General features: G+C 51.6%; 49 protein-coding genes, 1 tRNA gene and 1 riboswitch (1 of these 51 cut by a window edge). Of the genes, 23 read left to right on the forward strand and 27 right to left on the reverse strand.

From position 1 onward, the window contains the following. Window position 1 precedes the first annotated feature (1 nt). Window positions 2–541, forward strand: a complete 540-nt coding sequence (locus F608_RS0113360) for a cysteine hydrolase family protein (protein WP_027362730.1) — start codon at window positions 2–4, stop codon at window positions 539–541. 40 nt (window positions 542–581) lie between these two features. Here F608_RS0113360 and F608_RS0113365 read toward each other — a convergent pair whose 3' ends face one another. The 3 genes from F608_RS0113365 to F608_RS0113375 are packed head-to-tail and all read right to left on the reverse strand — an operon-like array spanning window position 582 to window position 2551. After that, entirely contained in the window at window positions 582–1217 is a 636-nt protein-coding gene (locus F608_RS0113365; protein ID WP_022666152.1) for a class I SAM-dependent methyltransferase, read from the reverse strand. Between the two features lie 37 nt (window positions 1218–1254). Then, window positions 1255–1923: an ATP-binding protein gene (locus F608_RS31860; RefSeq protein WP_022666153.1), complete on the reverse strand. Its 669-nt coding sequence runs from the start codon at window positions 1921–1923 to the stop codon at window positions 1255–1257. Then, complete coding sequence (locus tag F608_RS0113375) at window positions 1913–2551, reverse strand: DUF3786 domain-containing protein (RefSeq protein WP_022666154.1); 639 nt, start codon at window positions 2549–2551, stop codon at window positions 1913–1915. The genes F608_RS31860 and F608_RS0113375 overlap by 11 nt, the downstream gene beginning before the upstream one ends. 150 nt (window positions 2552–2701) lie before the next feature. Between F608_RS0113375 and F608_RS37145 the strand changes: the two genes are divergently transcribed. After that, complete coding sequence (locus tag F608_RS37145) at window positions 2702–3661, forward strand: LuxR C-terminal-related transcriptional regulator (protein ID WP_022666155.1); 960 nt, start codon at window positions 2702–2704, stop codon at window positions 3659–3661. Window positions 3662–4035: 374 nt separating this feature from the next. On the opposite strand, the gene F608_RS0113390 is transcribed toward F608_RS37145, so the two are convergent. From F608_RS0113390 to F608_RS0113435, 8 genes are all read right to left on the reverse strand, one after another. Further along, complete coding sequence (locus F608_RS0113390) at window positions 4036–5046, reverse strand: FmdE family protein (RefSeq protein ID WP_022666157.1); 1011 nt, start codon at window positions 5044–5046, stop codon at window positions 4036–4038. 35 nt (window positions 5047–5081) lie between these two features. Further along, window positions 5082–7193 carry a TonB-dependent receptor gene (locus tag F608_RS0113395; RefSeq protein WP_022666158.1) on the reverse strand — a complete coding sequence of 704 codons (2112 nt, stop codon included), beginning with the start codon at window positions 7191–7193 and terminating at the stop codon, window positions 5082–5084. A 992-nt stretch (window positions 7194–8185) separates the two neighbouring features. Further along, the gene (locus tag F608_RS0113400) at window positions 8186–8773 is read right to left on the reverse strand and encodes a hypothetical protein (RefSeq protein WP_022666160.1); all 588 of its coding nucleotides are present in this window, start codon (window positions 8771–8773) and stop codon (window positions 8186–8188) included. Window positions 8774–8983: 210 nt separating this feature from the next. Next, a tRNA-Ser gene (locus F608_RS0113405) sits at window positions 8984–9076 on the reverse strand. A gap of 431 nt (window positions 9077–9507) precedes the next feature. Then, entirely contained in the window at window positions 9508–10785 is a 1278-nt protein-coding gene (locus tag F608_RS0113415) for a radical SAM protein (RefSeq protein ID WP_022666162.1), read from the reverse strand. 102 nt (window positions 10786–10887) lie between these two features. Continuing rightward, the gene (locus F608_RS0113420; RefSeq protein WP_022666163.1) at window positions 10888–11205 is read right to left on the reverse strand and encodes an antibiotic biosynthesis monooxygenase family protein; all 318 of its coding nucleotides are present in this window, start codon (window positions 11203–11205) and stop codon (window positions 10888–10890) included. Window positions 11206–11306: 101 nt separating this feature from the next. Beyond that, entirely contained in the window at window positions 11307–11927 is a 621-nt protein-coding gene (locus F608_RS0113425) for a LysE family translocator (protein ID WP_022666164.1), read from the reverse strand. Between the two features lie 113 nt (window positions 11928–12040). Next, window positions 12041–12850: a helix-turn-helix domain-containing protein gene (locus F608_RS0113435; protein ID WP_022666165.1), complete on the reverse strand. Its 810-nt coding sequence runs from the start codon at window positions 12848–12850 to the stop codon at window positions 12041–12043. A gap of 229 nt (window positions 12851–13079) precedes the next feature. Between F608_RS0113435 and F608_RS0113440 the strand changes: the two genes are divergently transcribed. Beyond that, window positions 13080–13787, forward strand: a complete 708-nt coding sequence (locus F608_RS0113440; RefSeq protein ID WP_022666166.1) for a FadR/GntR family transcriptional regulator — start codon at window positions 13080–13082, stop codon at window positions 13785–13787. A 31-nt stretch (window positions 13788–13818) separates the two neighbouring features. On the opposite strand, the gene F608_RS0113445 is transcribed toward F608_RS0113440, so the two are convergent. The 4 genes from F608_RS0113445 to F608_RS0113460 all read right to left on the reverse strand — a co-directional run bounded on the left by F608_RS0113445 (window position 13819) and on the right by F608_RS0113460 (window position 17703). After that, window positions 13819–14796, reverse strand: a complete 978-nt coding sequence (locus F608_RS0113445) for an asparaginase (protein WP_022666167.1) — start codon at window positions 14794–14796, stop codon at window positions 13819–13821. 26 nt (window positions 14797–14822) lie between these two features. Further along, window positions 14823–16085, reverse strand: a complete 1263-nt coding sequence (locus tag F608_RS0113450; RefSeq protein WP_022666168.1) for a TRAP transporter large permease — start codon at window positions 16083–16085, stop codon at window positions 14823–14825. A gap of 14 nt (window positions 16086–16099) precedes the next feature. Then, window positions 16100–16585 carry a TRAP transporter small permease gene (locus tag F608_RS31865; RefSeq protein ID WP_022666169.1) on the reverse strand — a complete coding sequence of 162 codons (486 nt, stop codon included), beginning with the start codon at window positions 16583–16585 and terminating at the stop codon, window positions 16100–16102. Between the two features lie 128 nt (window positions 16586–16713). Next, the gene (locus F608_RS0113460; RefSeq protein ID WP_022666170.1) at window positions 16714–17703 is read right to left on the reverse strand and encodes a TRAP transporter substrate-binding protein; all 990 of its coding nucleotides are present in this window, start codon (window positions 17701–17703) and stop codon (window positions 16714–16716) included. 633 nt (window positions 17704–18336) lie between these two features. On the opposite strand from F608_RS0113460, the gene F608_RS31870 reads away from it, so the two are divergent. From F608_RS31870 to F608_RS0113490, 4 genes are all read left to right on the forward strand, one after another. Continuing rightward, window positions 18337–19911 carry a hybrid sensor histidine kinase/response regulator gene (locus F608_RS31870; protein WP_022666172.1) on the forward strand — a complete coding sequence of 525 codons (1575 nt, stop codon included), beginning with the start codon at window positions 18337–18339 and terminating at the stop codon, window positions 19909–19911. Window positions 19912–20574: 663 nt separating this feature from the next. Continuing rightward, the gene (locus tag F608_RS0113480) at window positions 20575–22116 is read left to right on the forward strand and encodes a flavocytochrome c (RefSeq protein WP_022666174.1); all 1542 of its coding nucleotides are present in this window, start codon (window positions 20575–20577) and stop codon (window positions 22114–22116) included. 22 nt (window positions 22117–22138) lie between these two features. Continuing rightward, the gene (locus F608_RS34800; RefSeq protein ID WP_161626860.1) at window positions 22139–22591 is read left to right on the forward strand and encodes a cytochrome c3 family protein; all 453 of its coding nucleotides are present in this window, start codon (window positions 22139–22141) and stop codon (window positions 22589–22591) included. Between the two features lie 258 nt (window positions 22592–22849). Further along, on the forward strand, window positions 22850–23803 hold the full coding sequence (locus tag F608_RS0113490; RefSeq protein ID WP_022666176.1) for an MBL fold metallo-hydrolase: 954 nt from the start codon (window positions 22850–22852) through the stop codon (window positions 23801–23803). Window positions 23804–23822: 19 nt separating this feature from the next. On the opposite strand, the gene F608_RS0113495 is transcribed toward F608_RS0113490, so the two are convergent. After that, a complete protein-coding gene (locus tag F608_RS0113495) occupies window positions 23823–24917 on the reverse strand; it encodes an NADH:flavin oxidoreductase/NADH oxidase (protein WP_022666177.1) in 1095 nt (364 codons plus the stop codon). 294 nt (window positions 24918–25211) lie between these two features. Here F608_RS0113495 and dctP point away from each other — a divergent pair, with 294 nt between their 5' ends. Further along, window positions 25212–26210, forward strand: coding sequence for a TRAP transporter substrate-binding protein DctP (gene dctP / locus F608_RS0113505; RefSeq protein WP_022666179.1), 999 nt, complete (start codon window positions 25212–25214; stop codon window positions 26208–26210). Between the two features lie 13 nt (window positions 26211–26223). Next, complete coding sequence (locus F608_RS34805) at window positions 26224–27903, forward strand: PAS domain S-box protein (protein ID WP_022666180.1); 1680 nt, start codon at window positions 26224–26226, stop codon at window positions 27901–27903. Between the two features lie 53 nt (window positions 27904–27956). On the opposite strand, the gene F608_RS0113515 is transcribed toward F608_RS34805, so the two are convergent. The 3 genes from F608_RS0113515 to F608_RS0113525 are packed head-to-tail and all read right to left on the reverse strand — an operon-like array spanning window position 27957 to window position 32574. Beyond that, window positions 27957–29009 carry a 2-oxoacid:ferredoxin oxidoreductase subunit beta gene (locus tag F608_RS0113515; protein ID WP_022666181.1) on the reverse strand — a complete coding sequence of 351 codons (1053 nt, stop codon included), beginning with the start codon at window positions 29007–29009 and terminating at the stop codon, window positions 27957–27959. Next, window positions 29006–30832, reverse strand: a complete 1827-nt coding sequence (locus tag F608_RS31885; RefSeq protein ID WP_022666182.1) for a 2-oxoacid:acceptor oxidoreductase subunit alpha — start codon at window positions 30830–30832, stop codon at window positions 29006–29008. Before F608_RS31885 ends, F608_RS0113515 begins: the two co-directional genes overlap by 4 nt. After that, the gene (locus F608_RS0113525; protein ID WP_022666183.1) at window positions 30829–32574 is read right to left on the reverse strand and encodes an FAD-dependent oxidoreductase; all 1746 of its coding nucleotides are present in this window, start codon (window positions 32572–32574) and stop codon (window positions 30829–30831) included. Before F608_RS0113525 ends, F608_RS31885 begins: the two co-directional genes overlap by 4 nt. Window positions 32575–32756: 182 nt before the next feature. Next, window positions 32757–32858, forward strand: a riboswitch (TPP riboswitch). Between the two features lie 182 nt (window positions 32859–33040). On the opposite strand from F608_RS0113525, the gene thiM reads away from it, so the two are divergent. Both thiM and F608_RS0113535 read left to right on the forward strand, forming a co-directional pair. Beyond that, the gene (gene thiM, locus F608_RS0113530; RefSeq protein ID WP_022666184.1) at window positions 33041–33925 is read left to right on the forward strand and encodes a hydroxyethylthiazole kinase; all 885 of its coding nucleotides are present in this window, start codon (window positions 33041–33043) and stop codon (window positions 33923–33925) included. Between the two features lie 24 nt (window positions 33926–33949). After that, complete coding sequence (locus F608_RS0113535) at window positions 33950–35170, forward strand: Nramp family divalent metal transporter (RefSeq protein ID WP_022666185.1); 1221 nt, start codon at window positions 33950–33952, stop codon at window positions 35168–35170. A gap of 129 nt (window positions 35171–35299) precedes the next feature. Here F608_RS0113535 and F608_RS0113540 read toward each other — a convergent pair whose 3' ends face one another. The 8 genes from F608_RS0113540 to F608_RS0113575 all read right to left on the reverse strand — a co-directional run bounded on the left by F608_RS0113540 (window position 35300) and on the right by F608_RS0113575 (window position 44224). Further along, window positions 35300–36268 carry a CobW family GTP-binding protein gene (locus F608_RS0113540; RefSeq protein WP_022666186.1) on the reverse strand — a complete coding sequence of 323 codons (969 nt, stop codon included), beginning with the start codon at window positions 36266–36268 and terminating at the stop codon, window positions 35300–35302. Then, the gene (locus tag F608_RS34810; protein ID WP_022666187.1) at window positions 36265–37995 is read right to left on the reverse strand and encodes a (Fe-S)-binding protein; all 1731 of its coding nucleotides are present in this window, start codon (window positions 37993–37995) and stop codon (window positions 36265–36267) included. The genes F608_RS0113540 and F608_RS34810 overlap by 4 nt, the downstream gene beginning before the upstream one ends. A 27-nt stretch (window positions 37996–38022) precedes the next feature. After that, a complete protein-coding gene (locus tag F608_RS0113550; protein ID WP_022666188.1) occupies window positions 38023–39528 on the reverse strand; it encodes a respiratory nitrate reductase subunit gamma in 1506 nt (501 codons plus the stop codon). A gap of 27 nt (window positions 39529–39555) precedes the next feature. Then, window positions 39556–40263 (reverse strand): formate dehydrogenase subunit gamma, encoded by a 708-nt coding sequence (locus F608_RS0113555; protein ID WP_022666189.1) that lies wholly within the window; start codon window positions 40261–40263, stop codon window positions 39556–39558. Beyond that, complete coding sequence (locus F608_RS0113560) at window positions 40263–41144, reverse strand: cytochrome c3 family protein (protein WP_022666190.1); 882 nt, start codon at window positions 41142–41144, stop codon at window positions 40263–40265. The genes F608_RS0113555 and F608_RS0113560 overlap by 1 nt, the downstream gene beginning before the upstream one ends. 42 nt (window positions 41145–41186) lie before the next feature. Further along, window positions 41187–42443, reverse strand: coding sequence for a BPL-N domain-containing protein (locus tag F608_RS0113565; RefSeq protein WP_022666191.1), 1257 nt, complete (start codon window positions 42441–42443; stop codon window positions 41187–41189). Between the two features lie 97 nt (window positions 42444–42540). After that, window positions 42541–43851, reverse strand: a complete 1311-nt coding sequence (locus F608_RS0113570) for an aldehyde ferredoxin oxidoreductase N-terminal domain-containing protein (protein WP_022666192.1) — start codon at window positions 43849–43851, stop codon at window positions 42541–42543. 13 nt (window positions 43852–43864) lie between these two features. Next, window positions 43865–44224 carry a 4Fe-4S dicluster domain-containing protein gene (locus tag F608_RS0113575; RefSeq protein ID WP_022666193.1) on the reverse strand — a complete coding sequence of 120 codons (360 nt, stop codon included), beginning with the start codon at window positions 44222–44224 and terminating at the stop codon, window positions 43865–43867. Window positions 44225–44482: 258 nt separating this feature from the next. Here F608_RS0113575 and F608_RS0113580 point away from each other — a divergent pair, with 258 nt between their 5' ends. From F608_RS0113580 to F608_RS0113635, 12 genes are all read left to right on the forward strand, one after another. Next, entirely contained in the window at window positions 44483–45232 is a 750-nt protein-coding gene (locus F608_RS0113580) for a FadR/GntR family transcriptional regulator (RefSeq protein ID WP_022666194.1), read from the forward strand. Between the two features lie 183 nt (window positions 45233–45415). After that, window positions 45416–46861: an FAD-binding oxidoreductase gene (locus F608_RS0113585; protein ID WP_022666195.1), complete on the forward strand. Its 1446-nt coding sequence runs from the start codon at window positions 45416–45418 to the stop codon at window positions 46859–46861. A 62-nt stretch (window positions 46862–46923) separates the two neighbouring features. Further along, a complete protein-coding gene (locus tag F608_RS0113590) occupies window positions 46924–48234 on the forward strand; it encodes a (Fe-S)-binding protein (RefSeq protein WP_022666196.1) in 1311 nt (436 codons plus the stop codon). Window positions 48235–48354: 120 nt separating this feature from the next. Continuing rightward, window positions 48355–49734: a hypothetical protein gene (locus tag F608_RS31895; protein WP_022666197.1), complete on the forward strand. Its 1380-nt coding sequence runs from the start codon at window positions 48355–48357 to the stop codon at window positions 49732–49734. A 164-nt stretch (window positions 49735–49898) separates the two neighbouring features. Beyond that, on the forward strand, window positions 49899–50144 hold the full coding sequence (locus tag F608_RS0113600) for a hypothetical protein (protein ID WP_022666198.1): 246 nt from the start codon (window positions 49899–49901) through the stop codon (window positions 50142–50144). 27 nt (window positions 50145–50171) lie between these two features. Further along, a complete protein-coding gene (locus F608_RS0113605; protein WP_027362735.1) occupies window positions 50172–51182 on the forward strand; it encodes an MtaA/CmuA family methyltransferase in 1011 nt (336 codons plus the stop codon). A 348-nt stretch (window positions 51183–51530) separates the two neighbouring features. Continuing rightward, window positions 51531–52577, forward strand: a complete 1047-nt coding sequence (locus tag F608_RS0113610) for an arginase family protein (RefSeq protein ID WP_022666200.1) — start codon at window positions 51531–51533, stop codon at window positions 52575–52577. An 81-nt stretch (window positions 52578–52658) separates the two neighbouring features. After that, entirely contained in the window at window positions 52659–54233 is a 1575-nt protein-coding gene (locus tag F608_RS0113615) for a CoA-acylating methylmalonate-semialdehyde dehydrogenase (protein ID WP_022666201.1), read from the forward strand. Between the two features lie 141 nt (window positions 54234–54374). Continuing rightward, complete coding sequence (locus F608_RS31900) at window positions 54375–55913, forward strand: MSMEG_0568 family radical SAM protein (RefSeq protein ID WP_022666202.1); 1539 nt, start codon at window positions 54375–54377, stop codon at window positions 55911–55913. A 1-nt stretch (window position 55914) separates the two neighbouring features. Next, window positions 55915–56913 (forward strand): AIR synthase related protein, encoded by a 999-nt coding sequence (locus tag F608_RS0113625; RefSeq protein ID WP_033398486.1) that lies wholly within the window; start codon window positions 55915–55917, stop codon window positions 56911–56913. 36 nt (window positions 56914–56949) lie between these two features. Beyond that, window positions 56950–57291, forward strand: a complete 342-nt coding sequence (locus F608_RS0113630) for a YdhR family protein (protein ID WP_022666204.1) — start codon at window positions 56950–56952, stop codon at window positions 57289–57291. Between the two features lie 34 nt (window positions 57292–57325). Further along, on the forward strand, window positions 57326–57671 hold the start of the coding sequence (locus F608_RS0113635) for an alpha/beta hydrolase (RefSeq protein ID WP_022666205.1). It continues 656 nt past the right edge of the window; only the first 346 of its 1002 coding nucleotides appear in the window; the start codon lies at window positions 57326–57328; its stop codon lies beyond the right edge, outside the window.

Genomic DNA, 57671 nt, shown 5'->3' on the forward strand with positions numbered 1-57671 from the left:
TATGGCAACGGCAGTTTTGATTATCGATGTTCAGCAGGGGTTGTGTGAAGGTCCGGAGGCGGTGTTCGACGCTGCCGGGACCATTGAGCGGATCAACCGGGTAAATTCCCATGCAAGGGGAAAAGGCGCTCTGGTGGTTTTTATCCGGCATGAGAGCCAATCGGGTCTGCTGACCCATGGGTCTGCGGCCTGGCAATTGGCCCGGGGGCTTGTGACAAAGCCTTCGGATCAGTTCATCCGAAAAACAACACCGGATTCTTTTCTGGGCACCGGACTGGAGGCCCTGCTTCAGCAGCATAAAATCAAGGATCTGGTGATCTGCGGGATGATGACGGAGTTCTGCGTGGACACGACCACGAGAAGGGCCCTTGCCCTTGGATTTCCCGTCACCCTGGTGTCGGACGGCCACACATCGGCAGGGAATTCCGCCCTGTCTCCCCAACAGGTGATTGCCCACCACAATGAAACCCTTTCCAATATGGCCAGCTTCGGCCCCCGGGTCAAACCGGTCCCCAGCGATAGGATAGAAATCGATTCCTAGGGTTTCGGGTCGGCTCCACCTGTATTCCCGGAAAAGGGACTCATGCCTCCGGCCGGGTGCCCACCGCGCAGTAGCTGATCCTTTTCTTTCCGGGTTTGGACCGGATTTCAATATCCGTAAAGGAACCGTGAACCCAAAGGAGTTCCTTCAGTTCCTCCATGGAATAGTATTGGAACACATCCCGGTCCAGGGGCAGTTTTTCCATTTCTTTTTTTTCATGCAGACCGATGAAAATTCTTCCACCGGGCCTGAGCAGCCCGGATATCCTGGAAACCGTCGATTCAGGATTCTTCCAGAAATAAACGGTGTTGACGGTGAAAATCTTATCAAAACCTTTGCCGTCAAAGGGGGCTGTATCAAAGTCTCCCAGGTGAAGCCTGACTTTTCCATTCTGGATATGGATTCGGTTTTTCTTTGCTGCGATGTCCAGCATGGGTTTAGAAAAATCGATCCCTTCAATCATGGCGGGGTCTGAACGGTCTGCGATCTCTTGGATCAGCTTTCCCGGGCCGAATCCGATCTCCAGGATGCGCTCATCATCGCAACGGCCCAAAGCCTCAAACATGAGATCATTCAACTCCGCATTTCCCTTTTCAAAGATCTGGGAGGAGATGAGCCGGCCGAATAGTCCGGAAGGTTTTCGGGCCTGCCGGGAAAAAAATTTAGAAAAATTCATCTTGATCCTTCTATGGATTTGTTCCGATCCACCCTTTTTACTCCGGGCATTCTGCCATGGAAACCGCCCCGACAGGGCAGGTGGTGACGCAGAGGCCGCAGCCCAGGCATTTATTTCCCCGGAAGACCAGCTCATCCCCGGTCAGAATCCGGGCCCCGAAAACACAGCGGTCCACGCATTCTCCGCAAAGAGTGCAAGTCTCATGATCCGTGACCGCCAGGTATTGGGATCTTACCATGAGATCCTTTCGGCCGTAAAGCTTGACGATTTGAAGATCATGGCAGCAGCAGGAGCAGCAGGAACATAGGGCGAAGATCTGATGATCCGGCATATAGAGGCTGAGATGGACCAGGCCGCTCTGGTTGGCCTTTTCAAGAATGGCCCCGGCCTCGTCCAGGGAGACATGCCTGGCCTCGCCCCGGTCCGCCAGCCGGTCCGCCACCTGGTTCAGAATCAGGCAGACCTCCAGGGGATGGTTGCACCGTTGATAATGGCTCCGGCATTCACATTCCTGGACCGCAAGGGAATCGGCACCCTCCAGCAGTTTCAGGGCCTGGTTCGTGGGAAGGACCCATTGCTCCGGGGTAAAGGATTCAGCCACAGGGATCACCTTTGAGGAATAGGAGATCAGTCCCTTTTCCAGCCATTGGTCATATTTGGTCAGCCGTTTTTCAAGGAACTCGTCCTTGGGAAGGTTAATCTTCATGTCCGGCCTCCCTGTCTGATGAGATCAGGCTCCGAGCCAGGGCAGAACCGCACATGACCAGGGATTCGGGATCCAAATAGAATTCCGCATGCTTTTCAAACAACACCCGGCACATTGCTGGGAAGCCTTCGTCTTTATCGTTGAAGAGCAGAAGGAGCCGGATTCGGGGCAGGAGATCAAAGACCATGGACAGGTCATACCCGGCCCCGGTGTCATGGGGCTTGCCCGCCAAGGCCTGCCCGGCCAGTTCCATTCGGTCTGTCCGGCTCTGGAAATGTTTGAGAATGGCCTGTTCCGTATCCGAGGTGAAAAAGTTGACATTGGTGATGGCAGCATCCTTTTTAAAATCCCGTATTCCTACCCACTGGGGATCGCGAATCACCCGATCCGGACAGAGCAGGACATACTTTGCAAGAATCACGCAGAGACCGTATCCGGGTCTGCGGCCTGAATCGTCCCGGAATCCTTCTCCCGAGACCCAATAATCCCGGTTGAGAAACCGGATCCAGCCCCCCTGTTCTTCCGGCACGAGGCCCAGGATTTCAGCGGCCGCCCCAAGATCGCATCGGCCGATCCTGCGGCAGTAGTCCTGGTAATGGGTTTCAAATACTTTGGATTGTTCCGTCATTTTGCTCCTCCTCCTGGGTAAAAATTCCCTTGTCCCCCATCTCTTATCAGGGTAAAAAGATAAGAACATCCCCCATTTGGGGGGTTTTGAATTCTTCCGGATGGGGTATTAGATGGGCAAGGTTTAGAATCGATTGAAAAAAGGGCTGCCATGCTGCTGAAATCGTACTCTGAGGTCGACTGTGTTGTTTCCGATGACCCGCGGATCGGCATGGATGCGGACCGGATGCCTGTAAAGGTCTGGTCCCTTTCCTTTAAACCGGACCAGGAGGTGGGCTTTTTGTTTCCCTATCTAAACGGAGCCCTGGACGACGCCCTCTGGTACGAGCGGCCCGACCATGTGAGGTTCCTCTTTGAGGGACGCCGATGTCTTCTCTACCCGGACCGGGCTGCGGCCCATTTTTTTGAAACCAGGGAATCGGCCGTGGCCTTTATCCGGCCGCTCATGGATTTTCTCAACAGCCTGGATGCCCGGAAAAGTGAAATCAAACCCAACTTCAACCAGATCCGGCATGTCAAGATTCCGGAAGTCCTCAAACTGCTTCCCCAGACCAACTGCCGGGAATGCGGATTCCCCACCTGCATGGCCTTTGCCGCAGCCGTGGCCAGGGGGAAGATCCTGGCAGACCAGTGCCCTGGGCTGGCTTCTCCCATGAGTGAGTCCGCGGTCTATCCGGTATTTGACCGCCAGGGGAACCTGATCCATTCCCTGTCCCTGAAGATCGATACCGCCGGTCTCAAACGCCGCATCAAGGACCAGGATCTTCGGATCCGGTCCCTGGAAGCCCGGTTGGAAACCAAAGCCCGGCCGAATCCTTCTGAACCTGAGCCCGTGACCGAATCTGCGCCGGATTCCGTGCCGGAAACAAAATCCGAGTCAATGCCTGACCCTGGGTCTGAATCGGTTGCCGGGCCTGCGGCCGCTCTCACAGACCGGGAAATTGAGGTGCTGACCCGGATCGCCCAGGGCTATACCAATAATGAAATCGGCGGTCTTCTCTTTATCAGCCCCCATACGGTGAAGAGCCACATGATCAATATCTTCAACAAATTCGGGGTCAGCGACCGGACCCAGGCCGCGGTCCTGGGGGTCCGCACCGGACTGATCTGACAGTGCGATCATCTTTCCCAGGTATGAAAATGACCGCCTCTAGGAAATCCTTCAGGGAAGAAATCATGCCCGTTGAAGAAAGAGCCGGATATGCTGCCTTGCTGAAAGTTTTTCTCAATAAAATCCATGTGTACAAAGATTGATTTCCAATCACAGGATTTGACGGCAATGCCAAAAAAAAACCGGACCGTCAAAAGACGGTCCGGTTTGAAGGGAGGGAGTAGGATGAAAAAGAAGAACACTTTGAATTGTTCTTTGTTGCGCTTTCTCTTTTCTACGGTTTTAGTTCTACCACGTCATTCTCACGGGAACATGACGCCAGGATTACCGATTGGTCATGAAAAAAATACCTTCCTGCACCGGGAAATACCATTTCAATCAAATCCGTCTTTCCACAGCCCGGCCGTTTTGTAAGGATTGTTCCCCGCCTCCATCATCTCATTGTACTGTTTTTCGTCCAGCTTGAATTCAGCCGCAGTGGAGACAAAGAGACCCGGTTTGTCAAGATATTCCAGTGCGGCCAGTACCGTAGCCGCTTTGGGCATATCCGAGGAAGATAGGGCTTTCAGACGGTCAAAGCTGAAACTCAGGGCAACGCCTTTGCCGCTCTTTTGCTTTTTATCCCAGATGAGAAGGAATCCTGCGGGGTTGACGACCGTAACCTTGGCGGCCTGCTCTTTCGAGAGTGGTTTGACAATCAGGCCCCTTTTTCCCGGCGTACAATCCAACACCACTTGAAAGGCATCTTCCTTACACCATACCGGGCAGGCAATTACCGTGTAGCGTTCTCCCTGTTTCAACGGGTAATGGTTTAAAATATAACGGGACATCAGATAGCCGGATGTCAGGCCGGGACAGATATGATTGTGCAGTTCGGCACTTTTCAAAAAATCATAGGGGCCTTGATTTGCCCATACATTGGCCATGGCGGCAAGAGTGAAGATATCTGAACCGGCCTTGAAATCCTCTTTAACGGTTTTCCAGAAAGAAGGGGATGAAATGGCTGCTTCGCTTAAACTAAGCGCTTCCTTCAGCCAGGAATCCGCTGTCCTGCTTATGATTACGGCATTTCCGTCACTTCTCTTGAAAAGCATCAGACGCATGGGACGATTCTGGGCCCTCTGGAAAAAGAGAAGGTTGCCCTTGCCCACCGTGCACCCGGTCAAGCCCTGTGCCTGATCCAGAAATGAAAGAGCAGATTGACCGTTGATTTTGACATAAGGTGCATTGGTAAGCACCAGTAAATCAGGGTCTCCCTTTGACACATCCAGGGTTTTCATGGCCCCAGAGACCAGTTCCGGTATTCCTGCAGAAAATGCATGGGTCCCGCACATCAAAGAAATCAGAACCGCCGTAAACCATGCCCACTTTAATCGTTTTCTCATGTCAGTTCCTCCTTTTTTCAGTTGTAAATAATTTTTCAGATAGAGACACGGAAAGATACCCCGACTGTCCGGTCCGTTGCCGGATAGCCGGAAGAATTATAATAGACTTCATTCAACGCATTTTTGAGATAGACATTTAACACCCCATCGGAGAACCAGCCCGCTTTTTTGAAGCAGTCATACTGTACGCCGATGTCAACTATGTGATAGGCATCATTGTCCACCTGGTAAAATTCCCAGACACCGGTTGCAATTTGATTGGAATATTCAGTGGTTTCGGGGCTCTGATAATAGTAATCCAGCATCAGGGTCGTCTTTTCCCCGACTTCATACCGCAGTCCGGCACTGGCCCGATGTTCCGCGCGCTGATCCAGTCCGGTTACCCCGGCGGCCGAAGACCCCTGGTCGAAAAACCTCTGCCAGGAATAGGTAAGATAAAAGGAAAGATCCTCTGTCAGGTGACCGCCCAGTTCAATATCAACGCCATGCCGGTGGACTTCATCCAGGTTGATTTTCCAGTCGCTCCACTGAAGGGCACCATCACTGGCGCTTTTATATTGGGCGTATGAACTGTTGCTCATGATATAGTCTTTGATATTATAAAATGAATAATCCAGCTTAAGGGTGATATCCCGCACTATACGCCGCTTCAGAATCAAATCGTAGCCCATGCCGTGCTCCGGCTCCAGCCAGATACCCGAGGGCCTCCCGCTGCTGTTATAATCCCCGTGATTGTCCGGTGCCCGCCAGAACTTGCTGATCCCTGCCGAAAGTGAGGTATCCCGAAGCCAGGGGGCAATGGAATCCATTTTCCAGGTGGTAAAGGATTTGGGAATAAACTGGTCCCACTGCCGTTCGACATACTTGCCATAGGATGTATTGTATAGTGCCGTGCCGGACCAGTTGCTTAGCCAGATATTGACATCCTCGTACCGGGCTCCGAAAGTGACATCCACAGAGGGAAGTATCCCCCATTTATGCTGAAAAAAAGCCCCTTTTTTCCGCACCCGCTCGGTTTTGATATCATCCGTACCGTCATCATAGAGCTTGGCCAAATCAACGCCAAAAGTGGTGGTGTTATTTTCATTCCACTGGAATTCATCCATAAGTTTTCCGCCTTCCTGCCACCAGTCGGTTTCCATGGAATACCGACTGGTTCCCGTAAGGTAGGAATAATCCCGGGTTTCCTTTCCGGAGTATGCATCGAATTTCAGACGCCCGATGGGCAGGGTCTGTGCATAGTTCAAACGGTAGGTGCGGGCCTCGGTATCCCAGGTGGGATCCTGCCACTCCTGGAACGAGCTTTTTTCCACAATGGGATAATCTGAATCATAATCCGCTGCAGAAGGCTGGGTTATACCCGGATTTTTCACCGGTATCTGCCGGTCGACATCAGAGAATGAAGCACTCAACGCGATAAAACCGCTATGGGGAAGCAAATATCCAAACCGGCTGAAAGCGGTATTGATATCAATCTCATTATTGCGCAGGTAGCCGTCTGTCATATAATTCTGATAGGCCAGATCATAGGTTAGGGAATCGACTGAACCCTCAACCACGGCGGTGTTGCCCATGGTGTTGTAGGAACCATAACTGCTAGTCAGGCGGATATCTGGCTTTTCCGTATCATGGCGGGTCGGAGTTCGGGTAATCAGATTCAGTACACCGGCAACGCTCTTCGCATCGTACAGAGCGGAATGGGGTCCGGGCAGCACTTCAATGGATTTGATTAGAAAAAAGGGAAGCGTGGCATAATCAACGATGTTTCCGTCTTTGCGGCCGCCGGATTTCTGGACTGTCAGACCATCAATGGCCGTTACAAACCGCTGCTCATCACAGCCGCGTATACGGATGTCGTCCACACCGGGATCTAGATTTGATTGCCCCCTGAAATCGATGGTGGCCTGGGTTTTGAGTACATCAATGACACTGACGGGCGGACTGACAGTGGTGATCTCATCAACCTCGATAACGGTTTTCGACGGTAATTGGATAAATCCGGGTGCTCCTGCCTGCTCGTGGACTTCCATATCCTCCAATTGTTCTATCTGTGAGTCGGACAGGATTTCTTCGGCCAGCAGGAGGGGCATCCAGCCCATGATTAAAAATGTTATGACTGCAAGCATGGTGATTTTTAAATGTCTCATCTGCGTTTTCCTTTTGTATTCTGGTTTCCTTGCCTGAGACAGAAGCCGCTGGCTGGGCGTTGACGCCCGGAGAACGCAATGGTATAACACTGGCGTTTCCCCGGCATGTCTGGGGTGCATCCAAAGGCGGCCGCTTGATCCTTGCCGGGAATGCGGCTGCCTTTTTTTCAGCGAACTTTGTCCGTATTGATTCAAAACGGGTATTATCCTTTTTTAACCCCCTTTCTTCATCTCCTACAGATTCGGATTTTTGATTTTCTGTTTCGGTAGGGACAACCTGTAAACAGGTATATACGAGTTTGTCTATTAATTTGTCGGCAGATACGGATAGGCGCGAGCTATCGAAAACATGGCAGGGGAATGAACGGACTTCTTCAATTGATCCTACTGTTATTCGAATCCATATCTTGAGACTTTCTTGACCATTCTCCACTAAAACAAAAAAGGCCGGGAAATTCAGATTCCGGGGACTCTGCGTCCCGGACTGACCTTCCTGGCCTTATGTTCAATTATGTTGTTATTCTCTTTAAACACGCCTTCATAGCGTGTCATTCATGTCCGCCTTAAAACACACATGTTTTTCCATGTCAATAATTTTCTAACTGTATTGAATAATAAATTAGAAAAACCGCAAAAAATAAAAATTATCGCATCAACCCCTTACAATTAGGGTATTCACTTAATGGACCCCCCTCTCTATCCGGGATAAAATTATGCTTCTTTCTGGGGCAATCTCTTCGCTTCTTTATCGCGCTTGTTCATGATTCTGTCAACAAAAGCTATGATATTTGACCATTCGATTCTGCCCTGATGGGTATCCTGGATGTTGCCATTTTCGAAGAATTATAGATTGTATAGACTTGGCTCTGGCGGGAAACCGGGATTTCTCTACACAGGAATGTTGGTACCAGCATTTAAAATTTTTCAAGGAAACGCATCAACTCCGTTCACTTTTTAGGCCCCATCTGCAACGACCTAAATCCTCTATTGATCTAGGGTACCCATGTAAGAACACCTTCATTGGGATTTTGCTTCTTCCATTGCCAAAACGCTTCTATATTACGGATTCCATCCTCGATTACCGCTTTATATATCTGAATGGACATTACTTTTTGACCCATTGGGATTGCGCTCTTTATTCGAAGAATTGCCCCACGAGTCTCTTCTGTTAGAACTTCGGAAATGCGTTCAGCCACATTTTCAAAGTAACCGACATATGGAGAGTCGTTTAAAATATGAATCATGTCTATTTGCCATGAATTCCCATCCGGATCATCATAAAAGGCGTGCCACTCAATGCATTTATCCTCGGCTTCGAGCAGATTTGCGTAACTTACTGTTTTAATGCGCTTGTTTTCAGATAGTCTGGACACCGCCAAAAAGCTGTCAGAAAGCTTGAACGGAGTTGTATAGATATGAAAATCGATGTCTCGATTATTGATCAGCAATCCGGTTTTGAGAGAACCTACCAAATTGATGGTTGCTCCAATAGAGGACCAATGGTCGGTCACATTGGTCTTTTCAATGACAGACCATGCTTCCTTTTGTCTTCGTTCAGCCGTTTTTAAAATATCTTCCATGATTTTTTTACTCTTTCAGTTCAAGGCCGGAGAAAGGATTACACGGATCCGGCCGGATACTATGAATATTTGAATGGTACCAAACAGCCAAGCTGGTTATAAATCATTCCCGGTCCGGGAATGCAACCATAAAATTTATACATTGGATTTCGAACAATCAGTTTAAGACAGGAATTTTAAATAATAAGCACTTGATTTTACATAAAAATCTGGCGGAGAGGGTGGGATTCGAACCCACGATCCCGGTTTAGCCAGGATACTGCTTTTCGAGAGCAGGGCCTTCAGCCGCTCGGCCACCTCTCCGCATCAGGGGGCAAAAGTCCAACAGATGATGACAATCTTAATGGATCTGGAAAGATTGTCAAGATCTATCCCTGGCCATTATCAAGGCGCCATCTGCCTCGTTGCCTTGGGTCGTTCCTCCCTAGGTCGGATGGGGTATACACCTTCCATCGTTCCTCTTCGGCGCCCTGCTTACGGCCAGGGAGGAAATCGAAAAATATGTTATTTTATTATCGTTTTATAGTTTGGATTCTGCAGTAACCTTAGGGGGGAGTAAAGGTTTTCGCGGATTGGATCCCTTCGGGCGGCAAGACGCCGCAGGAGAAGGGATCCCTCCTCGGAGAAAATCATGGATGATTTTCGAGAATGAGCCGAAAATCTTTGCTCCTCCCGGCGTGAATCGGTATCTTTTTTTTGGGATAACTACAGGCGTTGGATCCGCGCTCTTTTTCCTATAACCGCTGGATCAGATAGATAAAAACCGGGAGCCGGCTTTCTTCCTTGATCCTGTAAAACCGGGGCAGAAGTTCTCTTTTCCTGGGGCTGTCCCTGAGCGGGGACAGATAGATCGCTCCCTTTGCCGAACTCTTTGTCCCGGTGTTCTTTAACAGATCAGCCAGGGAGTCGTCATGATCCGGGGACAGGCGGTCTCCTGCGATAAAATTGCCCGTGATTTCGACCCGGTCAAATCCGGCATTGATCTCCAGCATCTTTTCAAAGGCCTCCCTGACCTGGGACGCCTTGATCGGCTTGCCGATACGGGTCAGGGTAGCCGGATCAACAGATTCAAATCCGATATTGATATGGGTGAAAAAGGGCAAACGATTCAAGTCTTCGAACAGAGTCCGGCCTGATTTGAGAAAAGATCCCACACTGCCGAAAAGGAAAAGCCGCGGTATTTGATCTTTAATCTGCCTGAATCCGAACCTGTCATAGGCTTTCCGGGCGGCAAAGCAGATAAGATCCTTTCCTGCAGCAAGGCCGTCATGATTCCCGAGAAAGAGCCCCTGATAATTGACCAGGTCGGCATTAAAATGGACTTTCAGGGCCTCTATCTGCCTTCGGATGCTCTCCTGTGATCGTTTTTTAAAGTTCTGTTCCGATTTTACGCAGCAGAATTTGCAATGATAAAGACAGCCGTCGGCAAGGGTCAGGGGGATCACGTCATAGTCGACATGCCTTGTATCAGGCGGAAGTACGGAGATCCTTTCCCCGATGATTTGGTGAAGCTTTTGGGCCCGGGAGTGGAGTTTCTGGTCGTCATGGCTGAGGATCTTCTCCATGAGACCTTTGGCATGGGGATAGAGCCCCTTGGAACGGGCCATGTACAGATTGCCGAACAACTGGCTCCACTGGGCAAGGGCGTTCATGATCACGGGGTTTGAAAAATACTTGATCTCCCAGACCGGATTGCTGGGATAGGGCAGGCAGGGAAGATAATATTCCCCCATCCACGAGACAATTCCCTCATCCCCGCTTTTATCACCCACGGTATAATAGACCCAGTCGTTTCCAATGGTTCTCTTGAACTGCTCGGCCGGATGGGGCCAGGCAGGGCTAAGCCCCCGGATGGTCTTGATCTCCCCGTTCAGGTTAAAGCAGAACTCAAAATCCCGGGTTCTTATCTCCGAATACCGGCCGAACCTCAGAGGAAACCTCTGTTTGACAAGTCTGTCAGGCCCCTGCTTTTCAACGCTGATCCGCAAGGGCTGCGGCTGCAAAAAGTCCATTCCGATCCTCTGTTCATTGGAGCATCAATTTACGCCAAACTGCCAAATCCTTTCCCGAAATTATAGCTGACAGCCGGAATCTTCTCCTGAAGTTTGTCGGCGTCAGATGCCATAATCGCGTTCCACCTTTGCGATCCTGACCCTGAAGGAAGAATACCATTTTTCCCGGCCTGATTTCCGGGCCTCCCTGTGCTCGGTATTCTCTTTCCAATTTTGTATGGATTCCAGATCCTTCCAAAAGGAAACCGTAATGCCGATCTCCTGTCTGGCGGATTCCACACCGAGAAATCCGGGCTGCCTTGCTGCCAGGGCAACCATTTTATCTGCCATCTGCGCATACCCATTGTCTCCCGGAGTCCGGATGGAAGTAAAGATGACAGCATAATAGGGTGGCTCAGGGGTATTTGTTATGAAGTCCATAAGGTTCCTTTTTTGCTTTTGGATTTGTCCCGGCGACCTTGCTCCGCTGCTAAAACTTCCTGTCCGGCAGGATCTAATCCCTGCTTTATACTTTTTTTTGTTCAGTTGCCGCGGCGGGCCAGGGCAAGACCCAGCCCGGAAATAATCATCAGTCCCCCGGCTGTCCGGGAGACGGATTGAACGGCCTGCTGACTTTGGAAAAAATTTCTTGCCTTTCCCGCGGCCAATGCCCAGACCGATGTTACACCAAAAGTGATTACCAGAAATGTGGGAACAATAAAAGCAAATTGCAGCGCAAGGGGACGGGCGGCATCGATAAATTGGGGCAGAAAAGCGGCAATGAAGATCAGGCTCTTGGGATTGGGGATGGTGATCACCAGTCCCTGGACAAACAGGTTTGTCCTGGAAACCGGCGAGGCTTCCACGGTCAGGGTTTGGCCTGTACTTTGCCACTGCCGGACCCCGAGGTAGATGAGATAGGCGGCCCCGGCCCAGCGGAGATATTCAAAGGCCTGGGCAACAAGGCCCAAGAGTGACGTCAGGCCGATGGCCGCGATGATGAGCTGGACGGCGATCCCCATGGTCTCTCCGGCAACCGTGGACAGGGCCTGTTTCCAGCCGAAGGAAATGCTGTGGGCAAGGGTCAGCAGTACGCTGGGCCCGGGCAATGCGATCATGATGGCCGTGGCAATGACAAATGCCAGGTAGACGTGGGTTTCCATATCCGATGACTCCTTTTAAATTGGATGTTTAGATGGATCCTTTTTCCCGTGAACCGGTTTTCAAGGGGCATGGATACACCCTGGGGAAGAGAGTACCCGAAGATTTCGACTGATTATTGTATAAAATTGACCCGGTACTCCCGGGGAGTCACCGTGGTCATTGCCTTGAAGTGGCGGTGGAAGTGACTCTGGTCGAAAAACCCGCATTCCAGGGCGGTTTCCGTAATATCCCGGCCCTGTCTTAAGAGTTCCCGGGCCTTTTCGATCCGGCTGTTGAGGCGAAAGGCATGGGGGGTGATGCCGGTAAGGGATTTGAAGCGGCGAATCAGGGTATAGGGATTGAGGCCCATGGTTTCGGCCAGGGAATTGAGGGTCAGGTCTTTGTGCAGATCTTCTGCCAGGAGCCTTTTCAGATCTTCGATACTCCCCCGTCTCTCTTTCCGGACCGGCTGAAGGCTGCATGCAGCAGAAAAAATCCCCTGAACCAGGTCAAACAGGATCTGCTCTTTTTCCAGAAGAGGAATCTTCTCCTCCATCAGATCCTCCATTGCCCGGCAGAACCGGCCATACAAAAGCTCATCATCGATCCTGGTTTTTTCAGCCTTTACAAAACAATCCTTCTCCCACATGGACTGCTGAACCTGGAAACACCAGCCAATATCAAGGTGGAGCATGGTATAGCCTCGCTCCTGTCCGGCAACAGGATTGCAGGTATGCAGGGTCTCTGGATTGATGAGGGCAAGGGAGCCCGGGGCCAGGATGGATTTTCCCCCGCTGATTTCATAGATCACCTCACCCTGATCCACGGCGCCGATATTGAAGGTGTGGTGCATGTGGAGTTTGAACGAGGCTTTGCTGCCCCGGGAGCAGCGCATCTCGGCAAAGGGAAGGAGATGGTTTTTAAAGAAACGTTCGGTTCTCATGTTCCTATATTAAGATGTTCAAAACCATTCGTCGAGTGAAGAAAATAATACCCATTTAAATCCGGAAAGAAAAGATATAAACTAACTCAATCATTGTTTCGTCAAACATGGAAACCCGTGTCCCGATTCTTGTGTACAACAGGTCTTTGCTGTGATATTAAACGTGCGTAATCAGACCATTTATTGAATATGGGCGGCATAGAAACAAAGCAAAAAAAAATGATGATCCATGAATGCATTAGCTAAAAGCACAATACTCAATTCCCCGCTGAAAAAAAAGTCAGTTGTCATGCTGGTCATTGAACGCATCAAACTGGCCCTGATCAACGGAGAACTCAAACCCGGAGACTTTATTCCTTCCGAATCTGAAATGACACAGAAGCTGGGGGTGGGAAAGTCAAGTGTGAGGGAAGCCATTAAGATGCTTCAGGCCATGGGGGTTCTTGAGGTCAAGCGGGGCCAGGGAACCGTTATCCGGAAAAGTTCGGATGAAGATGCTTTAAACCCCATGGTGTTCCAGCTCATCCTGGCCAAAGGAATCCCCCAGGATCTGCTGGATCTGCGAAAGATGTTTGAACCGGCCTATTCTGTGATGGCCCTGGAAAAGGCCACGGATGAGGACATTGAAACCATTAAAGAAAAACTTGAAGAATTTGAAGCGGCCATCGCATCCGGAAATCAATCCTCCAGCCATGACCTTGCTTTTCACATGGCCATACTTCAGGCCACCCATAACCGCATGGTCATCCGCATCGGAAAAACCATGATGCAGCTTTTCGACGCCTCCATAGAAACCTCCATGCAGGATCTTCCCGAGGTGGCGTTAAAAGATCACAAGGCCATTTTCAAGGCGTTACGAGAACGGGATGAAATTGCCCTGCGCAACGCCATTGCCGTCAGTTCCACAAGCTGGGAAACCTGCCTGACCTATAAATAATTCTTAGTCCTGAAAAGATCCTGAAAGAAATTTAGAAGAGAAACGCCTGCTGCAGGTCGTCTTTGGACTCAATGCCTGAGGCAAGAAGCACGATGAGCTTGATCCTGGCCTTTTTACTGTCGTAATCGTGGCCGGTGATGGCCCCCTTTGATTTGAGATCCACCACCCCGCCTTTAAAATCATAGACCGGATGGACCCTTCCCTGCTCACATGCCGTGGTGATAACCACGAAAATACCCTTTTCCACGGCCTTGGCCACAGCCTGGGCAACCTTGGGGGTGACATGGCCCCTGCCGACACCTTCAATGATGAGCCCCTGGAGCCCCAGGTCTGCGGCACAGGAAATGAGCCCGCCGTCCCCGTCCAGGCAGGCTTTTATAATTTCAACCCTGGGAAGGTCTTGTTTAATTTCATGGGATTCCCGCCGGACCGGCCGGTGGATCATATAGACCTTTCCCTTGTCCACATAGCCCAGGTAGCCGGTGCCGAAGCTGGTAAAGGCATGGACATTATAGGCATGCATCTTTTTAACGTACTTGGCGGAGAACAGATATTCATTGAACAATACCATAACCCCCATATCCCGGCAGTCCGGGCAGGCGGCTGCGGTGACCGCATCCCGGATATTGGCATAGGAATCCGTGCCCTCTTCAAAGGTGGCCCGCTGGGATCCGGTCAATACCACCGGCCGGGGATCATTAATGACCAGATCCAGAAAATAAGACGACTCTTCCAGGGTGTCGGTGCCGTGGGTGACAGTAATTCCGGCCACATCCGGATCTGAAAAATATTCCAGAATTTTATCCCGGAGGGTTAACAGGTGATCAAAGCTCATGGCATTGGAGGGTACCTGGAAAATAGAAGCCACTTCCACACTGACGGCGGAATCGATTTTTTCCCTGTCAATCAGTTGCTCCCCCGGTAAGGCTCCGGAGGTGAATAATCCGTTGGAATCGTTTTTAACGGAGGCAATGGTTCCGCCGGTTGTCAATACAACTACTTTTTTCATTTGGTGTAATGTTCCTATGTTTGATATCAGATGAAGATCGTCAAAATTTGGGGAATGAAAATAAAAAGGATCAGAAACGATACATAGACCAGAAAATAAGGAATCACGTCCTTTACAACCACCTCAAATTTTTCCTGGGCAATATTGCTGGCAATGAAGAGATTGAGCCCCACAGGCGGGGTGAACTGCCCCACGGCAAGGGTGATGATGGTAAACACCCCGAAATAAATGGGATCGATGTGCATGGCATTTACAAGGCCGATCATCGTGGGGACAAAGAGCACAAGAGCGGCCACATTGTCCAGAAATGTTCCGATGACCAGGAGCATGACCATGATGATCACCATGACCAGGGTCTGGCTTTGGGTCACCCCCATGATAAAGGCGGCAAAGTGCTGGGGCACTTGTTCTGCGGTGATGATATAGCCGAAGAGATTGGCCGTTCCCATGAGAAACATGATCAAAGCGGCATTTTCAGAGGTATTCTTCAGGATCGAAAACAGGCTTTTCAGGGTCAATGTCCGGTAAACAAAACATCCTACCATCACCCCGTAAAGGCAGGCCACGGCCGCAGATTCTGTGGCGGTAAAGGCGCCGCTGTAAATTCCTCCCAAAATGATCAGGGGCATGAGCAGTGCCAGCAGGCTGTCCTTGATGATGGTTCTTTTTTCTTGCCCGGACAGTTCGGCTTCACATTGAAAGCCCTTTTTCTTGGCAATATAGTAATTCACCCCCATGATGGCCATGCTGATAATGATACCGGGCAGCACGCCGCAGAGGAAAAGATTGCCTATGGAAACCCCGGCAATCACCCCGAAGACGACCATGGTCAGACTCGGGGGAATAATCAGCCCCAGGGCGCCGGAAGCGGCTATGACAGCGGCTGAGTACGATTTTGAGTATCCTTTTTTTATCATGGAGGGAATCATGACCGTGCCGATGGCGGCTGTTGTGGCCGGTGCGGATCCGGATATGGAACCGAAAAAGGCCGAGGCACCGGTTGCCATATGGGCAAGCCCGCCCGGAAAACGGCCCACCATAATGGCAGCCAGTCCCACAAGCCGGTCGGAAATCCGGGCTTCGGCCATGATATTGCCCGCCAGCAAAAACATGGGAATGGCCATGAAGGGAAAGCTGTTCATTCCGTTAAACATTTTCTGGGCCAGGATAATAAAAGGGATATTGCTGCAAAAATAAATGGATACCAAAGAGGCGATCCCAAGGGAAACCGCAATGGGAACTCCCAGAACCAGCATAATGAAAAAAAAGATAAATAAAATTGAAACCATGATCTGCTCCTCTGTTATTCAGCCGGGCCGTTTTTCTCTTTCTTCAGCATCTGCTCTAAAATATAGAAGATCGAGATGGCCGCGCAAAAGGGTATGGATGCCACAACATATCCCACCGGGATACCTGTTGACGGAGACCGCTGGAGCATGGCCCGGGTCATCAGCGCCCACCCCTGATACATTAGAATGGCAAAGAACATCAGGGTCAGAATGTAGCAAAGTTTTTCAACCAGGCGGGGCAATGCCCCGGGCAATAATTCTGCAAAATAATTCACGGCAATGTGGGTCTTGTTCCGGACGGCAATGGTCGACCCCAGCATGATCACCCAGACCATGGCGTAAATGGATAATTCCTGGGTTTCGCCAAGGGGATTGCCGAGAATATATCGAAAGAAAATCTGGGTAAGGACCAGAATTGTCATTATTCCCAGCAATATGGCGGATAATGTCTGAATCCAGTCGTTAAGTCTTACCAATACGTTTGTTAATGTTTTCCCCATTTGAGACATTCCCTGTGCGGGTTAAGCTTGCCCCATCGGTTCGGGCGACAATAATAGGAATTATCCGTCAAAAACCTGCTGTTTTCCGTTCGGATCCACTCCTGCCGCCCTTACCGATCGGCAATTGTTTATTTTTTCAAGGTATCAATGATTTCCGTAATGATTTCGGCATTCAGTTTTTTCTTATATTTTTCAATGACGGGCTGCACCTTGTCCTGGAACGGTTTTTTCTCAACATCAATCACTTCCATTCCGTTTTTGGCCACATCGATCCATTGCTGTTTTTCCAAGTCCTCAACCATCTGGGTATGGATGGGGCCCATTTCCCGTGCCGTGTCCAGAATGGCTTTCTGGTATTCGGTAGGCATGCTGTCCAGCAGGGCCTTGTTCATGACCAGGGGAGAGGAGAGGTGGATGTGCCCGGTACGGGATACATATTTCTGGACTTCATAGAATTTCTGGGTCAGGATGTGGGCCGGCGGATTTTCCTGGCCGTCCACGGTGCCCAGTTGCAGTGCGGAATAAAGTTCTCCAAAAGAAATTACCGTCGGACCGGCATTCAGGGCCTTAAACGTATCGACAAACACCTCACCCTCGGGCACTCGGATTTTAAGACCGTCCAGATCTTCCGGAGTTTTAATCGGCCGTTTGCTGTTGGTGATGTGGCGCATGCCGTTGTCCCACCAGCCGATGACCACAGCACCCAGGGGTTCCATCTGTTTGGCCAGCTTGTCACCCACGGGGCCGTCAAGGACTTTGCGCACTTCCCACATGTCATTAAATAAGAAAGGCAGGTTTAAAATACCCATATCCGGTACCCAGTTGGACAGAACCGTGTCAGAGGTCAGAACCATATCATGGGTGCCGTACATGCATCCTTCAACCGATTCCAGCTGCTTGCCGAGCTGATTGGCAGGGAATACGCTGATCTCAACATTTCCATCGGTCTTTTGGGCAACGATCTTGGCAAATTCAAGGCAGATGTCCTGATAATGATGGGTGGGGGCAGCGGTATGGCCCAGTTTGATTTTATATTTTTTCGCCGCAAGGGCGGGTCCACAGAAAACCACACTCAATCCAAGAACAAAAATCAAAATTTTAAAAAATGGCTTTTTCATAGGCTCCTTCTTCACTTAAAATAATAAATTCAACAGGTTGTCAACGACCTATTCTGATCTTTAAAAAAGATAGCATGCATAAATAACAGATGTCAATATATAAGTTGTCGGTTATCATACGTGAGACATCTGATGTCTTATGTCAAAACGGAAAAGCTCTATTTTATTTTTATTAGATACCTATATAAAATCTGATTTAAATCCTCGCGGATCTTCCTTTTACTTATTTCTTCCAAAACGATCATTGAGAGAGAAAAGTCGAAAACATTCCCTGTTTGGGGATTCTGCCTGAAGCTATGGAAAACGAAAAAATAAGGTTGGATCTTCATCGGTTTGCTTGTTCAGCTCATCTCTGAAGATCCCGTATCATATACCGGTAATGGACCTGGGAAAGATCTGATTGCAGTCAGTCTCCATTGTTTCCCTAAGAGTCTTTTGCCATCGACTGCTTTTTTCAACACAAGCAGACAATGTGAATCCCTTTTTTTAGGTCCATGGGCTTGATAAAACCCTATTTACGGATGGACACTAAATAATTTATTCCACTCCTTTCCGGGTTTTGGTGAAGGCATACTATTTGCATTTTTTTGGGAAATTCCTGATTAAAGGAAGATAAAACAAAGAGGTCTGCATATGGAAAGAATCAATCCGGACAGGGCGACTGCCCGACCAATCGACAGGCGCATGGATGAACAGGAAGTAACAGGCCTTGCCGGGGAGATCACCAATGCAGCCCCGGTGGGGATCTGCTTTACCCGGCAGCATGTGATCTGCTTTGCCAACACCACTTTTCTAAAAATGACAGGATACACGGGCCAGGAACTCAAACACCAGAGCCTGGGAATCTTTCATCCGGAAGGGGCCTCCATTGAACGGCCCGAAAAAGAATCTGCCGCAAAGACGGGAGAAGGGGGGTTTTTCCGCTCCCAGGACTGCTGGGTGAGAAAGGATGGCAGCATTTTATACTGTTCTGTCCGGTGCCGCCCCCTGGATGACCGCCCCGGGGATCAGGTCTGGGTGATTGCCGATGTTTCCGAACGGATCCGTCTGGAAAACGAACGGAAGGATCTTGAACATCAGCTTGTGAAGGCCCAGAAACTGGAGGCCCTGGGTATCCTTGCCGGGGGTATCGCCCATGATTTCAACAACATTCTTTCCCCCATCATGGGCTATGCCCAGTTGCTCCTCATGGATGCCAAGGATGAGACTCAAAAAAAATATATTTCCGGCATCTTCAAGGCCGCCGTAAGGTCCAGAGACTTAATCGGCCAGATTCTATCCTTCTGCCGGCGCCGGGAGGAAGAACCCAGACCCATCAGAATCCAGCCCATAGCAAAGGAAATTACAAAACTTCTTTCAGAGACACTGCCGGCAACCATCCGTGTCAGGATCGAGATAGACTCAACCTGCGGACCTGTCCTGGCCAATCCCAGTCAAATCTACCAGGTGATCATGAATCTTTGCACCAATGCCTATCAGTCTATGGCGGAGGAAGGCGGTACTCTTGGCATCCGGATCCGACGCCAGGTGCTCCGACACCTGAAGTTTGCTGAGCAGGGACCGTTTGTAGTGCTCCAGGTATCAGATACAGGACCGGGCATTACCAAAGGGGAATTGGATCATATTTTTGAGCCGTATTATACTACCAAGACCCATGGCCGCGGAACAGGGCTTGGCCTTTCCGTGGTCCACGGCATTGTCCGGCGAACAGGCGGGTTTATCCGGGTCAACACCAATTCCGGATTGGGGGCGGAATTCAGCGTTTTCCTGCCCGAAATCCAGAAGAAAGAAGGCCAGAGAGAAGGGGAGCCTGCTGTCCTCCCTGTCGAGGGCCAGAGCAGTGGACATATCCTGCTGGTGGACGACGAGATTGAGGTTGCCGCCATTACAGAGGCTTTACTGGTACGGTTGGGCTACAAGGTAACCATGATTACCAGCAGTTCGGCTGCTCTGGAAATATTTAAGCGGTCGCCCCTGGTTTTTGATCTGGTGATCACGGACCAGACCATGCCCGATTTGACCGGAACCCAGCTGGCGGCATCCATCAAGGGTGTCAGGCCTGACATCCCCGTGATACTCCATACCGGATACCCTGAGACTCTGACAAATCCGGAACACATTGATGCGACATTGCTCAAACCTGCAGATATGGGAGAACTTGGCCGGATTACCCAGGCTGTAACAACAGCAAAGCAGGCACAAACCTGAATCAATAATTCAAATAAATCCTCAACTGCCTCGGCAGTTTCTTTGCGATGAGGCCATCGACACCTTTTTTATTTTAAAACGGTTATCCCTTTCCGAATAGCTTGTTGGGTAACCATAAAGGCACAACATACAGATTCCCCGGGCAGACCCGACAGCAATAGGTGAAATGTGTTTTTGATCTCCCTATATTCAGAATTTTTTTGTCTCCCCGGAATGGACAGTCTGTCATCGCCCAGGAGACAAAAGAGAGGGGCGGTACACCCTGACGGAGATTCATCCCGGCCTTTTCGATATTTTTTCTGTCCCGGCCGCCAAGGATCATTGGCACGGCTGCCGGGGAATCCGGCTGCATCAAAGATTTGAAATTCCAACCAGTTGAACCCGTCTTTTCCGTTTGCCGTATTCTGTTCAGGAGGCATCTGACAAGTAAAACAGCAATATTATTGACAGCCTTTGGCGGAACAGGAGATTTAAACTTCCCACCGGCATACCTATTGCGATGCATTGCTTCAGAAAGTGCCTGATCCGCCGGTGACGATGTTTTCCCAAAATCCGTCACCGGGTGCTGGACAGGAGAAAGTCGCTTCGCCCAAGGCCTAGCCGGGAGAAGGACGCGCAGGATTTAAAATCTGGTGGCTGATACCAGAAAAAAGGAGACCATAGATGACTGAACTGAACGAAAATAACAATGAACTGACCCGACGCAGATTCCTCAAAACGGCCGGCGGTGCCGGCGCCCTTGCCGGGGTGGCCGCCAGCGGCCTATTCTTTGGTACCAAGCGTCTTGAAGCCGGTGAAATCCCCCAAAAATGGGATGAGGCCGTTGATGTGGTGATTATCGGAAGCGGCTTTGCAGGGCTTGCCGCTGCCATTGAGGCCAAACAGGCCGGGGCCTCAGTGGTAATCATAGAAAAGATGCCGCTTCCCGGCGGAAACTCCATTATCAACGGAGGCCTCATGGCCGGAGCGGGAACCCCCCTCCAGTCAAAAGAAAAAGTAGATGACAGTGCGGACTTGATGTACCAGGATATGGTCAAGGCCGGATTGGGACTGAACCACCCTGATCTGGCCATGATGCTGGCCAAGCACTCTGCCGAAGCCGTTGCCTGGACAGTCGCCTTGGGCGCCCAGTATCAGGAGCGCAATACGCACCTGGGCGGACATTCCGTTCCCAGAAGCTATTATACCACCAACAATTCAGGTGCAGGTATTGTGCACCCTCAGTTGAAGAAGGTTAAGGAACTGGGCGTACCTTTGATTAAAAAGTGTTTTCTTGACCGTATCCTGCAGGATGACGACGGCAGGGTCAAAGGCGTACGGGTGTATGAGAAATATCAGTTCCCCAAAGCCGGAAGCGGTATCCTGAAAACCATCCGCGCCAACCGGGCCGTGATCCTTGCGGCCGGCGGATTCTGCCAGGACGTGCCCTTCCGGAAGCTCCAGGATCCTAAAATCGATGAAAATGTCGCCTCCACGAATCATCCCGGTGCCACTGGTGAGTGCCTGATTGAGGCTCTCAGACTCCATTCCAATCCCATCCAGCTCTCCTGGATCCAGCTTGGTCCCTGGAGTTGCCCCCATGAAAAAGGAATGGGCATCGGCTATATGTTTGCGCTTTCTGCAGCCTTTCCCTATGGTGTCATGGTGGCGCCCAAAACCGGAGAGCGCTTCATCAACGAGTTGGCCAACCGGAAAATCAGAGCCGATGCCATCATCAAAACAGGCGCCTGGGCCGTGGGCATCGCAGATCAGGAAGGTGTCCGGCGGGTCGGAAAACTGGATACCATGCTTGAACGGGGCATTGTCAAAAAGTTTGAGACCCTGGATGGTCTGGCCGAAGAGTTCAAGATCTCCAGGGAGGCTCTCCGGAAGACTGTTGCCGAATACAATGCCGATGTCAGGTCAGGAAAGGACAGAGTTTTTGGCAAGCCCTTCCAGAAAGATGCCAAACCCCTTGCCAGGGCACCCTTCTATGGCATGCATCTTTGGCCCAAGGTCCACCACACCATGGGCGGCGTTCAGATCGACACCGGGGCAAGGGCGCTGGATCTCTACCAGAAAGTCATCCCCGGATTCTATGCCGCAGGTGAAATTACAGGGGGTATCCACGGTGCGGTCCGTCTAGGCAGCGTGGCTGTGACAGATTGCATCGTTTTTGGCCGGATTGCCGGGAAAAATGCGGCCAAAGAACGGCCCTGGACCTAATGAGCCCCCTGGAGACAAGCCCATGAATACGAAAGCTCGCCGTTTATCGTGCTTTTTCTGGCTGACAGTACTCCTTCTGGGGGGAGCCCTGTGTTTGCCTTTGGCCTGTATCCCTTTTTCCGGCAATGCTGGAACGCTCCCGGAATCGGCCGGGGAAGGCGCCGGAGAAAAAAATCCCGATGCGCCTGCCCCGGCAGCATCATCCGGGATGACCATTAAGGGCCATCACAGGGACGCAGGGCTTTCCTGCCAGGACTGCCATGACAGCCCGCCCGGGGCCGTGGGCACCGAAGTCTGCCTGTCCTGCCACGGCACCCCTGACGACGTGGCCCAGTCCACCGCTGTCATGGAACCCAACCCCCACGACTCGGTCCATTACGGTCCGGAAGTAGACTGTGATCTTTGCCACCATGAGCACATGGCTTCGGAAAATATGTGCAATAGTTGCCATACGTTTCAGATGACTGTGCCCTGACCCGTAACCCTTGTCGTTTATTTCCCTCCCCACAACCCTGACAGGAGCGGTTTAATCCGCTCCTGTCAGGGTTGTTCCATTCTGTTATCCAATAATTAAGGGGGATGTTTTGTTTAACTATTGTCCAAAAAAAACGGGCTGTTAAATTGACGGGTGGATTCCCCGTGCTAGTTATGAAATAATCCGGATTTTTCCTTGAAAACCATATAGCCGGTCGATAGAATACAACAATTATTATCACCAATGGGGAGAAAAAAAATGGAAACAAAGCAGATCGATCTTTGTCCGGTGGATAAGGCGGAGGTCCTGATTTTATCCGATAACCACAGCGATGTGCTGCTGCCTTCCGGCGACTCAGTTCAGCGCCCGTCCCTGGCCAAAGAGGGGGTCATTCCCACGGATACCCTTTTGGCGGAACATGGTCTTTCTCTTCTGATTACCGTGGAAACCGGGGGAGACTCCCGATCTGTTCTCCTGGATTCCGGGTATACCGATATTGCCGTACCCCATAATCTCGATTATCTCGGGATCGGACTGGAGAATATAGAGGCCGTGGTGCTCAGCCACGGCCATATGGATCATTTCGGGGCTTTAGAGCAGGTGATCAAAAGGGGGCCGGCAGGGATTGAACTGGTCCTTCATCCCGATGTATTCAATCCCAGGGCCCTGGATATCCCCACAGGAGATACTCTTTTTTTCCCGCCTTTCCCGTCAAAGGAGACCCTGTCGGAATGGGGAGCCCGGGTTGTTGAAAACCAGGGGCCTCTGTTGCTGGCAGATGAACAGATCCTTGTCACCGGTGAAGTTGACCGCTCAACCCCCTTTGAAAAAGGGTTTCCCGGGGCAAAGGCCCGTGAGGGCAAGGAGTTTGTTCTCGACAATTTCCGGGATGACCAGTCCCTGGTCATCCACGTCAAAGACAAGGGGCTTGCCGTGATATCCGGCTGCGCCCATTCGGGCATCATCAACTCCATCCACCAGGCCAGGCGCCTGACCGGGGTGGAGGATGTCTTTGCGGTCATCGGCGGGTTCCATCTGAGCGGACCGGCCATGGCCCCTGCTGTGGCCCCGACCATTGAAGCGCTGGAACAGATGTCTATGTCCCTGGTCTGCCCCATGCACTGCAGCGGATTTACGGCGGTTTCCGCCCTTTCCCAGGCCCTGCCCGACAGTTTTGTCCTCAGCAGCGTAGGCAGCAAAATTATCCTATAACCCTTTTATCCTTTGGGTCTTACAGCTTATACCGCTCCAGCCAGTGGGCATAGGGGGCCGGCAGGGTCCAGGAGGGTCTGTCAACACCCAGTTCCAGAGCGGCCTGATAGGGCCAGTGGGGATTGCAGAGATGGGCCCGGCCGATCATGACCAGGTCCAGCTGCCCGTTTTTCACGGCATTCTCAGCCAGGTCGGGCCGGCCAAATCCCCAGGCCGAGGCCACGGGCAGTCCGGTTTCTTTTTTGACCCGCTCCGCAATGGGAGCCATGAATGCAGGGCCCCAGGGGATATCGGCATCCGGTGTGGTAAAGCCCATGCTGACGCTCATGAAGTCGAGCCCTTTTTCCCGGAACTTCCGGCCCAAAGCAATGGCTTCCCCAAGGGTCTCTTCGTCACGGCCGTCAAATTCGATCACGCCGAAGCGCAGGGTAAGGGGCAGATTTTCAGGCCAGACCTCCCTGACCGCGGCCAGGGTTTCAAGAAGGAAACGGCCCCGGCCTCTGGCATCTTTGCCGTATCCGTCTTTCCGCTGGTTGGCATGGATGCTGAAAAAACTCTGGGCCAGATACCCGTGGGCAAAGTGAAGTTCAAGCCACTCATATCCGGCCCCAAGGGCGCGTTTGGCAGCAGAGACAAAATCGGCTTTTACCCGTTCGATATCTTTGATGGTCATTTCCCGGGGTTCCCTGGGCAGATGGGCCCCAAAGGCAAGGGCAGAGGGGCCAATGGTTTCCCAGGCCCGGGGATCATCCTCTTTTATATGGTCATCCCCCTCCCAGGGCCGGTTTGCACTGGCTTTCCGTCCGGCATGGCCGATCTGGATACCGGGAACGGCACCGGCCTTTCTGATGGCCCGGACAATCCCGGAATGGACTTTTGCCTGTTCCCCATTCCAGATTCCCAGGCAGCCCGGAGTGATGCGCCCCTCGGGCGAGACCGCCGTGGCCTCCACAATCAAAAGGCCTGCTCCTCCCCTTGCCATCTGGGTATAATGGGCCAGATGCCAGTCATTGGGCATGCCGTTTTCTGCCGAATACTGGCACATGGGTGGAACAGCGATCCGGTTTCGTAATTTTATGTCTTTCAGTTGATATGGAGTAAATAGTTCTGACATGATATCTTCCTTTCAATTCTCTATTTTCCCCAAGGAAAAGGCCTTTCCCAAAAAAGGATTGATTCTTTTGCGCGTTTTCCCGGCGGACGATACAGTCTCTGAAACCCGGTTATATGCTTTTAAGCCTTTGAAAATCTATGTTTTAATTTTAAGGCAAGGGTCTGAAAAATTCGGATCATAAACCCGGGGGCAAACTATCTCCCAGAGCAGTATCCGAGGTTTCCGTTGTAAAAAACAGAAATTGACCTTAAGATAATATATTCTTTAGGCAGATGAATATAGGAAAATTTTATAATGAAGAATCTCTGTATTTTACTTTTCATCCTTCTGAGCCTCTGCGCTTCATCGGCAATTGCCGCGCAATTGCCGATAATGCGTATTTCCGTTGAGAACACAAAAACACATGTCCAGACCCAGGCCGTAAAACGATTTTCAGATGATCTTAGGAACCGGCTTAAAGGAAGGATCAATGTCCAGTTTTATTTCAATTCAAGCCTGTTCCGGGATGCAGATATTATTCAGGCCCTGGGACAGGGAAAAGTTGAAATGGCTGTTCCGGGAACATGGAATGTGACAAAATTCGAACCCAACGTCGGCGTTTTTTTGCTGCCGATTTTTTATGGAAGATCTGCCGATTCAAGTCATATGATTCTTGAAAGCAGGGCAGGTAAAGCCATTAATGGCCTTATCGAAAAAAATCTTCACTTAAAGGTTGTGGGAAAATGGATTGATCTTGGGCATGCCCATCTGTTTTCCCTGACAAAAAAAATACTCCGGCCCGAAGACATTGAGGGGCTTACCATACGGGTTGCCGGCGGCCTGGGGAACAAGTTAAGGATAAGGGAACTGGGCGGGAACCCTGTTGTCATCGCCTGGCCGGATCTTCCGGGATATATGATCCAGGGCAGGGTGGATGCCGTATTAACGAGCTATGAAACCGTCCGGAGCGCAAGGCTTTGGGAAAAGGGCATAAAGTATGCGTTTGAGGACCGGGAATATTTCCCCCTGTATATTCCCCTCATCCGGATGTCTTTTTGGGAAAAGCTGCCGCCGGACATCCGGACGATCGTGACCGACACCTGGGATAAACATGTCGATACATCCAGAAAGCAGGCCCTGGAGGCCCAGATTACGGCAAAAAAGGTGACCATTGAAAACGGGTTGACTGTCGTTGTTCCCGGTGAAGAGCAAATTACAATATGGAGAAACCGGATGCTTAAAAAGCAGGATGAGTTTGTCCGGAGGATGAATATTGATCCCAAGATTGTCGATTTGATTATGGATCTTTTGTAAGCAGAAAAAGAAAATGGAAACCCCACCTCTACCCAAAGAAAGATCATATATCTATATCATCGCATTGATATGGCTGGTGATCCTCATCTTTGTAATATTCAGCGGGGTTACTATTTTCAGGGACAGGGAGATCTATATAGATACTTCCCATACCAAATCAAAGTCCCAGGCCCAGCTTCTCGGAGAAAATACCTCCAGTGTGCTTTACGGTGTCGATCTGACTCTTCTTTCCATTCTTTCAAATTTAGAGCATCTCAATAAACCCGATACAAGGGTCCCTAAAGCCATTGCCAAAACCATTAAAGATCGGTCCATGTTTTTGCCCCAAATTAAGAATATCGTCTTATGGAATGCCGAAAAAAAGGTTCTGTACAGCCTAAGAGCGTTTCAGGCATTTGATGATCCGGCTTTTTTTGAAGCCCACCGGGATGCCTGGCTTGAATTTTCAATACAGACTCTAATTTCAAAACAGGATAAAAAGATCATTGTGATGAGCCGGCGGATTGAAAATGGGGCGGGTGAATTTGCAGGGGTTCTGGCGGCTGTGATTGATCCCATGTTTTTTTATGACCGATACGAGAGGTATTTGAATATTGATGTGGATGCCGTTGTCCTATTGGATGTCCGGGGCAATGTTCTTACCCAATGGTACAATAATCCGGATTGTGAAACCCTTCATGCCGACAATACTCCCCTGCTGTCCATGGCCCCGATAAAGGGGGGAGGACTGAAAACCCATGAAACTTCCTCGGCGGTGATCTCCATATACCAATTGCCTGATTTTCCCTTTCAGATCGCTGTGTTACACCATAGAGAAAGGATTCTCAGACCATGGTATCAAAAGACCAAACAAGATCTTCTTATCATTATTGCAACCGTTTTAATCGGAATAGTAACGATGATCCTGGCCTCTGGGCAGAGAAAAAAAAGGAGAAAAGCAGAACAGCGATTGATGGAACACAAGGACCATCTTGAAGACACGGTTGAAAAAAGAACATTGGGACTTAAAAAAGCCAATCAAAAGCTGGTGTCGGAAATTGAGGAGCGTCATCGGATGGAAAAGGAGCTGCTGAATGAGAAGCAGCTTTCCGAATATTACATCAACAGTCTTCCCGGCTTATTCTATGTCTTTGATGAGCAGCGGTTCATCATCTGGAACAGCAAATGGGGCAAACTTATCGGATACACGGACGAAGAGCTGTCCGGCATGCGTGGCATTGATTTTTTTGAAGATGATCGAAGGATACAGATTAAAGGACAGATTCGAAAGGTCTTTCAAGAAGGGTCTGCCGAATTTGAAGCTGAAATCGTGACCAAAGACGGCCGGAGGCTGCCTTATTTTTTCACCGGGGTCCGCAAAAAATTAGACGGGAAAAAGCTTCTCATTGGTTTGGGAGTGGATATCACCGAACGCAAAATCGCAGAGGAAAACCGAAAAAAACTGATCAAGGATCTCCAGGAAGCCCTTGAGGAGATAAAGACCTTAAAAGGGATCGTACCGATCTGTTCCAGTTGTAAAAAAATCAGGGATGATAAAGGGTATTGGAATCTTTTAGAGACATATATCGAAAAACACTCCGAGGCATCCTTCAGCCATGGTCTATGCCCTGAATGTTCGGACGAATTGTACGGCGATCAGAATTGGTATATTGAAATGAAAAAGGAAAAAGGGGGAAAAAAAATAATTCCGTAATATTATTTTTCCGGGGCTGTGTCCGGGGGTAAAGGTTGCCCCTCCCCCCGTATCTATCTATAATTTTCAAAAATCTGTTGAAGTGCCTGGTTCCCGGGACATAGCTCCTCCTGGGTCAATGCGTTCAAGGGTTTGTCCGTGGTCTCCAGAATATCATGGGTGTCCTGGAGGGTCTCGTTGATATGAAGGATTCCCGTAAGGATCTGTCCTTTTTCCCTGTGATGCTCCAATGCATTGATGGCATCGCGCCTTTTTGTGACATCAAAGGAATTGTCGCTTTTGTGAAGATGGATGACCGTGCCGTCATGCAGGGCCACCGACTGGGTTGACCCTTCTTCATATTGGGCAGTGATTTCCTTCTGGAAGGGAATGAAATCAAAGGTGGCAGTAGCCTCCATATGGTCCCGGACCCAGTGGTAGCTCTTGGTGGAGGTCTGAGTGTTGTTAAAGGTGACACAGGGGGAGATAACGTCAATCAGGGCAAATCCCCTGTGGCGGATGGCTGCCTTTAGGAGCGGAACCAGATGCTCCTTGTCCCCGGAAAAGCCCCGGGCCACAAAACCGGCCCCCAGCTGAACCGCCATTTCGCACAAATCAATGGCTTCAAAGGGATTTGGCCGCCCCTTCCTGCTGGACGATCCCCTGTCTGCGGTGGCTGAATCCTGGCCCTTGGTAAGGCCGTAACAGCCGTTGTTCATTACGACATAGACCATGTTCGGATTGCGCCGGGCAGCGTGTACAAACTGCCCCATGCCGATGGAAGCGGTGTCACCGTCACCGGAGACACCGATATAGAGAAGGTCTTTGTTGGCCATGTTGGCGCCGGTGGCAATGGCGGGCATCCTTCCGTGGACAGAGTTGAATCCGTGGGATTTGCCCAGAAAATAGGCCGGGGTCTTGGAGGAACATCCGATACCGGACAGCTTGGCCACCCGGTGGGGGGGGATGGACAGCTCAAAACAGGCCTGGATGATTGAATTTGAAATGGAGTCATGGCCGCAGCCGGCGCAGAGGGTGGAGTCCCCTCCCTCATAATCCCGGCGGGTATACCCCAGGTCGTTTTTCGGAAGATCGGGATGGCGGAATACTGGACGTCGGGAATTCATGCAGCACCTCCTTTGGGGGTCTGTGCCAGTACATCTTCTATGGACCGGCAGATGGTTCTGGCATCAATGGGCGTGCCGTCCATATGGAGAATGGAAATCAGTTTGTCCGGGACCCGGTTAAGTTCATTTATCAAAAGGGTTCGCATCTGGCCGTCCCGGTTCTGTTCGATTACAAAAAGCATTTCGTGCCGGTCGATAAACTCTTCCACCGGGTCCGGGAAAGGAAATCCCCGAACACGCATGGAGTTCAGAACAATCCCTTTCCCGGCGAGCATCTCCATGGCCTCGTAGGCAGCATATGTACTGGTGCCGTAAAAGATTGCCCCCCGGGTTCCTTTCTCATCCTCTATTTTGATACGGGGGGCAGGCACAAGGGATCTGGCGGTCTGCCATTTTTCGGACAGCCTTTCCATGCACCGCCTGTAGGTATCACTGTCCTCGGTATAGACCGCATATTCGTCATGGGAGGATCCCCGGGTGAAATAGGCCCCTTTTTCAGGATGGGTTCCCGGGTATGTCCGAAAGCAGACACCGTCCCCGTCCGTATCCAGATACCGTCCCCACTCCCGGGTCATGGAATCCAGCTCTTCCCTGTCAAGGACCTTTCCCCGGCAATATTCCCGGTTGTCGTCCCAGGCCATGGGCAGGCTGACATGGTCGTTCATGCCCAGGTCAAGATCGCTCATGAGAATCACCGGGGTCTGGAGGCTTTCGGTCAGGTCAAAGCTTTGGGCCGCCATTTCAAAGCACTCCTTTGGGTCGCAGGGAAAGAGCAGCACATGTTTGGTGTCTCCGTGGGAGGCATAGGCGCAGGCCAGGGTATCCGACTGCTGGGTCCGTGTGGGCATGCCCGTACTGGGGCCGGTTCTCTGGACATTGACCAGGACCACGGGGATCTCGGCAAAATAGGCCAGGCCCAGCAGTTCATTCATCAGGGAGACCCCGGGCCCGGAGGTGGCGGTAAAGGCACGGGCGCCGTTCCAGGAGGCTCCCACGGCGATCCCCAGGGCGGAAAGTTCATCTTCGGCCTGGACAATGGCGGCTTTTCTTTTTCCGGAGGCATCCATCCGGTACTGGCGGGTGAACCTGTCAAAGGCTTCGATCACGGAAGTGGACGGGGTGATGGGATACCATCCGGCAACGGTGGCACCGCCGTACACCGCCCCCAGGGCCGTGGCACTGTTGCCGTCCATGAGGATATGGGTGTTCAGTTTGTTACTGCGCTTTACAGAAAGACCGCATACATCTTTAAAATGGGTGGAAGCGTAGTCAAATCCCAGTTCCAGGGCGCGGATATTGGGTTCTGCCAGCTTGGGCTTTTTGCTGAACTGCCTGGCGATCGAGTCCGTGAGAACGGAAAATTCCATATCGAGCAGAAAGGCCAGGGCGCCCACATATATGATATTTTTCAGCAGGGGCCGCAGCCTGGGGTTTGGGATCTCCCGGTTGCAGATCTCGGTCAGGGGCATGCCGATGGGGATGATGTCCCTGCGCTGGAAGTGGTCGGACAGGGGCCTTGTGGAATCGTACATGAAGTACCCCCCGGGCTGAAGATCATCATAGTCCTTTTCAAGGGTCTGTCCGTTGACGGCAACGATGAAATCATACCCGCCCCTGCGTCCCAGATACCCCTGTTCACTGACCCGGACCTCATACCAGGTGGGCAGGCCCTGGATATTGGAAGGAAAAATATTTTTGGGGCTCACCGGTACGCCCAACCTGAAGACCGCCTTTGCAAAAAGGTTGTTGGCGCTGGCAGAACCGGACCCGTTCACATTGGCAAACCGGATAACAAAATCATTTACACGTTTGAGCTTTTTCATCTCTGTCCTGCTTTTGATGGATTATAGGTGTATTTCTGCATGTCCCAGGCCGCCGTGGGACACCTTTCCGCACAGAGTCCGCAATGAAGGCACAGGTCCTCGTCTTTGACCATCACCCTTCCGGTGGGAAGAACATCAGAGACATAGAGATCCTGGGACCTGTTCTTTGCCGGAACCATAAGCCGGGATCTTAGATCCTCTTCATCCCCGTTTTTCAGAAAATTGATGCAGGTGGTGGGGCAGACATCCACACAGGCATCGCATTCAATACATTCATTCACGGTGAAAACGGTCTGTATGTCGCAATTAAGACAGCGCCGGGCCTCTTTGAAACCGGTTTTGGGATTGAATCCCAGCTCCACTTCCATGAGGCGGTCCTTGATGGATTTGACCTTGGGTACCATGGGCACATTCTGCCGGATTTCGTCGGAGACCTGGCTGTGGTAGATCCAGTCCCGGAGCCCCATTTTCTGTCCGGCAAGGGTGGTAAAAGGCAGGGGTCTTTTTGTAATGTCCTTTCCCTTGCAGAATAGGTCGATGGAGAGGGCGGCTTCGTGGCCGTGGGCAACGGCGGTGATCACGTTCCTGGGGCCAAAGGCGGCGTCCCCGCCGAAAAAGACATGATCCAGATCAGACTGAAAGGTGATCTCATCCACCCGGGGCCGGCCTCTATCGTCAAAGGTCAGGCCGATATCTTTTTCGATCCAGGGAAAGGCGTTCTGCTGGCCCACGGCCAGCAGGACTTCGTCACAGGGGATGAACACCGGTTCCCGGTCTTCTTTGCCGGGCTGCTGATTCTGAAAATTCATTCCCTTTAACCGCTTGTTTTCCATGACAAACTCCACAGGCGAGAGATGTTCTAAAATCGGGATGTCTTCCCTGACGGCGTCTTCCACCTCCCAGGGGGAGGCCTTCATATCTTTTTTCGCCCCCCGGATGATGACCTTGACCTGTTTTCCCCCCAGCCTTCTGGCGGTCCGGCAGCAGTCCATGGCTGTATTGCCCCCGCCGATTACAAGGGTGGTTTCCCCGGTCTTTTTTGTGTGCCCGTACTGGACGCCGGCCAGCCATTCAATGCCGACATGGACAGATTTTTTTGATTCCTGCCGGCCCGGAAGATCAAGGTCCCGGCCCCTTGGGGCGCCGGTGCCCACAAATACGGCATCATGTCCCTTGGCCAGAAACTCTTTCATGCTGGATATATAGGTATTTAAATGGGTTTTGACCCCCATGTTCAGGATGATGTTCACCTCTTCATCCAGGACTTCTTTGGGCAGCCTGAAAGAGGGCACCTGGCTTCGGACGAACCCGCCGGCCTCGGCCTGGTCATCATAGAGATCCACATGGTACCCAAGGGGCAGAAGATCCCTGGCCACGGTCAGGGACGCAGGCCCCCCGCCGATGAGGGCGATTTTTTTTCCGTTTTTTTTCTTGGAAGGCATGGGCAGGCGGCTTGTGATATCTGCTTTGTTGTCTGCACAGACCCGTTTGAGCCGGCAGATGGCCACGGCCTTGTCTTCCACCCGGCCCCTTCTGCAGGCCGGTTCACAGGGCCTGTCGCAGACCCTGCCCAAAATCCCGGGAAATACATTGGATTTCCAGTTGATCATATAGGCATCTGCATATTTTTTTTCAGCGATCAGCCGTATGTATTCGGGCACAGGGGTATGCGCCGGACATGCAAACTGGCAATCGATCACGCGATGAAAATATTCAGGATCTTCAATATCTGTTGGATTCAAGGTCCTTTCTCCCGTTTTTTATAAGATGGATTCTGATTGTCTATCTAATTTGTAAACTAAAATCGCGTTTTTGAAAAGTCCATTCCTGAATTGAAGGGTGTCGGACAGGGAGCGGGGGATGGACCCAAAGATATTTAAGTTGACAAATTTCAGATTGAGGGGCATATATGGTGGCCATAATTTATATTTGCTGGGGGGGCTTGACCAAAGCTGAGAAGGAGATTTCCTGACCCTTGGAACCTGATGCGGATAATACCGACGCAGGGAAGCTGACAATCTGCCGATTCCATCATCCTTCCTTTTAAACCTTTCCGGTTTAATTACGTTCCCAGGTAAAAAAAACCGTACTCAGAAAACTTCCTTTTCAGGGCCTTCTATCCGGAAAAAATGTAAAGCTGCCTGGGCAGGCAAGGGATCGTTCTGCTTTGCAGCAGAGGATTCACCCATATAAAAAAGGGATTTTTACATGAGAAAAAAAATTGAATTGTCCCGAAGAGTTTATCAGCTATGTGTCAATATCCGGGAAAAAAGACCCCTTGTCCATGTGGTGACCAATTTTGTGGTCATGAATCAGACCGCCAATGCCCTTCTGGCCCTCGGCGCGTCCCCTACCATGTCCTGGGCCAGGCAGGACACGGCCTATATGTCCAAGATATCCGATGCCCTCTGCGTCAACATGGGAACCCCGGTGGAAGACCGGGTTGAAGTGATGAAGGACCTTATGGTTGCTGCCCAGGAGCTGGGAAAACCCGTTGTTCTGGATCCGGTGGGATCCGGGGCCGGACCTTACAGAACCGGCATTGCACAAGAACTCAATGGCCTTGCCCCGGATAAAATCATCCGGGGAAATGGATCGGAGATCTGCTCTTTGGCCGGCGGCCGCCTGACCACAAGGGGCGTGGAAAGCGGGGTGTCCCCGGACCAGGCCAGGGAGATTCTGGTGCGGCACGGCCGCACGGACCAGCCTGCAGACAAAATCCCGGCCGGCGCGGACACGCTTTTGAAATCGGCATCGGCCCTGGTCATCAGCGGTTCAACCGATATGGTGCTGGGACAGGGGCAAACGGCATTGATTTCAAACGGATGCAGCCTCATGGGGGCTGTCACAGGCACGGGATGCATCCTGTCCTCCCTTATTGCCGCCTTTTACTCGGTTGCGGATAATGGGTTTGAGGCGTCCTGGGCCGCAGTTTCAGTGGCCGGCATCGCAGGAGAACTGGCTGCAGAGAAGTCAAACGGTCCCGGCTTTTTCATGGGCCACTTTCTGGACAGTCTCTACAATCTTGATGAAAAAACCATTGCCGCCCATCTGAACCTTGAAATTCAGGAGTTGAGCCGGTCTAAAGCATAACCCTTTCACAAAAGGAAAAAGCGTATGGAAGATGCAGAAAAAAGAATTTTTAATATAGGAAACCTGTTTTCAGCCTTTGGGCCGGCCTGGGTCATCAGTGCGGTGGCTGCCGGCCCCGGAACCACCCTAAGTGTGGCCAAGGCCGGCGGCACCTATGGGTATAATTTTTTATGGGTGGTGGTGCTCAGTGTGTTTCTGGCCTTTGTCTGCCAGTATATGGCGGCCAAGACAGCCCTTATCGGCGGCAAGGGAATCGTCTCCATTGTGGAGGAAAAATGGGGAAAGCCTCTGGCCTGGTTTGTGGCCCTGGACGCCCTTGTGGTGATCTGGCTGTGCAATGTGGTTTTGTTAAAGATTCTGGTGGCTGTTACCGGATTTGTCACCGGGTGGACCACGCCTTTTTGGGGTATCTTTTTTGCCGCAGTCTTTTACGGACTGGTAGGCCACGGCGGGTATAAAATCATTGAAGCGGTCTGCAAAATTGTTGTTTCTTTGCTGGTGATCAGTTTTATTGCCACCCTTTTTATTGCAAAGCCTGATCTGGGTGCGGCCCTGGCCGGACTGGTACCGGATCTTTCCCATTTCGGCAAGGCTGAAGTCCTTATGATGACGGCCATTATGGGTGGATCCATCCATGTGACCATACTGAGTATGCAGACCTATACGGTCCATGAAAAAGGATGGAAAGCATCGGATCTGAATTTGGCCCGGACCGATACGGCCGTCTCTTTATTGGGGGCCTTTGGCCTTTATTGTACGGCCATTTATCTGACCGGCGCCTGTGTGCTCAACCCTGAAGGGATCCAGGTGAAAACGCTGTTTGAAATGGCCAATGCCATTACCCCCCTGCTGGGGGGATATGCCCATGGTTTTTTCTGCCTGGGCATCTGGTGCGCGGTTTTTTCCACCATCATGCCCACCTTTATCGCAGCGTCCTATGTTCTGGGGGATAAAATGAAATGGGAGTTAAAGCCCGGGAACACCAAATACAGGCTGACCATTCTGGCCGGTTGTCTCATTGCCCTGCCCGGGGCTTTTCTCCCGGGAAAACCGGTGAATCTTTTATTGATCATGCTGGCCCTTTCATTCATCGGCACCCCTTTGTTTGTCGGGATTTTCCTAAGACTGCTCAATGACAGGGCCTGGGCCGGGGACCGGAAAAACGGCTGGTGTTTGAATCTCGGGGGCGGCGCAGCCCTGCTGGTCACGGTTTTTCTTGGGGTGAAATGGATATCCCGGCTCTAGTCATTTTTAAAGTCGGCATCTTCATCAAAAGGAATCACCAATCTTGGGGGTTCAGCTTGGTCCGGTAAAGGCCGTTGACACAAACTTTACCCCGAGGAGGATAAACCAGACAGGGGATCGGAATTGAAATTAGCGGGCCAGGCAGGCCTTCACCTTCTCCAATATGGCTTCTTCTGCCACGTCCCAGCCGATAAAGGCCAGGCAGGTGGGCGGGTTTTCAGGCCAGTCCAACCACTCGGTTTTGCCCCCCACAAAATTGAGCATCCGGGTCTGGCCGGCAAACCGCACCGGGCCTTTGATGCGGAACAGCTCCAGGGGAACGGTTCTGAGAAATTCGGTAAAGGATTTTTCGTCCAAAGGGTCCGGGGTTTCAAAGGAAAAGGTGGTGAATCCTTGGGTTTCTGCCCCACCAGGTTCAAAACCGGCCCCCTGGGAATAGGCATCCTTTCCCGGGTCATAGGGCTGAAACAGGGACGGTTCCGGCCGGTCAGGGAATGAATTATCCGATTCAGCCCAGAAAATATCCGGATCAATATTGCAGTGGAGGCTGGGAATGATCCGGGCCTTTGGGGCCTCTTCCCGGATTTCCTTTAAGAAATCCGGGATCTGTTCCGGATCCACGGTATCGATCTTGTTCAGGAGAATGATATCCCCGTGTCTGAGCTGGCTTGCGAACACGGTGCCGAACCCCTCCCGGGCCTCCCAGAAATCACTATCCAGAACCGTAATGGTTTTTTCCAGGGAAAACTGGGAAGAGAGCAGGGGTTCTTGCAAGGCCTCGATAATGGCAAGGGGGTCTGCCACGCCCGTGGCTTCGATGATGATCCTCCGGGGGGAGTAGTCGTACCGCAGCATCCGTAAGGTCTGGATCATATCGGTTTTCAGGGTGCAGCAGATACATCCGCTGCTCAGTTCAACCACGTCGGCCGCGGCTGTCTGCCGGATTAGATCCCCGTCAATCCCCACTTTCCCAAATTCATTGACCAGGACGATGGTCTTGGACAGGTCTGAGGAGGAATGTAAAATCCGTTTCACCAGGGTGGTTTTTCCGCTTCCCAGGAACCCGGTGATGACAAAGACTTTTGTTTTTTCTTTCATTTTTCTTCCGGGTCTGGCACCTCTTTGTCCGGCTGTTCTTTTTTCTTTTCTTCGGCTTTTTTCAGCTTTTCCGCCGCTTTTTTTTCTTTTTCCAGTTTTTTCTGGGCCCGCCTTTTTTCTTTTTCCAGCTTCTTTTCCGCTTTTCTCTTTTCCTTTTCTGAATCTTTATCGGCGGATGTGCTCTCCTCTTCGTCCTTTTTCTCTTCCTTTTCTTTCCCGTCCTTTTCTTCTCTGGCCTTTTCTTTTTCCGCTTTTTTCTTTGCTTTTTCTTCTTGTTTCAGCCGTTTCTTCTCTTCCTTGAGCCGTTTTTTCTCCTCGGCTTCCCCGGCGGCTTTTTCAAAAACGTCATATCCCAGGAGGGAGTGGGCCACGTAATAGGACATGTCCCTCATGATGATGGGAGATTCGGAGACCCCGATACCGACCTGGAGGCCCTGGTAGCAGAAGGGACAGCAGGAGACCAGGTCCGTGGCCCCGGTTTCTTCGGCCTCTTTGACCCGGCGCTGGGCCATCCTCCCCTGGATGTCGGGAAATCCGGCCTTCAGACCGCCGCCGGCCCCGCAACACCGGGAATATTCACGGTTCCTGGGCATTTCAACCAGTTTAAGGCCCGGGATGGCATCCATGATCATCCGGGGAGCGTCAAATCCGCCCGTGGCCCTGCCCAGGTGGCAGGGATCATGGTAGGTGATGGTCCGGTTGACCGGATGGGGAAAATCAAGCTTGCCCTGTTTGAGAAGCCGGGCCAGGTATTCCACGGTGTGCAGGACCTCAAAGTTGATGGGAGCGACCTTGGGGTAATCCTGCATGATGGTTTTGAAACAGCCCGAGCAGGAGCTGATCAGGGTATCAATCCCGAGGCTGTTGAACTGCTCGATGTTTTCCTGGAAAAGCCGCTTATATTCCGGATCCCCCATCCTGAGAAGGACGCTGCCGCAGCATTTTTCATGCTTTCCCAGGACCCCGTAGTCGATGTCCAGGGCTTCGAGGATGTTAATGGTGTTGATGGCCACCTGCTTGACATTGGCGTCATAGGAGGCGGTACATCCGAAGAACAGAAGCACTTTCCCCCCGGTCTTTTTAATTTCCCGGGGCTCTGTTTCGATCAGACCGTCCTTTTTGGCCCTCCTGGACCACTTGGTCCGGCCGGCCCGGGGCTGCTGCCAGGGATTGTCAAAGGTCTTTACGCTCTTTCTCAGGGCCTTCTGGGGCTCCAGAGGACCGTATCCGGCCCGGACAATGATGCGCCGCAGCTCCTCCCAGAGATTGACCGTATCGATGTGGGCCGGGCAGACAATCTCACACTGGCCGCAGGTGGAGCATTCATAGAGGTTGAACACAAAGTCGTCTATCTGCTCCTGGGTGATTTCCTGGTATCCGGTCACCTTTTTCAGGGCTTTTTTCAGGGCCTTGGGAACATTATCGCTTTTCACAATCCCGGCCAGGAACCCGCTCTGGGAACGGGCCAGCCTCAAAAAATCGATGATCTTTCTTCGGGGGATCAGGTCTTCCTTTGAGTCCTGGTCATAGACCGGGCACCAGGAAAGACATTCCCCGCACCGGGTACAGGCGTCCAGCTCGATCAGCCGTTTCATATCCAGCTTGTGAAGGGGGATCTGCCGGAGCTCTTTGGTACCCTCTTCTTTTCCGGGTTCCCCGGGCTCGGTTTTTTTTATTTCCTCTTCTTTGGTTTCAACGGGGGACTCAGCTATATCTTTTTCGGCCATGTTAACACCTTTTCATTTTGATTCCGGTTAAACCCGTTTTTCATTTTTTACGCCGTCCACTGCCTCGATAAAATAGGTCAGCGGCGTATTGATGATATGCCTCATTTTTCCAAAGGGGATATAGGCAATCAGGACTGCGGCTGCCAGGCCGTGGATCCACCAGAGCACCGGGTAAACAGATGCCCAGTCAAAGGGGAATATGGAACAGATGCCTGCCACGATATTTCCCACAAAAGAATGGGATGCCATGTCCCCGGGAATTCCGGTGACCAGTATCCTGGCCCCTTCAAGGAAAAAGCCGAATCCCGTTAGAACGCCCAGGATCAGGAGGGTGGCGGTGTCCTGGTATTCGGAAACCACATGGTCCGGTTTGACCACAAAGCGCCGGATCACGGCCCAGACGATCCCCAGGAGAATAAAGAGACCCAGAAGATCGTAGGTAAAGGCTGTAAATCCGTGGTTCTTGTCCATGAGAGTCGTCATCCAGTTTCCGTCCGGATTCAGGTAAAATCCCACGGCCGTGAACAGGCTTAAGAAGAACCGCAGCAGAATGGCCGTGAAGATCAGGGAATGCATGGACCAGCGGGAGACGCTCTCCTTGAGGATCCGTCTCTGGAGAACAATATCCAGGATGAAGATCTTCACCAGGGAAAAGATCTGTTTTGAAAAGATCGTTGTCCATACGGATTCCGAACTGAGACTGATCTTTCTGTGCAGGGAATCTTCTTCCCCCTTGACGCTGCCCCTGTACCAGAAACCGATCATGATCATCATTCCTCCAAGGAAAAGGATGCCGGCCAGTCCGAATATTGGGCTGCCTGCAGCCAAAGGAGAGGTATGGCAGAGGATGCAGATCACGCTTTTGGAAGGCAGGACCGCTGCCGGAGCGCCCACGGGATTTTTCCTGAAATGACATTTTTTGCAGGTTTCCTCGTCCGAGACATCGGCCATGGCATGATCGGAAAGACTGACCGGCAGTCCCTCATAATCGGCATGGGCCAGCTTGACCCGGTGATCCTTGGGATCCAGCCGGACAAATTCGGATTTGAAGTGGCATGCCTGGCAGTCCACCCGCAGATGGGGCTCATTGGCCGGGCCTTCGGAGTGGCGGACATGGCATTCCAGGCACTGGGATCCGGTTTCGGTCTTATGGGGAGACCGGGCCACATCCGTGTGGCAGTGAATGCATGCGATGTATTGATGCCTGGGCTGGTTTTCATTAAAGCCTTTTTCAGTGACCCGGAGCCCGACCTTCTGCTGCTCCGCCATCCTGTGGGTGTCCGCCTCCCTGTGGCAGTCCAGGCAAAAGGCCTTTGAGGCGGCCACGCCCTCGTTGGTATTGATGTTGGGGGACCGGTGACAGTCATTGCAGATCAGCGGTTCCGGTACAGGTTCAGGCGGGGCTTTTTCAATCACCGCGGCAGTCTCTGATTCAGGTGAATTGGTTGCAACGGCCGGTGTGTGATTCAGGGCTGCGAAAATCATCATCAAAAGGCCACCGATGATAACAGAAAGTATTAATTTATAGTTCATAGGAAGTTCCCCATTGAGATCTTGTATTTAGTTTCCGTTTTCCATTGTCTGATGCCGTTTCCACTCCTCAGGATGGTCCTGTACAAACCGTTCCTTTTCGATTTTTCCGGTAAAAATGGTCTTTTCCATGGGAAAAACATCCGGAACCAGGTGGGTGTCCGACATATGGACCAGCCCGATGTACATCACGGCAAGAACCGCTTCATGAAAATGGAAATGGGCGGCGATATTGATGAAATGTCCGGGAAATATCCCGGTGAAAAATTCAGGGAACCACTTCATGAGCCCGGTAATCCCCATGCTCTGCATCCCCAGCATCACAGCCCAGTAATCCACCTTTTGCAGGTAGCTGTACCGGTCAAATAAAGGCGGGGTTCCTTTATTGAAAAAGTATCTGAAATTCTGGGCCAGATCCTGGAGATCTTTTTTGGCCGGAAGAACAGAATCCGGGCCGGAGATTTTTCTTTTTAAGACGATTTTATAGTAAAAGAGCCAGGCCACATGGATCACTATCCCGATATAAAGGAACACGGCGCAGAACCTGTGCAGCCATCCGGCCCCGCCGGCGCCTCCCATGGCAGAGACCAGGACCCTTGCCCATCCGGTTCCGCCAAAGTGAAGTAAAAATCCGGTCACGGCCAGAAGGGTGAAGTTGAAGATGATCATGATGTGCAGGATCCTGTGCAGGACAGAGAACCGCTGATAGGATTCTTTCTGGGCTGGGGATGTTTCCATTATTTATGCCTCCTTAATTTTTCATGGAGTTTTCGAAGCATGAGAAGTCCGGTGTGGGCATAGAAAAAGACCAGAACCGCGACCACAAAAATCAAGGACAGGGTGCCCAGGGCATGGACCCATTTGAGTCCCTTCTGCTTGGCATCGGTTTTTACCGTTAGATTTTTTGTTGTGTCATGGATGATGATGTCGGCAAATGCTGCAGTGGCATCCGGATGGCACCGCCGGCAGGTGGTAAGGACCTGGGTCTTGTCCTTCAGGGAGACGGCGGTGTGGGCTCCGTGGCAGTCGGTGCAAAAGGCGGCCTTGTCATATCCCAGGTTTACCCCTGCCTTGCCGTGGTAATTGTCAAGGTAACTGGCCTCCTGGTCCGGGTGGCAGGCCCCGCAGGTCCGGGTCATTTCTTTTCCGGTATCGGCCCGGGATTTCCGGGATTTGGAATAATGGGCGGAATGGCAGTCCCCGCAGGTGGGTGCGAATCCTGTTTGTGAGGGTTTTCCCTCTTTTTTTTCTTTCTCGGCTGCCTTGGCATGTTCCCCCTTGAGAAACCGCTCATGGGCGGTTTTATGACATTTTTTACAGGTCTGGTAATCAAAGGTTCGCTTGGGATCGGTTTTCAGAAATCCGGCTGCCTCGGGATCCGGATGGGATTTGCCCTTGGCCTGCATGGGCCCGTGGCAATCTTCGCATTTAAGGGTTCCGTGGGCCCCGGCAGCGTATTGATCCATCTGAACGAACCAGTCGGATCCGGAAGAGGCTGAGATTTTGGCCCATACACTGGAAGGCCATGCAAGTGCCAGAAAAAAACAGCCGGCTGCCAGCAGGAAAAAGATCTGTCCGGGTTTTGATTTTTTAGCTTGGTTCATTGTTCCGGTTTGCAATTTCATCTCCTGTTGTAAAAAATGGGTTAAACGGGCCAGGGATCATGGCCGGGCCATATCCTCTTCCCTTCCGCTGTTCTGCCTGTCAAACAGGGTATCAAAGTAGAGATCAAAAAAAGACATGGCCAGGATGTGCAGTTCATCAAAGAGGAGGACTGCGGTTTCAAGGCTGTCCTGTTTTTCATCCACCTGTTTTTTTATCCTCCGCAGCTCAATGGTTATGCTTGAGGCGGTTGCCAGGATGTTTTCGTACAGGCCCGGGGTCAGGACCAGGTATTTTTTTCTCTCAAGGGGCCGGATGCGTTTCCACATGGACTCCAGATAGACCCGTATCTTCTGAGGGGTATAGGTTTTTTTTCCGATCAGCCACTGAACCGGCTCAAATTCAAGGCCGCCGGCCGTGATCCTGGAGTTGCTCAGTTCCCTTTTAACGGAGAGCAGCAGACCTTTGGCCTCTTTTCCGGTCACCTTTTTAGGGGATGTAAGACCGGCCTCGGGTTCAGGGGAGTTCCCCGGAAAAAAGGGAAGAGCGCCAGATCTGTCCGCCAGGATGGTTTCCCGGAGAACGGCATGGATAATGAACTGGTTTGCCTGTTTATACCCCGGATGCTCCAGGTGGGGGCCCAGCAGATAAAAACAGCCCTGTCCAAAGGGGACACGGACCACAGCACCCCGTCCCACAAGGGACTGGTCTGCAATTTTCCGGTCGGACAAAAACAGGGTCTTGGGGGTAAATCCCTTATAGACGGCAAGGACCCAGGAAGGGTCAAGGGCATCCATCCCCGGACCGCCGTACAGAGGGGCCGTGAATTCAAGACTCGTTTCCGGATCCAGATGGGGCGTGGTCTTTAAGGCCACGCTTTCCCGGACAGGATGAAAGATGAAGTCATACCCATAGGCAAGGCAGGATGAACAGATCTGTAAATCTGCCGTGGGAAAAAGCCGGCTCAGGTTGGAGATCTTTACATCTACGAAGTTGAACCGGTCAAGGGGCTTTTGGGACGATTTCATGGGCAGGTAGGCCCCGGCGCAGGATCCGATGTACATCCCGCCCCGGGCAACAAAGGCTTCAATGGCCCGGGCCCCTTTTTCTCCCAAATGCCCGGCCACGGCAAATGTATCCCCCCCGGAGATCACCAGGACGTCGAGTTCATGGAGATCCTCCTCCTGAATGGATCCTTCGTTCAGGAAGACCAGGTTGTAGAATCCTGCCGTTTCAAACAGGTCCACAAACCAGAGCCAGGAATGGGAGGTGCCTGAGCCTGCGTATATTCCTATTTTGGGGGATGCGGTTTCCATGTGAATGGGACCGATTTCTGCCGGAAGGCAGCGGGAAAACTGAGAGAGAGGCCTTATTCCCGGTAACCCCCCTGCTCATCCGGCAGAAAATTCGGTTCTATCCGCAGATCCCCTTGACAACCTCGTCCAGCAGATCCTGGTCCAGGTCGAGTTCCGTTCCCAGACTGGCCAGTTCCAGCATGTTCTCTTCGGTCAGCTCCGGACACATCAGGGCAAACATGGGCTGAATGCCGAAGATCATGGCAACGGCCTGGCGTCTTTCCCACCAGGCCAGGATTTCATCATCCCCGGAAAGATCGAAATCATTGAAGATGGGACGGGCGGGGCACCAGGGCGTGAATATCCCCTTGCCAACCATGTCGATGGTTCCGCTGAGAGAATCAAAGGATCCAATGAGCTCATCCAGGGTGGATTTCCCGCTCAGTGTCGCAACGGCAAAGGGGTCGATCCCGTATTTGGCACAGGCCTTTAAGACTTTTCCGGCGTCCTGGGCGGAAAGTCCCAGCTTCTTCAGGCTGGACAGGGCAAAAATATCAGAAACAAGAACACCGGGCTCATCCTGCTTGGATTCTTCAACCATGCCCGGATCTTCGTCAAGGAAGAGTGCCGTGATGGTGGCGTAGGGAGTGAAGTAATCGGCGCTGTGGCGGTGGGTGACGGGAGCTATCCAGTCACTGACATCTTTTTCACCCAGGGAGGCCAGGATCGGGGCAATTCCCTTTTTGTTCATAAAATCGTTTTCCTTGGCCTCTTTGAGGATCTCCAGGGAACGTTCTACATAATCTTCAGGCTCTGCCACCTCGATCATGCCCATGCCCCTGAAGGCAAAGCCCTTCAGATTTTTAGAACCGAACAATTTTCCAAAACCGAACCGGTCCGGGCTGTTCCAGTGATTGCAGCAGACCTGGGCAAAATCCGATTGTTTTTCACCGGCCGGGCCGATGAGCATGGTCTGGAGCAGGTCGTCCCCCACAAGGGTTCTCAGGTCATCGGTGGCTTCCCAGACATCTTTTCCCCAGAGTTCCCCAGCATCGGTGATATCGGCCACGCCGTCGTGGATCCAGAGATAGACCGGGGTCTTGGACTGCCCTTTGACCACGATATAGTCAAAACCGGAGTATTTAATTTCCAGGCCTACCTTATATATGACGGGACAATGAGAGACTTTGCCCGTAACCGGGCTTTTGGCCGTTATCTGGCCCGAAGCCGAGGCAGGATATGTGGTTCCGGTGAGAAGTCCGGTGCCGAGAACGATGGGATCGTCGTCTTTGTATTTTTCGTAAAGATAATTGGTTATTCCGATGCCGCCGATTTTTTCTTCAACAAGGCTGTCTTCCAGCTCTTCCTCTTCCACTTCTCCGGCCGCTAAATCGATGATAAGGATATTTTCAGTTGATAAGTATTCCATCCTGGGTCTCCTTTTATTCGTCCAGTGTAATTGCATCTACCGGGCAGAATGCAACGCACATGGGCCCGTAGTCATCCATATCTTCGCAAAGATCACAGCCCTCTCTGAGCAGCATGGGTTTTGCGGAGGCATCTGCTTCCTTGTCCGGATCCGCCTCTTCCCCGATTTTGTTCACTTCCAGCCCTTCGGGCCGGGCAACAACAAGCACTTCCTCTTCTTTAAGAAGTACCCCGAAATAATCTTTTTTTTCACGGGCACGATATGCGACAATACACGATGAAAGAAAGGCAAATCCATCGTCTCTGTGGTAACTGCAGACCATTTCACACGCCATGCAATTGGTGCATTTTAAGGCATCGATTTTGATTCCCATTTTTCTTCCTTATTCGTTTTGGAGTTGGTTGATCTCAAATGACTAACTTCATAAAATGTTCCATCAGCTATTTAAGTGAATACCACCACAATATTCAAATGCATTCCTTTCGTATTCAAAAGCAAAATAAATGTCAATAGAAAAATATTAAAACATCTGATCTTTAAATGTTTAAAATATTTCTTGACATTCATAAATTAAAATGCAATCGATGGAATAATTGTTAATCCGCACATCAAATTTAGGGATGGGTAACCCATGGATTTTAAATTCGAAACCGTAAAAGCGAACAGGATCTCTCAAAACATCGTTGAGCAAATCCGTGGGGCCATTCTAGAAGGGGAGTTGAAGATCGGTGACCAGCTCCCTCCTGAAAAGGACTTTGCCAGGCATTTCGGAGTCAGCAAATCATCCCTGAGAGAAGCCTACCGGGTTCTGGAGGCCTATGGTCTTCTGGAGATCCGGCAGGGAATGTCCGGCGGAGCCTTTGTCAAGGAAGTGGATCTTCGGACGGTCAAAGACAGTCTGGTGAACTACTTCTTTTTTCAGAACCCGGGCCTCCGGGAATATACCCAGATTCGAATGTTCATCGAACCCCAGGTCGTTAAAATCTGTGCTGAAAAGGCCACAGAAGACGACATTCTATATCTTGAAGACAATATTCACGCCATGGAGCAGGAACCGGACGGGGAAAGTTTCATGAGTGACCTTGACAGCGCCTTCCACAAAAAACTGGTGGATATCACCGGTAACAAGATTATCAGCCTGATCGTGGAAAGTGTTCAAACCGCGTTGATCAATATAAAGCGCATCGTTCATACAGATGAGGAATTTCTGCACATGGTCTGTCAGGGCCATGAAAAGATTGTGGCGGCCATCCGGCAACGGAATCCGGAAATGGCAGGTCAGGCCATGATCGAGCATATTACTGATGTTGAAACAGGGATGCTGGCCAGTAAAAATGGCTCAATGATCATAACGGAAAAAGGACTGTTGAAAAGGATTTAAGGGGGGATCGGCCCCCCCGGCACCACCACCACATAAAGTTGAATGTAGGACCGTTTAGAGTTTAGTCCGAAAATTTTTACAAGGATTTAGGATTATTCAGTCGTATTGGTGCGTCCAAAAACAAGGCGCTCCAAAGGACCGGAAAACCAGGAAACCGAAAATTAAAATTTCAGGAGGGATTAAATGACCGGAATGCCATCAGAATCAAAGGTTGATTCTAAGATTACAAAAAAATTACGTGAAATAGTCGGGGAGAACAATGCAACCGATTATAAGCACATTCGCTACGCCTATTCATATGACCTGTCTTTTGTGAGTCCCAAACTGCCGGAGTATGTGGTCATGCCGACCAGTGTCGAGCAGGTCCAGGAAGTCATGAAGTTTGCCAATCAGGAAAAAATATCCGTGACTCCCTTTACGGCAGGGACCAATATCGGTGGATTGTGCATCCCTGAAAACGGGGGCATCCTGCTGGACATGAAACGGATGAACCAGATTATCCGGATCGATGATGAATCCCATTATTGCGTTATCGAACCGGGGGTATCCCATGCCAAACTGGCCAGTGAGCTGGCCAAACTGGGGCTTCGCTGGAGCTGGCCCGTAGGTCCGCCGTCGGCTTCGGTTTCTTCCAATGCCATCTGCCACGGCATCGGCGGTTTGAGCGGCCGGTACGGCCTCAACAGCGAGGAAATCACCTCCATGGAAGTGGTTCTGCCCACGGGAGAACTGGTCCGGGTGGGCTCCTGTGCCATCCAGGAAGATTCCTGGCACTCCTGCCTGCCCCTGCCCCGGGTGGACGGACTTTTCACCGGATGGCTGGGAACCACCGGCATTGTGACCAAAATCGGCCTTAGGGTTCATCCCATGCCGCCGGTTCTGAAGGTATTCACCGCCTCTGCAGAAAACATCGGAGACCTGGCAACCTATATGAGGACCCTGGGCAATTATGAGATCTGTGACGACATTACCGGTGTCTCCTGGTGGCTGTCCCAGGTACCCATCCCCTATCCCTATAAACCCAAACCCGATGATGCACCGGAATGGGTATCCTTTGCCACCACCTTTTCCTGGACTGAAAAAGAAAAACAGGCCCGGGAAGAGATTTGGCAGTCGATCATGGATGAGCAGACCAAAAACGGTTCTTCCGTGAAATCCACGGTCTATCCGGAAGAGGCTCTGCGGGCCAGAACCCAGCTGCCCAGCCAGATTGTAGGTTCCACCAAGAATTACACCAAACAGGCCGGCGCCGGCATCTCCTGGCCCGGGACCTTTACTCCGCTCAACAAATGGGAACCGGTGTACGAGCAATGGAAGAAGATCCTGGTGGAACGGAACCTGTCCCCGTCGGTCCGGGTGACCAACTATAGAGGCGTTCACTACGGAATGCTCCGGGCCATGATTCCTTTTCCGAAAAAGACCCCTGAAACCATTGAGAACGCCAGGCAGGCCATTGTCGAATGTCTGAAGGTGGATCTGGATGCCGGCGGAATTCCCTATAAACCGCCCGTAGACTTTGGATTGGAGATCAACAAGAGGGCCCACCCCGGATATGTGGAGTTGTTGAGAAAGACCAAAAAGATGCTGGACCCCAACGACATCATGAATACGGGAAAACTGGCATTGTAGCCGTTATGCACAAAGATGATAATTTTAAAAACCTTGTGTTGTAAATATATTTGGAGGTTCATATGAAGTGGGATATTCCTGCACTTGAAGATTTGGAAGATGCCGTATGGAGATGCACGGCATGTGGTAATTGCAAGACTGCTTACGATTTCGGTCCCCCGGCCACCTACGGAGAGATCTGCCCGGCCGGCGTGGAATTCGGTTTTGACGGCAACATGGCATCCAAGGGAAAGGTCGCGTTTTCCAGGGGGCTTTTAAGCGGTGACCTGGAATGGACCGAAGAGTTTGTCAACGATATTTACCGGTGTACCATCTGCGCCGGATGCCAGAACCAGTGTGAACTGGACCATAAACCCGTGATTCCGGAAATCATGGAGGCCATGCGCCGCAAGGCGGTAAAGGACGGCGTCGGCCCCATGCCCACCCAGAAGGTCATTGCCCAGTCCATGAGAAGCTATAACAATCCCTACCAGGGCCCGAGAAGGGTGAGGACCGACTGGACCCGGCCCTTTAAGAAAGCCAAAAAGCCCATCAAGAACATCATGAAAGAAGATGCTCCCATTCTGTTTTACGTGGGCTGCACCGGCGCCTTTAACCTGCCGGTAAGAAATTTCCCCGTGGCAACGGCTTCCATCTTCCAGAAACTGGGACTGGACTTCGGTATCCTCGGTGAAAACGAGATCTGCTGCGGTTCAACCGCCATGAGACTGGGAGATGCCGATGAGTTCAAGCGGGTGGCTGAAACCAATATGGCGACCTTTAAAGACCTTCATGACAACCACGGGGTCAAGACCATTGTCACCTCCTGTGCCGGTTGTTTCAGGGCCTTTAAAAAAGATTACAGCCTTTCAGACGAATATGAAGCCTATATGGGGGATCTGAAGATTATCCATACCACGGACTTCTTGTTCCAGTACTTTAAAGAGGGCAAGATGAAGTTCACCAAGGAGCTTCCCTGGAAAGTCACCTACCATGATCCCTGCCACACCGGCCGTCATCTCATCGACTTTGAGGTGGACAAGGACGGTTCCCAGCAGTGGAAAGATTCCTACCTGGGTAAAAATGAAGAAAACTGCCTCTACGACATTCCCCGGGATATCCTCAAGGCCATTCCCGGACTTGACTTCAGGGAAATGGAGAGAATCCGCAGCAACTCCTATTGCTGCGGCGGCGGCGGGGGCGTTATGACGGGTTATGGAGACTGGGCGGCCAAGAACGCCGGCCTGAGGGTCCAGGAGGCCCTGGATACGGGAGCGGAACAGATGGTCTCCATCTGCCCCTTCTGCCACTACAATCTGAACGAGGGATCCAAAAGAATCAAAAGCGATATGAAGGTGTACGACCTGGTGGAACTCATAGACATGGTGCTCTAAAAAAGAACCGTGTCCACTGATCATGTCTTTAGGCAGGTGTTGTTTCCGGGTCCGGCCCCTTTTTCCGGGGCAGGGCCCAGGGAACAGCTTTTTTAAATTCATATAACAAGGAGAGAATGGATGAGTGCAATGCAAGAAAACGGGCGGGAGCTGCCCTACGCAGGCGGACCTCTAAAACTACGTATTCCCTTTGTTCATTACAGAATTGAGTACCAGGATTTTATCCAGGGGGCGATTCTAAGTTGCGTGCCCCTGGGCATCACCGCTGCCATGGTAAAGGTGTTGGGGATTCCCATTGAAGTGGCTGTATTGATGGTCGTCATCAACAACTTTCTTTACCTGTTACACACCTCGTTCGGAGACCCTTCGGTCAGCGGGTGGATTACCGCCGGTATTCCCCTCTACATCTCCTACCTGACCGGTTTCGATGCCGGACCCGAAAGGATAAAGGCCTTGATTGCACTGCAGGTGCTGGTGGGGCTCATTTTCCTCGTTCTGGGGGTGACGGGCATCACCCGGTGGGTCATCAAACACTTTCCGGTTTCCATGCGCTCAGGGATTCTACTGGGGGCCGGGTTTGCCTCCCTGATGCGTGTATTTAACCCGGCCCAGCCCTTTATGGGAAAAATGCCCATTGCATTTGTCATTGCTGCCCTGGGAAGCTTTTTCATCCTGTTTTCAGCCAGGGCCCTGCGCTTCCGTTCCCAGTCCAGCCTCTTTGCCTGGGTGGCCAGCTTCGGGATCGCACCGGGATTTGTCATCGGGTATATCGCCGGCCTGATCACAGGTGAAATTGCTCCGCCGGCCGGGGTTTTTGACCGGTTCATCATTGACATGCCCTTTGGCGAAATGGCCACTACCTTTACCGCCATCGGTCTGGGAATGCCCTCTGCAGGGCAATGGGTGGCTGCCATTTCCCTTGCCATTGTCGCCTATGTCCTGGCCTTTGGGGACATCCTGGTCCTGGAGGCCATGATCGATGACTGCAACAAGACCCGGACCGATGAAAACATTGTTTTTGAGGTTCCCAGAAACCATATCATCACGGCGACCCGGAATATTTTCCAGGGTTTCTGCGTTCCCTTCCTGCCCCTGTGCGGCCCCCAGTGGACCGGCGGACAGGCCCTGGTCGTCAACCGGTTCAAACACTCCACCCCGGAACAGGAACCCTCTTACTGGGGCGGTGCCACATCTCTTTTCTGGGGCATGAGCATTGCCATGGTTTTCCATCCCCTGGTACAGATCATCCTGCCGGCCAAACTCATCGGGTTCGGCCTGACCCTGCTGATCCAGGGATATCTATGCGTTTATCTGGCCTTTGCCATGTGCTCCAACAATGTCCAGCGCGGGATTGCCGGCGTCATGGGCGCAGCCCTGGTTTCCGCCAATTATGTCAAACTCTGGGGCAGCCCGTTCTGGTCCGGACCGACCCTGGCACTGATCGTGGGCGCGATCCTCTTTTTCTTATTGGAATATGACGGAAACAAAGAAGAGGCGTAACTCTTTTTTGACGATCCCATCGGACCGCCAATAAGAGGTCAGGGTGGTCGGCACTTTACATCAATTCCAAACCTTTACCTGAACCATAAAGGTATGCCGACCGCCCTGACTTTAGATAGATTATCATAAATGCATTCTAACCTCAATGAAACCCGGGTGAAACCATGTGGAAAAAAGAAGTAAAAACCAATTTGGCATTGTTTTTAAAAGCAGGCCTCCCGTTTACTCTGGCGGGAATGGCCATTGTTTTTTCGGGGATATATATCATCAAGCAGGTATTTGCAGGAAATGAGTATCTCACGGTCATCCTTTTTGCCTGGCTGGCCGTGTTCTGGATAATCTATCAACCCCTGTTCAAGAGCAGGATAGCAAGAACCAAAGCAGGCTTGAAAGACAACGGAACCCTTTAAATTAAAATGGATTTTAAGGAGATCACCATGAACTTAAAAGAAAGATTTATGAACCGGCTGGAAGGCAAAAGCGTGGATATGACTCCGGTGGGATGCACCACCACCTACGGCCTTGTGGACCTGATGAAAAAATGCGGTGCGGAAAGACCCCTGGCCGATACGGATCCCCAGGCCATGGCAACCCTGGCCATGTCCGCAGAGATTGCAGGATTTGAAATGGTCAAGGCCATGGGATGGGACATCACCCCCATGAGCGAGGCTTTTGGATGCGGCCTTGGCGTGCCCCAGATCGATTTGCAGTACTGCATCAAGGAACACCCCTATACGGACAGCCTGGACAAGCTGGAATACCCGTCTGATTTCCTGGACCGGGGAAGGTTTCCCGCCTATAAGAAACAATTCGAAATCCTGAAAAAGGAAGTCGGGGATAAAATGGTGATTTTCGGTGAATCCGAAGGCGCCTTTACCTGCGGGGCAAATCTTGTGGGGACCGAAGCCTTCATGAAATGGATGTTCAAGCGGAAAGCCGATGTGGAAAAGATCCTTGAGGTGACCAAACTGGCCATGATCGATGTCATCAACTTTGCCTTTGAAAACGGTGCGGATTACTATGTGATGGCAGAGCCCACCGCAGGCCCCGCCCTCATGAGCCCCAAGCTGTTTAAGAAATTTGTGGTTCCCGTACTCTCCGAGATCGTTGATAAGACAAACGGCCCCCTGGTCCTTCATATCTGCGGAAATACAGACCTGATCATTCCCCTGATGTGTGAAACCGGGGTCAAGGGTCTGAGCATAGAAGAGGGAGCCAATATGAAGGAGGCGGCCAATGTCGCCCACCAGAACGGCGTCCGGGTATTCGGCAACGTGGCCACGGCCACCACCCTTTTCATGGGAACCCCTGAAGATGCCTATAAGGAAGCCTGGGCCGCCCTTGAAAACGGAACGGATTTTCTCTGTCCCGGATGCGGGATTGCCCCGGGATCTCCCCTGGAAAATGTTCTGCAGTTGAAAAAAGCCAGGGACGATTTTTTTAAATAAGAGGGGATATCCGCAGGGTCAGCCATAGCCCGGTTTTTGGCGTGATCTGCTGATCCCGCAGGGTTTTGGCCGCTTGATCCAATAATAACTTTTGATGATTGGCATTGTCCCCCCGGGAACGATTTTCCCGGGGGAAACCCCCGGAAATCCGGCATGGACGAAATAGATACCGGATATTTCACGGATAAAATATATAAAGCTTTAAACATCAGATGTTTTAATGATTTAAAATTTTTATTGACTTGCCATCGCCATTTGTTTACCATTGGACCCAATTTGGAACCCAGGTAATTTCAACGGATTATGGAAAAGATACACCCTAGGAAAATAAAGTTTTTTGGCTGCCCCATGGATTGCGATGAGAAATATGACGCCATCCAGGAAAAGCTTCAACCGCTTTGGACAGCCCAGGGCTTTGATGATCCCCTTGACGGGGTCATGGACCGGTTGGATTCTGATCCAGCCTGTTCCTCTGTTCATCCGGAGGCCTGGGAAAACCTGGGCTCCTTACCGGTACCCGGCTGGCTGGGCCCCAAACCCGGCCCAACGGATCGTTCAAAAATTTCCACGGAAAACTTTATCTCTTTTATCGACAGCGACGGCTGCAGAAAAATGGCTGATGAGGCAGGCCGATTCGTGAGCGAGAAGATTCTGCCCGACATCCCGCTCATGATCGGAATAGACCATTCCCTGACCGGGGGGATCTATTCGGTCCTGGCCCGACATTACGGCCGGGAAAATCTGTCCCTGATCATCATTGACAGCCATACGGATGCCGTGCCCATGTCCGCCCTTGCCGGGGCAATTCAATATGATGTGGAAACCAACCCGTCCTCGTTCCATGACGCGGATGATCCGTTTTTGTATAACCGTCCCGACTCCTATAATGCCAGTTCCTTTGTACACAGCCTTGTGAATGAGGGGGAGGTGGACTTTAAAAATCTTTACATTATCGGGGTCAGCGATTATCCGGAAAAAAAATCCCTTCGGATCAAGGACAAACGGATCAAAAAATATACCGACGCCTATACTGGATTGAGACGCAAGGGGGCAAAGATCATCACCAAGAAAGAGTGCAAACTCAGTCCCCAAAAGATAAAAGGAGTTTTAAAAAAGGTATCCACTCCCTATGTATATCTTTCCATTGATATGGATATCGGGGCAAACAATGCCCTGGAAGGGGTCAGGTTCAGGAACTGGACAGGACTGGATGAGGGAAAAATCTATAAGCTGGCAGACAGCATCAAAGAAATTTTTTCCAATTCCGTTCAATTGGCCGGCATGGATATTTGTGAGATTGATCCCCGCAGGGCCGGAGAAATGCAGGCTTCGGGCCGGGATCAGACCTATGAGATCGCGGCCAACCTGGTAAAAAAAATAGTGTTTACCCAATAATCAAAGGCTGAAACCATAAAAATATTACAGCCGAAATTAATATAATAGCACCATTATTTAAATGAATTAAAGGAGACACAAATGGTAGAGAACAGGTATTTTGATATTGAAGATGAATCTGCAGACGTCCCGGTAAAAAAATTGAAATATTTTGTGGGCGGCGAGTTCAAAGTATCCGCCACCAGCAATTACATGGATTGTTATAATCCCTCCACCGGCGACGTCATCGCCCATGCCCCCCAGTGCACCCAGGATGAAGTAGACAGTGCCATTGCCGCAGCAACCGCTGCATATCCCGAATGGTCCTCCACCCCTGTCAGCAAAAGGGTCCAGGTCTTGTACAAGTTCAAAGCCCTTGTGGAAGAGCACCTGGAAGAACTCACCTATCTTCTCTGCCAGGAAGAGGGTAAAAACTGGACCGAGTCCATGGGTGACGTACTCAAGGTAAACGAAGTGGTTGAATTTGCCTGCGGAGCTCCCCATCTCATGAAGGGTGAGTCCCTGATGCAGGCCAGCAAAGGCTACGACACCGTCCTTTACCACGAACCCATCGGCGTGTTCGCCGGGATTGCCCCCTGGAACTTTCCTGCCATGATTCCCCACGGCTGGATGACTCCCATCTGCGTGGCCACGGGGAACTGCATAATTCTCAAGGCGGCCAGTTTTGTTCCCCAGTCCTCCCTCAGACTGGCGGAGCTCTGGCGTGAAGCCGGCCTCCCGGCCGGTGTTCTCAATATTGTCACCGCCGGCAGGAACGAGGCGGAAATATTCCTGAAACATCCGGATATCAAGGGTGTCAGCTTTGTCGGATCCACCAATGTAGGCAAACATATCTACAAAACAGCGGCTGCCAACGGCAAACGGGTCCAGGCCCTGACCGAGGCCAAAAACCATGCCCTGGTACTCAAAGATGCCAAGATTGAAAGAACCGCCCGGGGCATCATCAACGCCTACTGCGGATGCGCAGGCGCCCGCTGCATGGCCTGCCCGGTCATCGTGGTTGAAAATGCCATTGCCGATGAACTCATCGCTTATCTGAAAAAATTTGTTGCTGAAATGAAACTGGGACCTGCCTATGAAAAAACCACGGGCATGGGCCCCATCATGAACCAGGGTCACCTGGATTTTGTTACGGGCTGGATTGAAAAAGGGATTGAAGAAGGTGCCGAGCTCATCGTTGACGGCCGGAACCCCACCGTGGAAGGGTATGAAAACGGATTTTACCTGGCCCCCACCATCTTTGACAATGTAACCGATGACATGACCATCGGCGATGAAGAGGTGTTCGGCCCGGTGCTGTGCATCAAACGGGTCAACTCCTTTGAAGAGGGCATCACCCTCATGAACAAGAACCGGTTTGCCAACGGTTCGGTCATTTACACCCAGAACGGACACTATGCCCGGGAATTTGCCTATCGAACAGATGCCGGCATGGTGGGTGTCAACGTGGGTATTCCGGTTCCCCTGGGGATTTTCGGATTCACTGGACACAAGGACTCCTTTTTCGGCGATCTCCACTGCATGGGTAAAGACGGTTTCACCTTTTTCACCGAGAGCAAATGCGTCACCCAGACCTGGTTCCCTGAAACCGACGAAGCAGTAGGCAAGGTAGATACCTGGGATGGTACCATTTCATCCATGCCCACGGACAAGTAAATTCTAAGATAAATCCATAACCGGGCATCATTGCCCGGTTATGGATCCCAAAAACCTGAAATGAAATTACAGCTTGTGGGAAAGGATGATTCTTGTTAGAAATCGGTGAATTGACCAACCTGTAAATGGGATATCGGGCATATGCACCACCTCATCACTGAAATCCAGAGCCTGGGAATCCGGGTTCATGAAGACATGGCCGGGCGCAAAGGCGGCGCAGGTCCTGCCGAGGGGCGGGCCTTTATTGTAAACGGGATCCCGGTCAGTGTTCCCCTTGCCGCAGCCTATGTCTCCCAGTCTCCTTTTTCCCTGCAAACACCCCAAACTCCGGAAACCGGATATGAACTGCTGAAAAACGGGAAGCCGGTTTCCAGGATCCGGGTGGTGGAGGAACCGGAGTTTTACAGCCGGTCCACGGAAGAGGGAATCCCCTATAGACAGATCGCCCTGCTCCACGGGAAAGACTGCCTGGCCACCACGGTACTCCAGGAATGCGTCCACTGGAAAACATCCCAAAGGTGCAGTTTCTGCGCCACCCAGGCCACCCTGGCCGCCAAACAGACCCTTGCCAAAAAGACCCCCCTCCAACTGGCCCAGGTGGCAAAGGCCGCCCGGGAAACCGACGGGGTGACCCACATGGTCCTCACCTCGGGGACCGGGGATCCTCCGGGAAGTGAGATTTCATACCTGGCCCAGTGCGTCCGGGCCATTAAGGCCCATGCCAACATCCCGGTCCAGGTCCAGATCGCCCCGCCAAAAGACCTGGGTCTCATGGAAGAGCTTGCCCATGCCGGGGTGGAGTCCCTGGGCATCCACATTGAAAGTTTTGATGCTGAAATTTTGTCCAAAGTGGCCCCGGCCAAGGCCCGGATCGGGCTGGATCACTACGAAAAGGCGTGGAAAAAGGCGGTGGAACTCTTCGGAGTCAACCAGGTGAGCAGTTTCATCATTGCCGGCCTGGGCGAAAAAGAGGGAAGCATTGCCTGGGGAAGTGAGTTTCTTGCCGATCTGGGGGTGTATCCTTTTGTGGTTCCCCTGCGCCCCATCCCGGGATCCCGGCTGGCAAAGGCCAAACCGCCGGAATCAGACATCATGAAACGCCTTTACGAGACAGTGGCCCGGATCCTCCGGGACAAGGGACTGGCCACGGATAAAATCCTGGCCGGATGCGCCCGGTGCGGGGCATGTTCCGCTTTATCCTCCTATGAAACCAAAGAAAAGGAGCTTGTCTGCCATTCCGCCCGGAACCGGGCCGAGAGAGCAGAGGCCTTCAGAATCAGAAGAGAGGTTTTTGTATTGGAACAGGGGCTGTTTGACGGATCAGATCAAGACGAAAATGATGGGGACTCCATCCATCTCGTGGCCCGGCAAAAGAAAAGAATTATCGGTACGGTACGGATTTACCGAGATCCGGATAAGACACCGGACAAATGGATCGGGGGCCGGCTGGCCGTTGAAAAGAATTTCAGGGCAGGTTCCGCCGGATCGGCCCTGGTCCGGGAGGCCATGAAAAGAGTGAAAAAAAAGGGATGCAGGGAGTTCTTGGCCCATATCCAGGAAAAAAACATTCCCTTTTTCCTCCATCTGGGCTGGAAGCCCGTGGAACCGGTACGCCTCCATTTCGGCCGCCCCCACCAGAAAATGCAGGCAGATTTAACCCTTGTTCCGAAAGATGCATGATATGAACCCCACCCCTTTAGATGAAATTGTCGCCTCGGTCAGAAATTATGCGGGCCTCACCCGGAAACTGCCCATCAAAGGGGTGGTCCAGGAACTTTCAGCCACCCATGAATACGGTAACGCCCTGCCCAATTACGGGGATGACGCGGCAGTGATCCCCTTTAAGGACGAGTTCCTTTTGTTTGCCACGGACGGGATGATGACGGGCCTGATCCTCAACGAACCCTATGCCGCGGGAAAGGCCTCGGTCATGGTCACGGTGAACGATATCTTTTCCATGGGCGGCAGACCCCTGGGACTGGTCAACGTCCTGGCCAGCGGTGACGAGGAAGAGCGGGCCAGGATCGTGAGCGGGATAAAAAAAGGATGCCAGAAATTACAGGTCCCCATGCTGGGAGGCCATCTTCATCCCGATCCCGGCCTTAAGGTTCCCTCCCTGAGCGTGGCCATCCTGGGCCATGCCAAAAAGACCTTGAGAAGCCATTTGGCAAAGGCGGGGGACGATCTGATTCTGGCCATTGACCTGTCCGGAAAACGGGGGTGCAGTTCTGTAACCTCCTGGGATGCCAATTCCGGTAAAACCCCGGAAGAACTGCATCACCGTCTTGAGGCCCTGCCCCTGATTGCCGAAAAGGAATGGTCCTGCGCCGCCAAGGACATCAGCAATGCAGGAATTCTGGGCACCATCTCCATTTTCATGGAAAACTCTGGAAAAGGAGCGTGGATCGATGTGGAAAAACTGCCCCGGCCCAAAGACATCGATCTTTTGGACTGGCTCCATTGCTTCCAGAGTTACGGCTTTATCCTGTCGGTCCATCCGGACAATTCCCCAAAGGTGCTCGACCTGTTCTCCCAAAGAAAGGTGGATGCGGCCGTGGTCGGCCAGGTGACCGCAACCGATCAGGTCATCATTGAAAACAGCCGGGGATCTAAGGTCTTATTTGATTTTCAGACCGATGAAATCACCGGCATCCGGTATCAGCCGGGGGAGGGGCCCTAGTGGATCTCCCTATTCTTGAAAAAAAGGAAAATGACCATGGATAAAAAAGCTCTCTGGGTGGTTTTCCGCCCCAAGACACCCGTTGACCTCGATAAAATGAGAAAGATGTATCTGGGCTCCTATCCCCATTTCAGGGAAATGGATTCTTTGTTTGCCAAAACCTGGTGGGTAAACCCGGAAAAAAATGAATGGGGAGCCATGTATATTTTCAATTCCCAGAAAGAGGTGGATGAGTACCTGGCCTCGGACCGGTGGCGGAACAAGGTCCCGGAAAAATACGGGTGCCGGCCGGAAGTCCAGGCGGTTCTCGACATCGGGGCCGTCCTGTTCAAGGAGGCCGTGACCTCGGGAGAAAATTCATGGCAGACCTCCGAATAAGCTTAGGCATCCGTTAAAAGGGGAGTCTCTCCGTATGCCGGTTCACCCCCAGGCCCAAAGGATTCTCGATGCCGGCAAATTGCTTTCGCCCATGGAAACCCTCACCGTGGCTGCGGCCCGGCAAAGATGTATGGATACCTTCTGCACCGGCCATCCCCCGGAAAAGATAAGATCAATTCAAGACCGGATCCTGGATCTGGGTCCGGATCTCAGGTTGGACGCTTTTCAGGACCTTGGGAGCGGACCCTTCCCGGACCGGATCCCTGTCCGGATCTACACCCCGGACGGCCAGGCTCCCCAGCCGGTCCTGGTCTATTTCCACGGCGGCGGATTCGTGGTCAACAACCTGGACACCCATGACGGGATCTGCCGGAATCTCG

Origin of the sequence: Desulfospira joergensenii DSM 10085 (assembly GCF_000420085.1) — a bacterium.
Lineage (GTDB): Bacteria > Desulfobacterota > Desulfobacteria > Desulfobacterales > Desulfobacteraceae > Desulfospira > Desulfospira joergensenii.

Excerpts from the sequence above, each read along its gene's own strand:
- F608_RS0113360 (WP_027362730.1), top strand. The coding sequence starts at position 2 with ATGGCAACGGCAGTTTTGATTATCGATGTTCAGCAGGGGTTGTGTGAA.
- F608_RS0113365 (WP_022666152.1), bottom strand. The coding sequence starts at position 1,217 with ATGAATTTTTCTAAATTTTTTTCCCGGCAGGCCCGAAAACCTTCCGGA.
- F608_RS31860 (WP_022666153.1), bottom strand. The coding sequence starts at position 1,923 with ATGAAGATTAACCTTCCCAAGGACGAGTTCCTTGAAAAACGGCTGACC.
- F608_RS0113375 (WP_022666154.1), bottom strand. The coding sequence starts at position 2,551 with ATGACGGAACAATCCAAAGTATTTGAAACCCATTACCAGGACTACTGC.
- F608_RS37145 (WP_022666155.1), top strand. The coding sequence starts at position 2,702 with ATGCTGCTGAAATCGTACTCTGAGGTCGACTGTGTTGTTTCCGATGAC.
- F608_RS0113390 (WP_022666157.1), bottom strand. The coding sequence starts at position 5,046 with ATGAGAAAACGATTAAAGTGGGCATGGTTTACGGCGGTTCTGATTTCT.
- F608_RS0113395 (WP_022666158.1), bottom strand. The coding sequence starts at position 7,193 with ATGAGACATTTAAAAATCACCATGCTTGCAGTCATAACATTTTTAATC.
- F608_RS0113400 (WP_022666160.1), bottom strand. The coding sequence starts at position 8,773 with ATGGAAGATATTTTAAAAACGGCTGAACGAAGACAAAAGGAAGCATGG.
- F608_RS0113415 (WP_022666162.1), bottom strand. The coding sequence starts at position 10,785 with ATGGACTTTTTGCAGCCGCAGCCCTTGCGGATCAGCGTTGAAAAGCAG.
- F608_RS0113420 (WP_022666163.1), bottom strand. The coding sequence starts at position 11,205 with ATGGACTTCATAACAAATACCCCTGAGCCACCCTATTATGCTGTCATC.
- F608_RS0113425 (WP_022666164.1), bottom strand. The coding sequence starts at position 11,927 with ATGGAAACCCACGTCTACCTGGCATTTGTCATTGCCACGGCCATCATG.
- F608_RS0113435 (WP_022666165.1), bottom strand. The coding sequence starts at position 12,850 with ATGAGAACCGAACGTTTCTTTAAAAACCATCTCCTTCCCTTTGCCGAG.
- F608_RS0113440 (WP_022666166.1), top strand. The coding sequence starts at position 13,080 with ATGAATGCATTAGCTAAAAGCACAATACTCAATTCCCCGCTGAAAAAA.
- F608_RS0113445 (WP_022666167.1), bottom strand. The coding sequence starts at position 14,796 with ATGAAAAAAGTAGTTGTATTGACAACCGGCGGAACCATTGCCTCCGTT.
- F608_RS0113450 (WP_022666168.1), bottom strand. The coding sequence starts at position 16,085 with ATGGTTTCAATTTTATTTATCTTTTTTTTCATTATGCTGGTTCTGGGA.
- F608_RS31865 (WP_022666169.1), bottom strand. The coding sequence starts at position 16,585 with ATGGGGAAAACATTAACAAACGTATTGGTAAGACTTAACGACTGGATT.
- F608_RS0113460 (WP_022666170.1), bottom strand. The coding sequence starts at position 17,703 with ATGAAAAAGCCATTTTTTAAAATTTTGATTTTTGTTCTTGGATTGAGT.
- F608_RS31870 (WP_022666172.1), top strand. The coding sequence starts at position 18,337 with ATGGAAAGAATCAATCCGGACAGGGCGACTGCCCGACCAATCGACAGG.
- F608_RS0113480 (WP_022666174.1), top strand. The coding sequence starts at position 20,575 with ATGACTGAACTGAACGAAAATAACAATGAACTGACCCGACGCAGATTC.
- F608_RS34800 (WP_161626860.1), top strand. The coding sequence starts at position 22,139 with ATGAATACGAAAGCTCGCCGTTTATCGTGCTTTTTCTGGCTGACAGTA.
- F608_RS0113490 (WP_022666176.1), top strand. The coding sequence starts at position 22,850 with ATGGAAACAAAGCAGATCGATCTTTGTCCGGTGGATAAGGCGGAGGTC.
- F608_RS0113495 (WP_022666177.1), bottom strand. The coding sequence starts at position 24,917 with ATGTCAGAACTATTTACTCCATATCAACTGAAAGACATAAAATTACGA.
- dctP (WP_022666179.1), top strand. The coding sequence starts at position 25,212 with ATGAAGAATCTCTGTATTTTACTTTTCATCCTTCTGAGCCTCTGCGCT.
- F608_RS34805 (WP_022666180.1), top strand. The coding sequence starts at position 26,224 with ATGGAAACCCCACCTCTACCCAAAGAAAGATCATATATCTATATCATC.
- F608_RS0113515 (WP_022666181.1), bottom strand. The coding sequence starts at position 29,009 with ATGAATTCCCGACGTCCAGTATTCCGCCATCCCGATCTTCCGAAAAAC.
- F608_RS31885 (WP_022666182.1), bottom strand. The coding sequence starts at position 30,832 with ATGAAAAAGCTCAAACGTGTAAATGATTTTGTTATCCGGTTTGCCAAT.
- thiM (WP_022666184.1), top strand. The coding sequence starts at position 33,041 with ATGAGAAAAAAAATTGAATTGTCCCGAAGAGTTTATCAGCTATGTGTC.
- F608_RS0113535 (WP_022666185.1), top strand. The coding sequence starts at position 33,950 with ATGGAAGATGCAGAAAAAAGAATTTTTAATATAGGAAACCTGTTTTCA.
- F608_RS0113540 (WP_022666186.1), bottom strand. The coding sequence starts at position 36,268 with ATGAAAGAAAAAACAAAAGTCTTTGTCATCACCGGGTTCCTGGGAAGC.
- F608_RS34810 (WP_022666187.1), bottom strand. The coding sequence starts at position 37,995 with ATGGCCGAAAAAGATATAGCTGAGTCCCCCGTTGAAACCAAAGAAGAG.
- F608_RS0113550 (WP_022666188.1), bottom strand. The coding sequence starts at position 39,528 with ATGAACTATAAATTAATACTTTCTGTTATCATCGGTGGCCTTTTGATG.
- F608_RS0113555 (WP_022666189.1), bottom strand. The coding sequence starts at position 40,263 with ATGGAAACATCCCCAGCCCAGAAAGAATCCTATCAGCGGTTCTCTGTC.
- F608_RS0113565 (WP_022666191.1), bottom strand. The coding sequence starts at position 42,443 with ATGGAAACCGCATCCCCCAAAATAGGAATATACGCAGGCTCAGGCACC.
- F608_RS0113570 (WP_022666192.1), bottom strand. The coding sequence starts at position 43,851 with ATGGAATACTTATCAACTGAAAATATCCTTATCATCGATTTAGCGGCC.
- F608_RS0113575 (WP_022666193.1), bottom strand. The coding sequence starts at position 44,224 with ATGGGAATCAAAATCGATGCCTTAAAATGCACCAATTGCATGGCGTGT.
- F608_RS0113580 (WP_022666194.1), top strand. The coding sequence starts at position 44,483 with ATGGATTTTAAATTCGAAACCGTAAAAGCGAACAGGATCTCTCAAAAC.
- F608_RS0113585 (WP_022666195.1), top strand. The coding sequence starts at position 45,416 with ATGACCGGAATGCCATCAGAATCAAAGGTTGATTCTAAGATTACAAAA.
- F608_RS0113590 (WP_022666196.1), top strand. The coding sequence starts at position 46,924 with ATGAAGTGGGATATTCCTGCACTTGAAGATTTGGAAGATGCCGTATGG.
- F608_RS31895 (WP_022666197.1), top strand. The coding sequence starts at position 48,355 with ATGAGTGCAATGCAAGAAAACGGGCGGGAGCTGCCCTACGCAGGCGGA.
- F608_RS0113600 (WP_022666198.1), top strand. The coding sequence starts at position 49,899 with ATGTGGAAAAAAGAAGTAAAAACCAATTTGGCATTGTTTTTAAAAGCA.
- F608_RS0113605 (WP_027362735.1), top strand. The coding sequence starts at position 50,172 with ATGAACTTAAAAGAAAGATTTATGAACCGGCTGGAAGGCAAAAGCGTG.
- F608_RS0113610 (WP_022666200.1), top strand. The coding sequence starts at position 51,531 with ATGGATTGCGATGAGAAATATGACGCCATCCAGGAAAAGCTTCAACCG.
- F608_RS0113615 (WP_022666201.1), top strand. The coding sequence starts at position 52,659 with ATGGTAGAGAACAGGTATTTTGATATTGAAGATGAATCTGCAGACGTC.
- F608_RS31900 (WP_022666202.1), top strand. The coding sequence starts at position 54,375 with ATGCACCACCTCATCACTGAAATCCAGAGCCTGGGAATCCGGGTTCAT.
- F608_RS0113625 (WP_033398486.1), top strand. The coding sequence starts at position 55,915 with ATGAACCCCACCCCTTTAGATGAAATTGTCGCCTCGGTCAGAAATTAT.
- F608_RS0113630 (WP_022666204.1), top strand. The coding sequence starts at position 56,950 with ATGGATAAAAAAGCTCTCTGGGTGGTTTTCCGCCCCAAGACACCCGTT.